Source organism: Nocardia sp. NPDC003693 (assembly GCF_053981095.1).
In genome coordinates this window covers 56115-110848 of the sequence record NZ_JBSFNO010000007.1, presented here as the reverse complement: position 1 = coordinate 110848, position 54734 = coordinate 56115, and the positions used below count along the sequence as shown (strand labels likewise).

At 68.2% G+C, this 54734-nt stretch carries 62 protein-coding genes (2 of these 62 cut by a window edge); 33 read left to right on the top strand and 29 right to left on the bottom strand.

The window, feature by feature from the left end; translation table 11 throughout:
- On the top strand, positions 1–363 hold the 3' portion of the coding sequence (locus ACWDOP_RS11210) for a hypothetical protein (protein WP_456344924.1). 306 nt of this gene lie to the left of the window's left edge; the window shows 363 of its 669 coding nt (coding positions 307–669); its start codon lies off the left edge, out of view; it ends in the stop codon at positions 361–363.
- Positions 364–447: 84 nt separating this feature from the next.
- Entirely contained in the window at positions 448–2073 is a 1626-nt protein-coding gene (locus tag ACWDOP_RS11205) for a hypothetical protein (RefSeq protein ID WP_456344923.1), read from the top strand.
- Between the two features lie 345 nt (positions 2074–2418).
- Here the strand turns inward: ACWDOP_RS11205 and ACWDOP_RS11200 are convergent, their stop codons facing one another.
- The 6 genes from ACWDOP_RS11200 to ACWDOP_RS11175 all read right to left on the bottom strand — a co-directional run bounded on the left by ACWDOP_RS11200 (position 2419) and on the right by ACWDOP_RS11175 (position 7254).
- Entirely contained in the window at positions 2419–3549 is a 1131-nt protein-coding gene (locus tag ACWDOP_RS11200) for an acyl-CoA dehydrogenase family protein (protein WP_456344922.1), read from the bottom strand.
- Positions 3546–4508, bottom strand: coding sequence for a hypothetical protein (locus tag ACWDOP_RS11195; RefSeq protein WP_456344921.1), 963 nt, complete (start codon positions 4506–4508; stop codon positions 3546–3548). The genes ACWDOP_RS11200 and ACWDOP_RS11195 overlap by 4 nt, the downstream gene beginning before the upstream one ends.
- Before the next feature lie 273 nt (positions 4509–4781).
- Positions 4782–5354, bottom strand: a complete 573-nt coding sequence (locus tag ACWDOP_RS11190) for a hypothetical protein (RefSeq protein WP_456344920.1) — start codon at positions 5352–5354, stop codon at positions 4782–4784.
- Positions 5327–6232 (bottom strand): hypothetical protein, encoded by a 906-nt coding sequence (locus ACWDOP_RS11185; RefSeq protein WP_456344919.1) that lies wholly within the window; start codon positions 6230–6232, stop codon positions 5327–5329. Before ACWDOP_RS11185 ends, ACWDOP_RS11190 begins: the two co-directional genes overlap by 28 nt.
- Positions 6233–6234: 2 nt before the next feature.
- Positions 6235–6507 (bottom strand): hypothetical protein, encoded by a 273-nt coding sequence (locus tag ACWDOP_RS11180; RefSeq protein WP_456344918.1) that lies wholly within the window; start codon positions 6505–6507, stop codon positions 6235–6237.
- 54 nt (positions 6508–6561) lie between these two features.
- Entirely contained in the window at positions 6562–7254 is a 693-nt protein-coding gene (locus ACWDOP_RS11175; RefSeq protein WP_456344917.1) for a hypothetical protein, read from the bottom strand.
- 937 nt (positions 7255–8191) lie between these two features.
- Here ACWDOP_RS11175 and ACWDOP_RS11170 point away from each other — a divergent pair.
- The 8 genes from ACWDOP_RS11170 (at position 8192) to ACWDOP_RS11135 (ending at position 16565) form a co-directional block, all read left to right on the top strand.
- Positions 8192–9337 carry an RNA-guided endonuclease InsQ/TnpB family protein gene (locus tag ACWDOP_RS11170; RefSeq protein WP_456344916.1) on the top strand — a complete coding sequence of 382 codons (1146 nt, stop codon included), beginning with the start codon at positions 8192–8194 and terminating at the stop codon, positions 9335–9337.
- A 126-nt stretch (positions 9338–9463) separates the two neighbouring features.
- Entirely contained in the window at positions 9464–9910 is a 447-nt protein-coding gene (locus ACWDOP_RS11165) for an SCP2 sterol-binding domain-containing protein (protein WP_456344915.1), read from the top strand.
- A gap of 151 nt (positions 9911–10061) precedes the next feature.
- Positions 10062–10964 carry a pyridoxal 5'-phosphate synthase lyase subunit PdxS gene (gene pdxS / locus ACWDOP_RS11160; protein ID WP_454207265.1) on the top strand — a complete coding sequence of 301 codons (903 nt, stop codon included), beginning with the start codon at positions 10062–10064 and terminating at the stop codon, positions 10962–10964.
- 395 nt (positions 10965–11359) lie between these two features.
- Complete coding sequence (locus ACWDOP_RS11155; RefSeq protein WP_456344914.1) at positions 11360–12244, top strand: MHYT domain-containing protein; 885 nt, start codon at positions 11360–11362, stop codon at positions 12242–12244.
- Positions 12245–12310: 66 nt separating this feature from the next.
- Positions 12311–12964, top strand: coding sequence for a hypothetical protein (locus tag ACWDOP_RS11150; RefSeq protein ID WP_456344913.1), 654 nt, complete (start codon positions 12311–12313; stop codon positions 12962–12964).
- Positions 12965–13210: 246 nt separating this feature from the next.
- The gene (locus tag ACWDOP_RS11145) at positions 13211–14482 is read left to right on the top strand and encodes a nucleotidyl transferase AbiEii/AbiGii toxin family protein (protein WP_456344912.1); all 1272 of its coding nucleotides are present in this window, start codon (positions 13211–13213) and stop codon (positions 14480–14482) included.
- Positions 14482–15681, top strand: a complete 1200-nt coding sequence (locus tag ACWDOP_RS11140) for a nucleotidyl transferase AbiEii/AbiGii toxin family protein (RefSeq protein ID WP_456344911.1) — start codon at positions 14482–14484, stop codon at positions 15679–15681. Before ACWDOP_RS11145 ends, ACWDOP_RS11140 begins: the two co-directional genes overlap by 1 nt.
- Positions 15678–16565, top strand: coding sequence for a nucleotidyl transferase AbiEii/AbiGii toxin family protein (locus tag ACWDOP_RS11135; protein WP_456344910.1), 888 nt, complete (start codon positions 15678–15680; stop codon positions 16563–16565). Before ACWDOP_RS11140 ends, ACWDOP_RS11135 begins: the two co-directional genes overlap by 4 nt.
- 35 nt (positions 16566–16600) lie before the next feature.
- On the opposite strand, the gene ACWDOP_RS11130 is transcribed toward ACWDOP_RS11135, so the two are convergent.
- Positions 16601–17173, bottom strand: coding sequence for a DUF1990 family protein (locus tag ACWDOP_RS11130; protein WP_456344909.1), 573 nt, complete (start codon positions 17171–17173; stop codon positions 16601–16603).
- A gap of 149 nt (positions 17174–17322) precedes the next feature.
- Positions 17323–18303 (bottom strand): alpha/beta hydrolase, encoded by a 981-nt coding sequence (locus ACWDOP_RS11125; RefSeq protein WP_456344908.1) that lies wholly within the window; start codon positions 18301–18303, stop codon positions 17323–17325.
- Between the two features lie 134 nt (positions 18304–18437).
- Here ACWDOP_RS11125 and ACWDOP_RS11120 point away from each other — a divergent pair, with 134 nt between their 5' ends.
- Positions 18438–19070, top strand: coding sequence for a hypothetical protein (locus ACWDOP_RS11120; RefSeq protein WP_456344907.1), 633 nt, complete (start codon positions 18438–18440; stop codon positions 19068–19070).
- Positions 19071–19094: 24 nt separating this feature from the next.
- On the opposite strand, the gene ACWDOP_RS11115 is transcribed toward ACWDOP_RS11120, so the two are convergent.
- Together ACWDOP_RS11115 and ACWDOP_RS11110 are read right to left on the bottom strand one after the other, a co-directional pair.
- Positions 19095–19721, bottom strand: coding sequence for a hypothetical protein (locus tag ACWDOP_RS11115; protein WP_456344906.1), 627 nt, complete (start codon positions 19719–19721; stop codon positions 19095–19097).
- A 25-nt stretch (positions 19722–19746) separates the two neighbouring features.
- Entirely contained in the window at positions 19747–19923 is a 177-nt protein-coding gene (locus ACWDOP_RS11110) for a hypothetical protein (RefSeq protein WP_456344905.1), read from the bottom strand.
- Positions 19924–20053: 130 nt separating this feature from the next.
- On the opposite strand from ACWDOP_RS11110, the gene ACWDOP_RS11105 reads away from it, so the two are divergent.
- Positions 20054–20908: an acyl-CoA thioesterase gene (locus ACWDOP_RS11105; RefSeq protein WP_354988825.1), complete on the top strand. Its 855-nt coding sequence runs from the start codon at positions 20054–20056 to the stop codon at positions 20906–20908.
- A 226-nt stretch (positions 20909–21134) separates the two neighbouring features.
- Here ACWDOP_RS11105 and ACWDOP_RS11100 read toward each other — a convergent pair whose 3' ends face one another.
- Positions 21135–22826 (bottom strand): APC family permease, encoded by a 1692-nt coding sequence (locus ACWDOP_RS11100; protein WP_456345006.1) that lies wholly within the window; start codon positions 22824–22826, stop codon positions 21135–21137.
- 208 nt (positions 22827–23034) lie between these two features.
- On the opposite strand from ACWDOP_RS11100, the gene pdxT reads away from it, so the two are divergent.
- Positions 23035–23658, top strand: coding sequence for a pyridoxal 5'-phosphate synthase glutaminase subunit PdxT (gene pdxT, locus ACWDOP_RS11095; RefSeq protein ID WP_456344904.1), 624 nt, complete (start codon positions 23035–23037; stop codon positions 23656–23658).
- A 147-nt stretch (positions 23659–23805) separates the two neighbouring features.
- A complete protein-coding gene (locus tag ACWDOP_RS11090; RefSeq protein ID WP_454207290.1) occupies positions 23806–24561 on the top strand; it encodes a YebC/PmpR family DNA-binding transcriptional regulator in 756 nt (251 codons plus the stop codon).
- An 86-nt stretch (positions 24562–24647) separates the two neighbouring features.
- Here ACWDOP_RS11090 and ACWDOP_RS11085 read toward each other — a convergent pair whose 3' ends face one another.
- Positions 24648–25121 carry a DUF4383 domain-containing protein gene (locus ACWDOP_RS11085; protein WP_456345005.1) on the bottom strand — a complete coding sequence of 158 codons (474 nt, stop codon included), beginning with the start codon at positions 25119–25121 and terminating at the stop codon, positions 24648–24650.
- Between the two features lie 238 nt (positions 25122–25359).
- Here ACWDOP_RS11085 and ACWDOP_RS11080 point away from each other — a divergent pair, with 238 nt between their 5' ends.
- From ACWDOP_RS11080 to ruvB, 4 genes are all read left to right on the top strand, one after another.
- Positions 25360–25806, top strand: a complete 447-nt coding sequence (locus tag ACWDOP_RS11080) for an acyl-CoA thioesterase (RefSeq protein WP_456344903.1) — start codon at positions 25360–25362, stop codon at positions 25804–25806.
- 143 nt (positions 25807–25949) lie between these two features.
- Positions 25950–26519 carry a crossover junction endodeoxyribonuclease RuvC gene (gene ruvC / locus ACWDOP_RS11075; protein WP_454207294.1) on the top strand — a complete coding sequence of 190 codons (570 nt, stop codon included), beginning with the start codon at positions 25950–25952 and terminating at the stop codon, positions 26517–26519.
- Positions 26516–27121 carry a Holliday junction branch migration protein RuvA gene (gene ruvA / locus ACWDOP_RS11070; protein WP_454207296.1) on the top strand — a complete coding sequence of 202 codons (606 nt, stop codon included), beginning with the start codon at positions 26516–26518 and terminating at the stop codon, positions 27119–27121. Before ruvC ends, ruvA begins: the two co-directional genes overlap by 4 nt.
- Before the next feature lie 6 nt (positions 27122–27127).
- Positions 27128–28261, top strand: coding sequence for a Holliday junction branch migration DNA helicase RuvB (gene ruvB, locus ACWDOP_RS11065; protein ID WP_456344902.1), 1134 nt, complete (start codon positions 27128–27130; stop codon positions 28259–28261).
- Between the two features lie 61 nt (positions 28262–28322).
- Here the strand turns inward: ruvB and ACWDOP_RS11060 are convergent, their stop codons facing one another.
- The gene (locus ACWDOP_RS11060) at positions 28323–29801 is read right to left on the bottom strand and encodes an SDR family oxidoreductase (protein WP_456344901.1); all 1479 of its coding nucleotides are present in this window, start codon (positions 29799–29801) and stop codon (positions 28323–28325) included.
- Positions 29802–29950: 149 nt separating this feature from the next.
- On the opposite strand from ACWDOP_RS11060, the gene ACWDOP_RS11055 reads away from it, so the two are divergent.
- The 5 genes from ACWDOP_RS11055 to ACWDOP_RS11035 all read left to right on the top strand — a co-directional run bounded on the left by ACWDOP_RS11055 (position 29951) and on the right by ACWDOP_RS11035 (position 32697).
- Positions 29951–30286: a hypothetical protein gene (locus ACWDOP_RS11055; RefSeq protein ID WP_454207299.1), complete on the top strand. Its 336-nt coding sequence runs from the start codon at positions 29951–29953 to the stop codon at positions 30284–30286.
- A 239-nt stretch (positions 30287–30525) separates the two neighbouring features.
- The gene (locus tag ACWDOP_RS11050) at positions 30526–30681 is read left to right on the top strand and encodes a hypothetical protein (protein ID WP_354988817.1); all 156 of its coding nucleotides are present in this window, start codon (positions 30526–30528) and stop codon (positions 30679–30681) included.
- A gap of 182 nt (positions 30682–30863) precedes the next feature.
- Positions 30864–31466, top strand: coding sequence for a hypothetical protein (locus tag ACWDOP_RS11045; protein WP_456344900.1), 603 nt, complete (start codon positions 30864–30866; stop codon positions 31464–31466).
- A gap of 122 nt (positions 31467–31588) precedes the next feature.
- Positions 31589–32170 carry a TetR/AcrR family transcriptional regulator gene (locus ACWDOP_RS11040; RefSeq protein ID WP_456344899.1) on the top strand — a complete coding sequence of 194 codons (582 nt, stop codon included), beginning with the start codon at positions 31589–31591 and terminating at the stop codon, positions 32168–32170.
- Entirely contained in the window at positions 32167–32697 is a 531-nt protein-coding gene (locus ACWDOP_RS11035; RefSeq protein ID WP_456344898.1) for a dihydrofolate reductase family protein, read from the top strand. The genes ACWDOP_RS11040 and ACWDOP_RS11035 overlap by 4 nt, the downstream gene beginning before the upstream one ends.
- 14 nt (positions 32698–32711) lie before the next feature.
- Here the strand turns inward: ACWDOP_RS11035 and ACWDOP_RS11030 are convergent, their stop codons facing one another.
- A complete protein-coding gene (locus tag ACWDOP_RS11030) occupies positions 32712–33401 on the bottom strand; it encodes a hypothetical protein (RefSeq protein WP_456344897.1) in 690 nt (229 codons plus the stop codon).
- 278 nt (positions 33402–33679) lie between these two features.
- Between ACWDOP_RS11030 and ACWDOP_RS11025 the strand changes: the two genes are divergently transcribed.
- Positions 33680–34345, top strand: a complete 666-nt coding sequence (locus tag ACWDOP_RS11025) for a hypothetical protein (RefSeq protein ID WP_456344896.1) — start codon at positions 33680–33682, stop codon at positions 34343–34345.
- 33 nt (positions 34346–34378) lie between these two features.
- Here the strand turns inward: ACWDOP_RS11025 and ACWDOP_RS11020 are convergent, their stop codons facing one another.
- The 4 genes from ACWDOP_RS11020 to ACWDOP_RS11005 all read right to left on the bottom strand — a co-directional run bounded on the left by ACWDOP_RS11020 (position 34379) and on the right by ACWDOP_RS11005 (position 38749).
- Positions 34379–34834: a hypothetical protein gene (locus tag ACWDOP_RS11020; protein WP_456344895.1), complete on the bottom strand. Its 456-nt coding sequence runs from the start codon at positions 34832–34834 to the stop codon at positions 34379–34381.
- 146 nt (positions 34835–34980) lie between these two features.
- Positions 34981–35817: a hypothetical protein gene (locus ACWDOP_RS11015; RefSeq protein WP_456344894.1), complete on the bottom strand. Its 837-nt coding sequence runs from the start codon at positions 35815–35817 to the stop codon at positions 34981–34983.
- Positions 35814–37589, bottom strand: a complete 1776-nt coding sequence (locus ACWDOP_RS11010) for an Hsp70 family protein (RefSeq protein WP_456344893.1) — start codon at positions 37587–37589, stop codon at positions 35814–35816. The genes ACWDOP_RS11015 and ACWDOP_RS11010 overlap by 4 nt, the downstream gene beginning before the upstream one ends.
- 158 nt (positions 37590–37747) lie before the next feature.
- Positions 37748–38749 carry a metallophosphoesterase gene (locus ACWDOP_RS11005; RefSeq protein ID WP_456344892.1) on the bottom strand — a complete coding sequence of 334 codons (1002 nt, stop codon included), beginning with the start codon at positions 38747–38749 and terminating at the stop codon, positions 37748–37750.
- A 146-nt stretch (positions 38750–38895) separates the two neighbouring features.
- Here ACWDOP_RS11005 and ACWDOP_RS11000 point away from each other — a divergent pair, with 146 nt between their 5' ends.
- Complete coding sequence (locus tag ACWDOP_RS11000; protein WP_456344891.1) at positions 38896–39876, top strand: hypothetical protein; 981 nt, start codon at positions 38896–38898, stop codon at positions 39874–39876.
- Between the two features lie 55 nt (positions 39877–39931).
- Here ACWDOP_RS11000 and ACWDOP_RS10995 read toward each other — a convergent pair whose 3' ends face one another.
- Entirely contained in the window at positions 39932–40363 is a 432-nt protein-coding gene (locus tag ACWDOP_RS10995) for a DUF6924 domain-containing protein (protein ID WP_456344890.1), read from the bottom strand.
- Between the two features lie 89 nt (positions 40364–40452).
- Positions 40453–41304, bottom strand: a complete 852-nt coding sequence (locus ACWDOP_RS10990; RefSeq protein WP_456344889.1) for an LLM class flavin-dependent oxidoreductase — start codon at positions 41302–41304, stop codon at positions 40453–40455.
- A gap of 236 nt (positions 41305–41540) precedes the next feature.
- Between ACWDOP_RS10990 and ACWDOP_RS10985 the strand changes: the two genes are divergently transcribed.
- Entirely contained in the window at positions 41541–41738 is a 198-nt protein-coding gene (locus ACWDOP_RS10985) for a DUF4236 domain-containing protein (protein WP_456344888.1), read from the top strand.
- A gap of 237 nt (positions 41739–41975) precedes the next feature.
- The gene (locus ACWDOP_RS10980) at positions 41976–43832 is read left to right on the top strand and encodes a vWA domain-containing protein (protein ID WP_456344887.1); all 1857 of its coding nucleotides are present in this window, start codon (positions 41976–41978) and stop codon (positions 43830–43832) included.
- On the opposite strand, the gene ACWDOP_RS10975 is transcribed toward ACWDOP_RS10980, so the two are convergent.
- Entirely contained in the window at positions 43816–44409 is a 594-nt protein-coding gene (locus ACWDOP_RS10975; protein ID WP_456344886.1) for a hypothetical protein, read from the bottom strand. The genes ACWDOP_RS10980 and ACWDOP_RS10975 overlap by 17 nt on opposite strands.
- A 372-nt stretch (positions 44410–44781) precedes the next feature.
- Between ACWDOP_RS10975 and ACWDOP_RS10970 the strand changes: the two genes are divergently transcribed.
- Positions 44782–45561, top strand: coding sequence for a trypsin-like serine peptidase (locus tag ACWDOP_RS10970; protein ID WP_456344885.1), 780 nt, complete (start codon positions 44782–44784; stop codon positions 45559–45561).
- A gap of 39 nt (positions 45562–45600) precedes the next feature.
- On the opposite strand, the gene ACWDOP_RS10965 is transcribed toward ACWDOP_RS10970, so the two are convergent.
- Genes ACWDOP_RS10965 through ACWDOP_RS10955 form a run of 3 tightly spaced genes read right to left on the bottom strand, consistent with a single transcriptional unit; the run spans position 45601 to position 47580 of the window.
- Entirely contained in the window at positions 45601–45978 is a 378-nt protein-coding gene (locus ACWDOP_RS10965; protein ID WP_456344884.1) for a VOC family protein, read from the bottom strand.
- Positions 45979–46006: 28 nt separating this feature from the next.
- Positions 46007–46900, bottom strand: coding sequence for an alpha/beta fold hydrolase (locus ACWDOP_RS10960; RefSeq protein WP_456344883.1), 894 nt, complete (start codon positions 46898–46900; stop codon positions 46007–46009).
- A 32-nt stretch (positions 46901–46932) separates the two neighbouring features.
- Positions 46933–47580: a TetR/AcrR family transcriptional regulator gene (locus ACWDOP_RS10955; protein ID WP_456344882.1), complete on the bottom strand. Its 648-nt coding sequence runs from the start codon at positions 47578–47580 to the stop codon at positions 46933–46935.
- 203 nt (positions 47581–47783) lie between these two features.
- On the opposite strand from ACWDOP_RS10955, the gene ACWDOP_RS10950 reads away from it, so the two are divergent.
- The gene (locus ACWDOP_RS10950) at positions 47784–49256 is read left to right on the top strand and encodes a phospholipase D-like domain-containing protein (RefSeq protein WP_456344881.1); all 1473 of its coding nucleotides are present in this window, start codon (positions 47784–47786) and stop codon (positions 49254–49256) included.
- 1 nt (position 49257) lies between these two features.
- On the opposite strand, the gene ACWDOP_RS10945 is transcribed toward ACWDOP_RS10950, so the two are convergent.
- The 3 genes from ACWDOP_RS10945 to ACWDOP_RS10935 are packed head-to-tail and all read right to left on the bottom strand — an operon-like array spanning position 49258 to position 51186.
- Positions 49258–49674: a hypothetical protein gene (locus ACWDOP_RS10945; RefSeq protein ID WP_456344880.1), complete on the bottom strand. Its 417-nt coding sequence runs from the start codon at positions 49672–49674 to the stop codon at positions 49258–49260.
- Positions 49671–49949: a hypothetical protein gene (locus ACWDOP_RS10940; RefSeq protein ID WP_456344879.1), complete on the bottom strand. Its 279-nt coding sequence runs from the start codon at positions 49947–49949 to the stop codon at positions 49671–49673. The genes ACWDOP_RS10945 and ACWDOP_RS10940 overlap by 4 nt, the downstream gene beginning before the upstream one ends.
- A 52-nt stretch (positions 49950–50001) precedes the next feature.
- Positions 50002–51186, bottom strand: coding sequence for an alpha/beta fold hydrolase (locus ACWDOP_RS10935; RefSeq protein WP_456344878.1), 1185 nt, complete (start codon positions 51184–51186; stop codon positions 50002–50004).
- A 246-nt stretch (positions 51187–51432) separates the two neighbouring features.
- Between ACWDOP_RS10935 and ACWDOP_RS10930 the strand changes: the two genes are divergently transcribed.
- A complete protein-coding gene (locus ACWDOP_RS10930; protein ID WP_456344877.1) occupies positions 51433–52785 on the top strand; it encodes a DUF1254 domain-containing protein in 1353 nt (450 codons plus the stop codon).
- A 35-nt stretch (positions 52786–52820) separates the two neighbouring features.
- Here the strand turns inward: ACWDOP_RS10930 and ACWDOP_RS10925 are convergent, their stop codons facing one another.
- On the bottom strand, positions 52821–53039 hold the full coding sequence (locus ACWDOP_RS10925; RefSeq protein WP_456344876.1) for a hypothetical protein: 219 nt from the start codon (positions 53037–53039) through the stop codon (positions 52821–52823).
- 381 nt (positions 53040–53420) lie between these two features.
- On the opposite strand from ACWDOP_RS10925, the gene ACWDOP_RS10920 reads away from it, so the two are divergent.
- From ACWDOP_RS10920 to ACWDOP_RS10910, 3 genes are read left to right on the top strand one after another with little or no spacing between them, the layout of a single operon-like run.
- Positions 53421–54296: a helix-turn-helix domain-containing protein gene (locus ACWDOP_RS10920; RefSeq protein ID WP_456344875.1), complete on the top strand. Its 876-nt coding sequence runs from the start codon at positions 53421–53423 to the stop codon at positions 54294–54296.
- Entirely contained in the window at positions 54293–54484 is a 192-nt protein-coding gene (locus tag ACWDOP_RS10915; RefSeq protein ID WP_456344874.1) for a DUF397 domain-containing protein, read from the top strand. The genes ACWDOP_RS10920 and ACWDOP_RS10915 overlap by 4 nt, the downstream gene beginning before the upstream one ends.
- A 5-nt stretch (positions 54485–54489) precedes the next feature.
- On the top strand, positions 54490–54675 hold the full coding sequence (locus ACWDOP_RS10910) for a DUF397 domain-containing protein (protein ID WP_456344873.1): 186 nt from the start codon (positions 54490–54492) through the stop codon (positions 54673–54675).
- A gap of 54 nt (positions 54676–54729) precedes the next feature.
- Here ACWDOP_RS10910 and ACWDOP_RS10905 read toward each other — a convergent pair whose 3' ends face one another.
- Positions 54730–54734: the end of an ArsR/SmtB family transcription factor gene (locus tag ACWDOP_RS10905; RefSeq protein WP_454207352.1), read on the bottom strand. 313 nt of this gene lie beyond the right edge of the window; the window shows 5 of its 318 coding nt (coding positions 314–318); its start codon lies off the right edge, out of view; the stop codon is at positions 54730–54732.

The window sequence follows — 54734 nt, the reverse complement described above, 5'->3', positions numbered from 1 at the left end:
CGCACCGACGCGCTGTCGAACTTCGCGCTGCTGCGCATCCCGGAAGAGCTCACCCGCGAAGAGTGGCTGCACATCTGGCACGATCGGCACACCACCGTCGCCATCGAAACCCAGGACACCTTCGGGTACGTGCAGAACACCGTCACCGAGCCGATCACCCCGGGCAACCGGGTCGACGCCCTGGTCGAGGAACTGTTCCCGATGGCGGCCATGACCAGCGCGCACGCCTTCTACGGCAGCGGCGGCGACGACGCCGAGCTCCAGCGCCGGGTCACCCGGATGATGGAGAGCGTGGTCAGCTTCGGCGCGCACCTGAACCTGGACCTGGTGCCCACCAGCCGCTATGTCTACTCCCTGACCTGATCCGGGGTCGAAAACCAGGCGCAGGCAACGGTATGCGCGCGCTAGTCTCGGGGCCAGTTGTCCCGACGGAAGATCTGAATCATCATGACGCATACCGTGCCCGGTGCAGCGCAGCCCCGAGCCGACGACCGGTACGACGAGTTCCTCGCGAGCGTGCGAACCCGATTCGCGGAGCGGGACCCGGGGGAGTTCGACCTCTTCACCGTCGACACCGACGGCCTGTTCGAGGTGTTCCTGGGCGAGCTGCCGCCGGATCTGGTGGCGGAGAACACCTGTGGGACCTGCCGCGCCTTCGTGCGCAGGTACGGCGGACTGGTGACGATCGGCCCGGACGGTACGGCCGAGTCGGTGCTGTGGCACGGCGACGGCACCCCGCCGATGTACGCCAAGGCGGTCGCGGCCCTGGCCGAGGTGGTCGAAAACCGGCCCGTCACTTCGGTTTTCCGTACCGCCGAGCGTGCCTGGGGCGCCGGGGAGGCCGGTGGCTGGACCCACCTGTCGGTGACCCCGCCCGCCGAGCTGATCTTCTCCGGGAGCGGGCTGTACACCGCGCGCCAGTACGCCGCGGCCAAGCGTGAGGACCGCGTGACGCTCGAGCGCGCCCTGGCGGAGTTCCCGCACGAGGTCGTGAAGAAGGCGGTGGCGCTGCTGCGCACCGAGCAGCTGTACCGGTCGGACGCCGTGCTCGGCGCGGGCTCGTGGCTGCTCGCGCTGCACGAGCGGCTCGCATCGGTGCGCGGCAAGGGCGTGGTCGCACGGCGGCAGCGCGAGAATCTGCTGTGGCTGGCAACGGCTTCCGCTCCGGCGGGCTACTGCCACGTCAAGAGCGGCATGATCGGCACCCTGCTCACCGACCTCGCCGACGGGCTCGCGCACGCGGATGTGACACGCCGCTTCGCCGAGAAGATGCACCCGCTGCAGTATCGCCGCCCCACCGCGGCCCCGACCGACCAGATGATCGCGCGGGCCGAGCGGGTGATCGGCGAGTTGCGTGCGGCCGGCTCGCTCGAGCGCCGGTTCGCCAGGCTCGCGGACGTGCATCCGATGTGGTCCCCGGCCGTGGTCGACGCGGCGCCGGCCGAGGGCGTGTTCGGGCATCTGAAGCCGGCCCGGAAACAGCGCGCGGCAACCGATCTCGACGGGGACCCTGTCGTCATCACGTGGGAGAAGTTCGCCCGCACCGTGCTGCCCGGGGCCGAGCACATCGAATTCTCGGTGCCCGAGGGCAAGGCCGGTTACGGCGCGATGGTGACCGCGGCCGACGCGGACGCGCCGCCGATCGTGCAGTGGGACAGGCCCGATCGCCGCAATCCGGTGACCTGGTACGTGTACGTCAACGGCTCGCCGGCCACGCAGTGGGGACTGCGCGCGGGGAAGTTCCACGACGTGACCGCCGTCGTCGCGCATCCGGCGACCTGGCACGTCGAGGCCGACACCACGCACCGCGAGCAGGCGGTGCTGTTCGCGCTCGCGGGTGCGACGGACACGACCTACACCAAGGGTGCGGGGTTCTTCCCGGAATTCCTGTCGAGCGAATTGCACGAGATTCGAAAGACATTGGAGGCGTACGCGAAAGACGCGGTGGTCGCGGACAGGGACGCCGCCGAGGTGTGCGGACTGCTGATGTCCAAAGGCGGCGCACTGAATCACACCTTCCGCGTGACGTCGGGGGGAATCCGGACCCGCTATACCCTCGATCGCTGGGATTAACCGCCGGAACGAGAAATCGGTGGTGGCACCGGCCACCACCGATTTTGCACTCGATGCCGTTCGAGCGGTTGCGGATGTGGGCTCCGCACATGTCGGCTATGGTCGGACACGCTTGCCGCACACCGGGTGTGGTGAGCTGGAACTGGAGGTGACTCGTTCGTGTCCTACCTGCTCTATGACTTTCTCATGCCCTACATGGGTCCCGCGGCCGCGGAATACTGGGCGACGGTATTCGTGCTGGAGCCGCTGAGCAATCAGTAGCCGGACCGTGCCGGATCACCGCGTCGGGGACCGTGAATTACCGGTCCGGCGCACTGATCCGGCGGTTCGAGACGCTCCGGAATATCAGCCCAGCGGGCTGTGACCCAGGAGCACATGGCCGGTGAAGCGGAGCTGCTTGGCACGCGGGAGCGGGTGGAACAGGCAGCCGTGAATATCGCGGTACCACATTTCCAGCGGAAGCCCGCGGGAATAGCCCGCGCCGCCCACGGTTTCGATGGCCAGGCGAACGGTTTCGATGAGCTTGTCCGCGGAAACCGTTTTGCGGCTGAGGATCCGGGCGGCGTTGGCGTCGGTGTTGTCGAAGTTCAGATCGTCCGAGGCGGTGAACATGGCCTCGATCAGATCGACGGCCGTGACGTACGCGTTCATCATCTCGCCCGCCGAGCCGACGGTATGCGCGTCGGCCCGCCCCGCCAGCAGCTCCGTCACCGTTTCCACCGCACGATCGGCGATGCCCAGGTAGGCGGCCATGACCAACGGCATGGCCGCGCCGATCACCGTGTTGAGCACCGGCGGCCAGCCGGTCGCCGGACGATTCAGCGAGACGGCGGCGTCGGGCACGAAGACATCCTCGAACACCAGGGTGTGTGAGCCGCTGGCCCGCAAACCGATGGTGTCCCAGGTCTTTTCGATGCGCACGCCGTCGGCGGCGAGCGGTACCGCGAAGTGCAGCACGCGCGGGCCCTCGGGGGAATCCTCCCAGCGGATGCTGGTCACCGCGATGGTCCCCGACTCGCAGCCGCTGGCCGGCGCCTTGCGCGCGGTGATGCGGTAGCCGCCCTCGACCTTGACCGCGTGGCCGTTGGAATCGACCCAGTCCGAGGCGCCGGTGCTGACCAGGATCGCGCCCGCGGCCACCTTGCCGAAGACCGCGCTCGCGTCGATGCCGTGCTTGTGCCGCCAGACCTGCGCGGCGACCAGGTGGGTGTGCATGGCGAAGGCCACGGCGGTGGAGGGATCGTGCCGGCCGAGCACGCGCAGGATCTCGCCCATCTCGCGATGGCTCACCCCGCCGCCGCCGAACTCCACCGGCACCAGCGCGGCGCTCAGGCCCGAGGATCGCAGCAGGTCGAAGGCCTCGGTGGAGAATTCTCCGGTGCGGTCACGCTCGGCGACCCCGTCGCTCAGTTTCGTCCCGACGGCGGTGGCGGTGGCGATCCAGTCCTGGGTGGTGGGTGCGGTGGTAGTCGTCATGTGCGTTCGGCGCCTATACCTTTCGATCGAAAGGTATTGAGGGGTAGCGCCTTCCTCCTTGTGATGCTGGGTGGATTGGGGGTTGTCGTCGTGGGCGGGCCCTGCGCGGGGCCGGCGTTCTGGTTATTGATCGTGTGGATCGTGCTGAAGCGCAACAAGGCTCTGCGGAAAGACGAGCGCGATAAGCGAATAGTCCAGATAAGGGGCGTGTCGGCGCCGGGTCCATCGGCCCCGGTCTCGGCGACGGAACGGCTCGATCTCGGTTGGTGCACGACCACTGTGGTGGGCGACCGGAATGCGGGCTGGTACGCCACCCTCCAGGGCGGTGGTGAAAGCTCACTATCCAGCGAGGGCTGACGCGAGAGGCCCGCAACTACGAGACCGTTTTCGAACAGATGGCCGAAGGTGACGCGTCCAATCGGGGCGAGTTGACCGTGCTCGCGGACGCGCTGGCCGACGCAGGTTATGACATCAATTCGCGGCGCAGGCGTGCGGTGCCGCTCAGGTGTGCGTGGACCACGCGCCCGAGCGCGCGCGGTTGACCCCACGACGGTCCAAGCGCCGGGCCGCGGTCTGCACCGCTGGTTGAACGCGGTGATCAACGGACCGTCCTTGCGCGGGTCCAGCGGCGGCAGCGGATGGAGTTTGGTTTCGGAGGCCGCGGTGGACCGGGGCTGCGCAGTCAACGCGCGTGCCAGCAGCCGGTTGCTGGAAAGCTTGTCGTGGTAGGCCTGCATTCGTGTCCACCGCAGACAGATCGCGAACGGGCAGCTGCGCGGATCGGGGCCGCTGGTGAGAGCGATGTCGTGTCCGGCGCCGATCCGCATCACATCGGCGGTGCCAAACTCGCGCACGTGTTCGGCGAGCGCTACCACGATTTGCTCGACCTCGCCGGTCCGGCGATGTTCGGGGGACCACGAGTGCTGGGGCCGCACCGCGAACGATGAATTGGACAACATGCCACCCGGCCGGGCAGCTGGTTGCTATGGCCTTCGGCCGCCGCGCTGGGGGCAGCGGCGGAAGGCCATGGGGCGGGGCGCGTGATCGTGGCCCCGGTCGGAGTGTGGGTCGATCGTCGCAGTCATCCACAACGCGTTCTCACTCAGGCTTTCCGAGGCCGCGTCCGGCGAGTGCGCTCGATTCGAGTGCGTCCGACGCCGTGCTCCGCCCACCCAGAAATGCGACAACCCAGCCGTTTCGGGGCCGGGTTGTCGAGTCTTCGGCTCACAGTGTCACTGTTGCACTTCACGAGCCAGGTCGATCATGAATTCGATCGTCTTGCGAATGAGTTCGTCCGTCATGACCAGCTTGCCGGTAGGGGTTGTGATGTTTTCCTCCAGGATTTCTAGCTCCACGACCCATGACCCGACCTGTGTCCGATATTTTTGACCGGGAGCGATCCACGCCTTCTCGGAGAATCCCGTAGCGGGAGCGTAGGCCGTATTGGCGGGCTCCGAGGTGCCCTTGAGTTGCGGGTTCCTGACCTGCAACAGTCCAACATACTTATCGGACGCGCTCGGCCGGCAGAGCATCGTCCACTCAATCGGCTTGTCGAAATATTCGGAAACCGCTCCCGGTGAATATTGCACATCTCCGACGGAGAGCTGGGTTTCCAGGAACCCGGCGAGCTGCTCGCATACCTTCCCCTGCTTGACGTGAGAAGGGCTGGCATCGAGGTCCGTCTGCAGGTCGTCTCGATACGGGTCACCGCAGCCGCTGAGCAGCACCACCAGTGCTGATACCGCCAGCAGAACAAATCGAAAATGTCGCATAATCTCTATGCTCCGTCCGTCGAGATCTTCCACAGGACGCTGTTGTCGAGAACTCCGAAGTTATTCACGGAGTATAGAAGCTCGTTGCGGTTGGTCGGGTCCACGTTCTGTCCAGTCGCGCCGGGCCAGTGACCATTTGGCATTCCGGTCGGGACTTCGATCAGCGACCTCAGTTTGCCTTCGTTCACCGACACTTTGGTCGTGGCCGCCAAGATGTCGACGATCCCTTTGGACGCGGACTTACACAGGTCGATGATCGTTGACGCATACGCCGACATGAAGGTTACGATTCCGGTTACCGAATACTGTTTCGCCATCGACGTCGCCACTGCGGCGACCAAGTCTATGACGTGTTTCGCCAAGTCAGCATACAGAGATTCGACCGTCGTGCCGACCGTCTCCAACTCGCTCGCGACCGTGGTCGCATACGTTTTCATCGCCTCGAACGCAGGCTTCTGTTTGTCCGTTCGCATGTTCTGATAGATCAGCTGCGCGGGACCATCCCAATAACCCATCAAATTGGTATCACCGAAATTGTTGGCGGCGTTCTCGAGATCTTTCAGGATACTCACACGCCACACGCCTGCGACATCGATCAAGGTTATCGGCAGCGCGGCCCCGACGAGGAAATCTTTTATCCCGGGCGCCTCGTCGGTTCCGTAAAGCAGATCCTCGATCTTGTTCTTCACCTCCTGCTTCCTGTCTCCGATCGTCCAGGCGTACAGCGGATTATCGAACTCCAGAGGCCATATACCAGACTTTTCTTCGCCCACGAAGAACTTGATCATGTCCTCCGCGACTTTGAACGTGGCGTCCACCTGGGGCGACAACTGATCCAACTTCGGGTCTGCTCCGAGAAGATCGGCGAGAGCCAGACCCAAATTCGCGCGTGCGTCTTCGACTCTACCCACCACTAACCCCCCAGAATCGCCCGGAACTCGTCCCGGCTGGTCTCTTCCTCGTGCTTGTACAGCTCATACCCGTTACGCAAGTGCGAGCCCAGCAGACGGCTCACCTCGGCGCCCTCGGTCAGTAGGAAGTAAGCCACGCCGGGTACCTTCCTGTACACCTCGTAGAAATCGGTGAAGAGTCCGACTTCGGATTCGCTGATATTCACTTCGCTGCTGAGCGTTTTCGTTGCGGCGCTACTGAGGTTGGTGTTGGCGGCATTCCATTCGTCGGCCACGTGAAGCAGCCTGTTCATTGAAACTTCGACTTTGCCGTCCGTTGGGTAACCCATTTATATCCCCCTATTGTCGATCAGTCTTCTACGGTGCTGATCGTCCATCGATTCGAGTTCGTCGTCGCTGTACCCGGAATAGTCATGGGCCGTTGCCAAACTCGGGCGCAGATCACGAATTTTCTGAACGCACGCCAGCGTTTCGCTCTCGAGCATCCATGGCTCGGCGCATCCGGCCCAGCCCAGCCACACCTGAAACGACACGATATTGAGCCGGTTCCCCTTGACCGTCATGACGGGCTCGTCGTCCACCTCGGTCGGTCCGGATACTTGATAGGTTCCCAGGCCGAGGGTTCCGTTCCGCAGACGGGTGTATTCGTCCCACGTACGCGTTTCGAGCAATGCCGCATACCTTTGCCGGGCAGAAACCACTCCGTCGTGCTGGGGTGGCTGACCCGGATCGCCGACAAGCCGGGCGCATCGTTCGTTGACACCGGTCAGGTAGGCGTTCATGAGTTCGGTACCGACCCGGTTGACCGGAACCTCGTTCTTCCAGCGGTAGCTGAATTCCATCCGCACCGGAAGCAAGGCGCTATCGACCACGATCGATACCGGGGATGATGTACTGAGACCGCCGGGCGCGGCATTGGCCGCAGGCCGATCCGACGCTGGTCGATGGATCGGTTCATCGTCCCAGTCGTCGCTGTAGTTACCGAAATTGGTATAGCTGATCACCATGAAGGCGAATGACACCCCTGCCTGTGTAGCCCCCCACACATTGAAGCGATCGGGACGTTACCACGAACCGGACGGTCGGCCAACTCGAACGATCGGGCTTCCATCGGTCCCGGTCAGCCATTGTTCCTGTGCCGCTGCACAAAAGAGCAGTCGAATTCTTGACAAGGGTTGGTATCGGGGCGAACTGGCAGCGATACGGTGGTCGAACGCTGCACTGAATCGGACCACCCCGTGATTCAGTATCTTTGTGCGCGATAGCAATCCGCGTCGATCAAACGGCACTGATGGCCCCTTGTCGAACACGTCCACGCCGCAGATACCAGCAGGCGCGTTGGTAGTGTGGGCGCGAGGTGACCGCGCCGGAGGGCTCCGCCGTGCGGAGCGTGACTCTCCGCCAGTTGCATGCTGTCAGGGTCGAAGGTGGTGGTCAGGGGTGGCCGTCCCGCGCCATCGCTGAAACTGATCGTGGCGGTGGCGATCCAGTCCTGGGTGGTGGGTGGGGGTAGCGGTAGCGCCTTCCTCCTGGTGATGATGAGTGGAGGGGGTGTCGTCGAGGGCGGGCCCTGCGTGGGGCCGGCGTTCTGGTTGTTGATCGCGTGCAATGGCGTGAAGCGCAACAATGGAGCGAATAGTCCCAAAAATGGACCTCTCGGCGCCGGGTCCATCGGCCCCAGTCGCGACGCCGAAACGGCTCGATCGCAATTGGGCACGAAGACGATCACTGTGGCGGGCTGCCGGAATGTGGGCTGGTGTGCCGCCCTTCAGGCGGTGGTGAAAGCCCACGCGGGAAGTCCGCCAAGGCCCGAGCGTGCCCTACAGCGGACGTTCCCGCTGGTCGATGGACCGGCCGCGACACATTGATTGGTGCTCCGCCGACTGAGCCGCAGCGTGAATACTGGCTCCTACCAGTGTGAATAGGTTCTCTGTCGGTGGCCGGCGATACAGTCGCCGGGTGCAACTGCGGTACAACTTCCGCCTTTACCCCACGCCCGGCCAACAAATCTCGTTGGCCAAGGCGTTCGGGTGCGCACGAGTGGTGTTCAACGACGGGCTGGCCGCGAGACAGACAGCGTTCGGCAACGGGCAGCGGCTCTCGGACGCGGAGTTGTCGAAGCGCTTGACTGAGTCGAAGAAGTCGCCCGAACGCGCATGGCTCACCGAAGTATCGTCGGTAGTGTTGCAGCAGGCGCTGGCGGACTTGAACACCGCCTACCGCAACTTCTTTCAGTCGGTGACCGGGAAACGCAAAGGCGCGAGAATGGCACCGCCGAAGTTCCGGTCTCGCAAGGACGCTCGGCAGTCGATCCGGTTCACGAAGAACTCCCGGTTCGCGGTGACGCCGGGCGGGAAGCTCCGGTTACCGAAGGTCGGAGACATCGCGGTGCGCTGGTCAAGGGAACTGCCGTCCGATCCGTCGTCGGTGACCGTGATCAAAGACGCGAGCGGAAGGTATTTCGCGTCGTTCGTGGTGCGAACCGACAACGAGCAGCTGCCGCCCGTGGTGTCTGAGGTGGGTATCGATCTGGGGCTCGCGGCGTTCGCGGTGTTGTCGAACGGGAAGCGGATCGGGTCCCCGCGTATCCTGCGACAGGCGGAACGCCGCTTACGGAAGGCTCAGAAAGCGTTGTCCCGCAAGGAGAAGGGGTCGAAGAACCGAGCCAAGGCTCGGATGAGGGTCGCCATCGCTCACGCCAAAGTGGCCGATACGCGCCGGGATTGGGCGCACAAGCATTCCACCATGATCATCCGTGATAACCAAGCGGTGTATGTGGAGAACTTGAGCATCAAAGGTCTGGCACGGACCCGGTTGGCGAAGTCGGTGCACGATGCAGGGTGGGGCATATTCACGCGGTTGCTGGAGGAAAAAGCCGCCCGATACGGGCGGACCTTCGGGAAGGTCGACCGTTGGTTTCCGTCCACGCGCATGTGCTCGGTGTGTGGGGTGGTCGGGGAGAAGAAGCCGTTGCGTGTCCGGGAATGGACGTGCACTTGCGGTGCGATCCACGACCGCGATCTGAATGCGGCGATCAACATACTCGCGGCCGGACGGGCCGAGAGGTTAAACGCCTGCGGAGGGGCTGTAAGTCTGTCCGCCTAGCGGAGAGCGAGCCCCAGTGAAACAGGAACCCACTGAGAGCGCCCGACAGGGCGCTGGCAGGAATCCCCGCCCTTCAAGGTGGAGAGGACGTCAAGCCAGTTCGAGCGTGCCGGATCGGTCGAGAAAGTGGATGTTCGGTATGTGCTGACCGATGCCGGGCGGGAGCTGGAACCGGTGCTGTTCGGGCTCGGGGCCTGGGGTGCGCGGTGGTCGTTCGGGGAACCCGAGCCCGCGGAGCTCGATGCCCAGTTGCTCGTGTGGTGGATGCACACGCGCTTGGACACGTCCTCGTTCCCGGGCAAGCGGCACGTGCTCTACGTCCGTTTCAGCGATGATCCGCACCGGTACTGGATCGTGGTCGAGGGGGGTGTGCCCTCGGTCTGCGACTCCGATCCGGGTTTTCCGGTCGATGTCACCATCGCCTCCGATGTGAGTTCGCTCTATCAGGTGTGGCTCGGGCGCATACCGCTGCACCACGCCGTGCGCACCGGCCGGCTGCAGTTCCAGGGCCCATCGGACCTGACCCGCCGCATGTCCAGCGTGCTTCGGCTCTCACCTGTTGCGGCGGGTTAGCCTGTCCGCTGTGATGTGCGTTACTGGCCGCGAGGCCAGGCAGTCCAGTGGCGCCCAACTGGCTATGAAGTGGCCTCGAGTGGACGCTTAGAATCAGGATGTTCGTATTCGAGTGAATCCCCGATTGGCCCAGATGACACAGGAGTTTGCCGTGACCTCGTCCGACACCACCCCCTCCATCGGCACCGCCCGCGTGAAGCGCGGCATGGCCGAGATGCTGAAGGGCGGTGTGATCATGGATGTCGTCAACGCCGAGCAGGCCAAGATCGCCGAAGACGCCGGCGCCGTCGCCGTCATGGCGCTCGAGCGCGTGCCCGCCGACATCCGCGCCCAGGGCGGCGTCTCGCGCATGTCCGATCCGGACATGATCGACGGCATCATCGCCGCGGTCTCCATCCCGGTCATGGCCAAGGCCCGTATCGGCCACTTCGTCGAGGCGCAGATCCTGCAGTCGCTCGGTGTGGACTACATCGACGAGTCCGAGGTGCTGACCCCGGCCGACTACGCCAACCACATCGACAAGTTCAACTTCACCGTGCCGTTCGTCTGTGGCGCGACCAACCTGGGCGAGGCGCTGCGCCGTATCACCGAGGGCGCGGCCATGATCCGCTCCAAGGGTGAGGCCGGCACCGGCGACGTCTCCAACGCCACCACCCACATGCGTACCATCCGCGGCGAGATCCGTCGCCTGACCTCGCTGTCCGAGGACGAGCTGTACGTCGCCGCCAAGGAACTGCAGGCCCCGTACGAGCTGGTCCGCGAGGTCGCCGAGACCGGCAAGCTGCCGGTCGTCATGTTCACCGCCGGTGGCATCGCCACCCCGGCCGACGCCGCGATGATGATGCAGCTCGGCGCCGAGGGCGTGTTCGTCGGCTCGGGCATCTTCAAGTCCGGCAACCCGGCTCAGCGCGCGGCCGCCATCGTCAAAGCCACCACCTTCTACGACGACGCCGACGTGCTCGCCAAGGTCTCGCGTGGCCTGGGTGAGGCCATGGTCGGCATCAACGTCGAGGAGATCCCGCAGCCGCACCGGCTCGCCGAGCGCGGCTGGTAAGCGCTCTCCGCGTATCGAATTCACCGCCGGATGGTCTTTCGAGATCATCCGGCGGTTCTTTTGTATCACTACCCTTTTCGCGGTCTCGATGCCGAATGTGACCGTGGTTCGGTGCCTCCGGCCCTAGACAAATCGGCGGGGCTGTGCCGCAGTGTGTTTCACGATGCGCAACCATTTGCTGAGAATGGCGAAATGTCAAGGATGCCATACGTGGCAATGGATTCCGTCGTGCGCCGCGCCGCACCGTTGCTGTCCTGCGGAGTTGGGTTTCAGCTGACCCCGGCAACTTTTTCGCATTGTGCCGGAACAAATTTACTACCTGGTGGTTCGTCGCTAATGTTCGGCTCAGCCGCCGGTGGGACGGTCCCGGCGCAGCCTTCCGGCAAGGAGCCCGCATGCTCGAAATCAATCAGTTCACCTACGGGTGGCTGACTCCGCTTCTGGCGTATGTCATGTCGGTCACCGGGTCGTTGCTGGCCCTGCGCTGCATGGTGCGGGCGCGCGGGTATTCCGGGCACGGTGGCTGGATAGCGACGGGCGCGGTGGCGCTGGGCGGCACCGGGATCTGGGTTATGCATTTCATCGCGATGCTCGGCTTCTCGGTGCACAACGCGACCATTCGTTACGACATCCCGGTGACGATATTGAGCGCGGTGATCGCGATGGGCGTGGTGTGGCTCGGCCTGTCGATCGTGGTGAACCGGCACGGGGGCGAGGGCTTCGCGCTCTGCGTCGGCGGGGCGATCACCGGGCTCGGGGTCGGGGCCATGCACTACTCGGGCATGTACGCCATGAAAACCGATGTGGCCGTGCGATTCGATCCGTGGATCGTGTTCCTGTCGCTGGTGGTCGCGGTGGTGGCGGCGACGGCGGCGCTGTGGTTCGCGCTGCACGTGGACGGCATCGTGGCCACCACCGGCGCGGCGCTGATCATGGGAATCGCGGTGTGCGGCATGCACTACACCGGGATGTTCGCCATGCGGGCGCATGTCGCCGAGCACGTGAGCGCGCCGTCGGGCGCGCAGGCCGGCCAGTTGCTGACCCCGTTGATCATCGCGGTCAGCATGGTGACCATGCTCCTGCTGCTGCAGGTGGGCATCACCGATATCGAGGAGCCGGACCTGAGCCGGATCCGCGGTCAGTACGCCAGCCGATACTGGCCCGTGCCCGAAAGGCCCAGGCGCCGTTTCCGTCCCGAAGACCGCCCGCGCCCGCGCTTTCGCGCCGACGACTTCCCGACCGAGAAGTTCGACCCCCGCCACCGCCGCATGGACGGCTGAGGATCTGCCCATCGCCCGAAAACCGCCGTGACGTAGGGGTGCCCGCTTTGCCAGGATGGGGCGGTGATGACCGCGCCACCGACCTTCCGCGGCGAGTTCGAGACGCACGTGACCGTGCGCGCCGACTCCCCGGCCTCCCTCGATGCCTTCGAACGCTACGCCGCCGCACGGGATCTGAAGTTCACCCATATCCGGCTCGCGCGCGGGCGCGTCTGCGATCAGCCGATGCTGACGGCGGGTTTCACGGGCGAGTACGACGCGGTGCGGGATGCGGTCCAGCGGCTGGTGGCGGATGTCGCGGCGGCCGGTTTTCCGGTGGTGCGCACGAAGATCGAGGCCACGCCCTGGGCCGACGGCGTACCCGGCGATGACCCTCGCGCTCGCGCGATGGGCCCCGACTACTACTTCGAGCACCACGTGAAGCTGCTGCTCCCGCCGGGCGCCGACACCGCCGCCCTCGCGTCGACCGCCGCCGCCCACGCGGCCCACCTGTCCGCCAACGCCCGCCGCACCCGTCCCGACGGTCGCGCCGAGCGGTTCGTCACCCAGCGCTGCCGGCTGGTAGGGGACGTCACCGCCGCCGCGCGCGTACGGGCGCTGCTGGCGGAGCTGGAGTCGGGCGGCTACGAGATCCTGTCCGTGGAAAGGGAGTTCGTCGTATTCGACAGCGACGAGTCCGTCGACGCGGGCTGGATCGACGAGCTCGGCGCGCGGTCGTGAGGCCGGGGTTCGGCTCGTGGCCGGCGGAGCCGCACGCGGCCGATCCGACGCGGCGCGCGGGCTGGATCTCCGAGGTGGCGGAGTTGCCGGCCCGGTGGGCGCGGGCCGGGATCGCTGCCGGTCGGCCGGATCCGCGGCTCGTCGGCGCGGGATCGTCCTGACGGGCCGGGATGCCGCGGAAGCGCGGCGTGGCGAACGATATCGAGTCCGCCCGATCGGGTGGACCGCAACGAAGGAGGGGACGTCGTGACTGCGACATCGTGGGACGAGCTCGGGTACGGGCCGTGGAGTGCCGATCTGGTCGTGCCGGGGGAGGCGCCGTCGGAAGAGGTGCGGGCCGGGCGGGGGTTGCCGCACACCCTGCGGCCGGTGCCGGGGTACGGGGTGGTGCAGCGGCCGGTGTTCGACCCGGCGGCGGCGGGGTTCTCGTACGGGATGCGTTTGAGTGAGCCGCATTTCGAGGACGCGAGCCGGGCGGCGGGATGGTTGGCGGCGCGGCGGGCGGCGATCGATCACGTGCTGGCGGCGGTGGCCGGGTCGGAGTGGGCGGGACAGCTCATGGTGCGGGGGAGCGTGCTGCTAGCGGCGTGGTTCGGCGCTGCGGCGCGGGAGCCGGGCGACGTGGATTTCGTCGTGCTGGATCGGGGGTGGGAGGTCGGCTCGGATCGGACCACCTCGATGTTCGGGGATCTGGCGGCGCGGGCGGCGGCGGAGTCGCGGGCCGAGGACAGCGATGTGCGCATCGACGCGGCCGGGGCGATCGACGGTGAGATCTGGACCTATGATCGGGTGCCGGGGCGCAGGCTGGTGCTGCCGTGGACCTCCACGCGGCCGGGAATCCCTTCCGGCACGGTGCAACTCGACTTCGTCTTCAACGAGAGCCTGCCGCAGGATCCCGCGTGGACCGAGATCGAGCGCGTCGGTGCGGGCGGGCCGCCGGCCCGGCTGCTCGCCGCGAGCCCGGAGCTGTCGCTGGCGTGGAAGCTGCTGTGGATCTACACCGATGTCTACCCCGAGGGCAAGGATCTGTACGACGCGGTCCTGCTCGCCGAGAACTCGACGCCGACCGCGGATCTGCTGGAGCGGGTGGTCGGTCAGCTCTCGCTGGCGAACCTGGGATACGCGGTCTTCCAAGTGGATTGGGCGGAGTTCGCCAAGGACCGTCCGGATCTGGCGCACGAGCAGGACGCGATGATCTGGCGATTGACGGTGGCGCTCGCGCCGGCGTTCGCACCCGGGCTCGGCGCACCGCTGTACGACGCGATAGCCATGTTCCTCGCGCTGGAAATCGACTCGCAGCGTGCGCGATACGCCGCGCGGGGGCAGGTGGTGATCGACGAGCTGATCGACCGCCCCCATCCGCCGACCGCGCACCTGCTCGTCCTGCTGCGCGAGATCCTCGGTCCCGCCGAGCATTCCCTCGACGACGTCGCCGATCTGGTGGTGGCGCGGGGGCTCGAGACGGGGGCTAGCGTGAGCCGTATGAATCCGCACGAGATCGCGTCGGGGTTGAGGTAGTGAGCGAAACAACTTGGGATCGTGCTGTTTACGATCCGGCCGCCGAGCATTCCGGGCTCGACGGCGCCGACGCCGGCGGGTGGCTGGCCGCCCGGCGGGAGGCGATGGACATCGTCGTGGCGGCCATCGCCGAGTCGAGTTGGGTGGACCACCTCGTGCTGCGGGGCAGTGCGCTGTTGAAGGCGTGGTTCGGGGACGCGGCGCGGGAACCGGGGGACCTGGATTTCGTTGTGACGCCGGTCGAATGGCGGATCGACGACGCGGAGGTGGCGCGCATGCTGCCCGATATCGCGGCGCGGGCGGCGGCGCTCTCGCGGATCGCGGGGACCGTGCGTATCGACGCCGAGCCGTTCGTCTCCGATATCGAGCAGCACATCTGGACCTACAACGGGGTGCCCGGATGCCGGCTCGAGCTGACCTGGGAGTGCCCCGAGCGCGGTCGCGGTGATCTGCACCTGGACTTCGCCTTCGGCGAGGAGCTGCCGGACGCGCCGGTGCGCACCGCGATCGCGCGCCTGGGGATTCCGGGGCCCGCGGTCACACTGCGGACCGCGACCCGGCCGTTGAGTCTGGCGTGGAAGCTGCTGTGGCTCGGCGCCGACATGGACGAGGGCGGCGCGAGCGGCAAGGACCTGTACGACGCGGTCCTGCTGGCCGAGCACTGCACCGTTCCCCGTCCGCTCCTGGACGAGGTGCTCGGCCTGGGTGACGTGGAATGCTATTGGTCACCGGAGTCCCGCACCCGCCTGGACGCGCTGCTGGCCGCCGCCGAGAACGTGGAATGGGACGGCTTCGCCGCCGCCTACCCCCACCTCGACCGCGCGCGAGACGATTTCATCTGGCGCCTGGTGGTGGCAGTGGCCCCGGTCTTCCCACCCGGCCTGGAAACCCTCTACGAACGCGTGGCCCTGACCCTGACCGGCCGGGTCACCTACCTGCGCAACCGGATAACGGGCCCGCTACCCGACTACATCGAGCAGACCTTCGCCGCCCGCCCACCCTCGACGGTCGAACAGTTGGTGGTGACCCGCGAGTTGATGGGCCGCGAATCGACCTCGCTCCGCACCGCGGCCGACGCGGTGGCCGCGATGCAGTCCCGCCGCACGACCCGCCCCTACCCCGCCTTCCAGCGCGGCTTCGGCGATCCCCACCGCATAGCCGCAGCCCTGGAGCCTCAGTCGGATCGCTCCCCTCGGTGACCGAATCACCCTGGGAGCGGACTATTTACGACGTCGCCGCAGCCGAGGGATTTCTGTATCGGGACATGGCCGAGCAGTGGCTCGATGCGCGCCGCGAGGCCATGGACCATCTCGTCGGGGCGATTGCCCTGTCGAGCTGGGCCGACAACCTCGTGCTGCGGGGGAGCGTGCTGTTGAAGGCATGGTTCGGCGCGCTGGCCCGCGAACCCGGCGACCTCGACTTCGTTGTCCGGCCCGAGGATCGGCGCATCGACTCCGATTCGGTGGACGACATGTTCGAGGAGATCTCCGACCGGGCCGAGGCATTGTCGCGATCCGGGGGCACCGTTCGGTTGGCGGCTCATCGGTCGGATTACGAGGTCGAGCGCCGGATCTGGACCTACAGCGGCACCCCGGGCCGAAGGCTCGAACTGTCGTGGGAGTGCCCGTATCGCGGCTACGGCGCGCTCCACCTCGATTTCGCCTTCGGTGAGTCGCTGCTCGACGCTCCCGTTCGCGTCGATATCCCGCGTTTCGGCAGCTCCGGTCCCCCGGCGCCCCTGCACGCGGCGAGCCGGTCGCTCAGCCTGGCGTGGAAGCTGTTGTGGCTGGGGGAGGAGTACGACGTGACACCCGGCAAGGATCTCTACGACGCGGTCCTGCTCGCCGAGCACTGCGCCCCCGCCGAGCTCCCGGACACCCTGCTCTACCGGCTGTTCGCGACCGCAGACAGCGAAAGATACTGGCACGGGGGCCTCGGCGGTCCGAACGGCATCCGGTCCCGGGCGGCGGCGGTCGATTGGCGGAGTTTCGCCGTCCACTACCCCCTGCTGGAAGACGCCCACGAGGAGTTCACCGACCGCCTCACCCAGGCCATGTCCCGGATCTTCCCCGCTGCCTCGTAGAGATCGATGTCCGCCACGCGCCCATGGTGGCACGGCTATCCGACAGGCGAGTCCGGGAGCAGGGAGCGGAGGTAGCGGCGGCGGTAGAGGCGTTGGGGCACAAGGAGGATGGGGAACAGGGGGCGCCAGGGGGTGGTGGGGGCGGGGCGCGTTAGGGAGCGGAGGGTCAGGTGGATTGTGCCTTCGGGGGTGCGGTGCACTATGAACGCCTCCTCACCGGAGACCGGGTGGCCGGGGAGCGTCCCGTAGGCGAAGCCGCGGCGGGTCGGGGTGTCTACTACCGCCACCACCCGGGCGGGTTCGTGGATCTCGACGGGGCCGAGGGTGGCCGTTATTCGGTAGTCGGCGTTTAGGGTTGCCCGTAGGGCGGTGGTGGACAGGGGAGTTACGCGAAATCCGCTGCGCCGTTTCACTTCCCAGTGCATCAGGGCCTCGGAGGCGGAGTCCCACAGGGCGTCGCCGCGGCCGAGGGGGACGGTCCGTTCGAATCGGCGGAACCCCGTGCCGGGGTCGGTCCACCGTTCGGCGGCCGGGGCGGTCGCACCTACGTTCGGGTAGCTCGGCTCGGCCGGAAACCCTTGGTGCGCAACTGTCTCGCGCCGGTTCACCGCGCACTCGCCGTCGTGCCGGGCAGCTCGATGCCCGGGCCTCGGGGTGACCTCACGTCGCGCTCTCCTCGTTGTCGGTGCCCGTTCCCCAGGTTCCACCCGATTCGGTCGGTCTGGCAACACGTCGGTTGCCGTGACTCTCCGGTCGATCAGACGGCGCCGCGGAGGGGGACCGCGCCGGGGACCGCGGCGACCGCCTCGGCGCCGGCTGCGGTCGCGGCGGCGTAGAAGTCGGCGGTCGTCGCGCCGGCGAAGAAGTCGCCCGCCCAGCCCGCGGTGAGCAGCTCGACCGAGTCGATGTTCGTCGCGTCGGGGGTGCCGCAGAACGCCTCGCCGAGGGCGTCGGAGCTGGTGCCCTCGGCGTCGGTGTGCGTGCCCGCGGGGAGGCGGACGCCGAGGAAGGGGCGATGTAGCAGGGACTCCAGAGCCGTTGTGCCGGTGCCGAAGTTGTTGCACAGGGACGGGGGTGCGGAGATCGCGAGGATCGGGAGGTCGGTGCCGTCCAGGTCGGTGAGGGCGCGGTCGGTGTTCGAGCCGAGGAACGACTTCACCGGGTCCAGGAGCACCACGCCACGCAGGTGGTCCCAGGTGGCGGGGTGGCGCACGTGCAGGCTGTGGGCGACGTACTCCACGGCCTCGCCGCCCGCGGAGTGCCCGACGAAGACGAAGTTCGCGGGGATGGCGGGCGGGGTCACACCCTGGCGGGCGGCCGCGTCGGACAGGCTGCGGGCCAGCGGACCGGCGGGGTCGCCCGCGGTGGCGAAGAGCTCGGCGACCTCGTCGAGGAACGGCGTGTTGTCGCCCAGGTTCTGCAGGGTGCAGCCCGCGAGATCGAAGAACGGCAGGCTGGGTGCGAACACGAGGTAGCCGGCGTCGGACAGCGTCCGCGCGAGCGACGCGACATTGCCGGAGTTGCGCGCGAATCCGTGCTGCACCCAGACCATTCCGCGCGGTTCGCCGTCGGGCAGGTACCACTCGGCGCTCTGCCGCACTTGCGATGCCGCGCAGGGAATCGCGATCTCACCGCCGAGCACCGGGCCCGCCGTGCCCGCGGGCGCTCCCGGCCCGGCGCAGAACGCGGCGAGCAGGGCGGCGGCGACGGCGGTCAACGCCGGTCCTCGATGGTTCATGGCAACTCCCGCGGCGACCGCACCGACTTCGACAAAGTGGTGTTTCATACTGTTCGTGCTCAGTATGTGCGCGTGAGTCGATCTTGGATGACGGTTCGCCGATGAGCCCCGAATTCACCGAGAGTGGGTAGCCCATGGTGTCCGTCCTGATGCTGGCGATCGCGGCGGTCCAGCTGGCCTGCGTCGCGGCGCTACCGGCCGCGCTGCGCGAACCGCGGGTGTGGTTGCTGCGCCTGGTGGGCGTGGGCGTGGCCTACGACTCGGCGATCATCGGCCTCGGGTCGCTACTCGGTGAGGGAGACCTGCTGCACGCCCTGAGCATGGGCCGTTTCCTCGGCCACGCGATTCTCACCCCGCTGCTGGTGGTCTGGGCTGCGGACCGCGTGCGCATGCGGTGGTTCCCGGTGTGGGCGGCCTGGCTCGCGACGGTCGCGCTCATAGCGTGGGCCCTGCTGAGCGAGGTGGCCGGACTCGAACTCGAAACCCGGGACTACGCGGACACCCTGCGCTACACCGCGCAACATCCCGCCGGGCCGCCGTATCCGACGCTGGTCGTCATCGCCCTGCTCTGCGTCGCGTGCGTGGTGCTGTGGCGGCGCGAGGGGCTGTACTGGCCGCTGCTCGGCGTCATCGGGGTGACGGTGGCGTCGGGGGCCGCGTTCGCGGTCCCGCCGCTGGGCAACGCGGGCGAGGCGCTGCTGCTCGCGGGCCTGGTGACCGCCGAGCGTTCCCGGCCCGGGCGGCTCGGCGCCGCTCCGCCGGACTGACGCCGGACGGCGAGCGCTCCCGGCTCAGCGCCGATCCGCCGGGCTGAGCCGGACCGCCGGGCGGTCGGGGTGATCCCAGGCGACCAACAGGTCGGGTTCCTGCGGATGCGCCCGCCGATGTTCGACCGACGCGGTGATGGTGAAGCCGTTCTCGGGCGCGGTGTGCCGGCGCAGCGCCGCTTCGGACATGTGCAGGGCGACCGAGAGATCGATGGACAATCCCCGGCCCAGCAGCATCGGCCCGGCGATCAGCACCACGGATCCGGCCGGGGCGGTGCGGATTCGGGCGCGGGCGGAGCGATCGGTCGACTCGTTCCACAGGGCGGGCAGCCACCGCCCGTGTTCGTGCAGCGCGTCGATCACTTCGCGGGTGAGTGCGGGATAGTCGAACCAGCCTGTGCGGTAGGTGAATTCGTCGTCGCGGTCGTATTCCAGCCGCACTGAGGCGGGCCGGACGTAATCGTGCAGCGACACCACCTCGGCCGGGCGTCCGTGCGTGCGCAGGTGATCGGCGACCTGGTGCGCGAAGGACACCGGATCCGCGGCGTCGGCCCCGTCGATCGCGACGATCGCGAACCCGGGCAGTTCGGCCGCACGGTCCGCGACCAGTTCGGTCAGGGCATCGGGGGTGATGGGGGCGAACGCGGGCACCAGCCCATCATGCCGGGCGCGGCGGTCAGGAGTAGTCGCGGAAGGTCATCAGCAGTCCGGCCGCGCCGAGCATGATCAACCCGATCCAGCAGAGCACCCGCACCCACGTCCACGGCAGATCGCGCACCCACAGCCCGCTGACCAGGACCGTGATCAACATCAGCGCCCCGTAGAAGGGCGTGCGCTCGGGATGACCGCCCATAGTTCCTGGGTACGCCCCTTCCCGCGTCCGCGCCACCCGCCCTGACACGCGGACTCGGGACGGGTACCGTCCGCCCGATCGCCGGTCCCCGGTTGTTAGCCTGAGCCGGACAATCCGGAAGGGGACGTGCATGGCGACGATCGAAGAGGCCCTCGAAATAGAGCGGCTCGAGCGTGACATCTTCCGCGGCGCGTCCACCAAGACGCAGTTGCCGCGCACGTTCGGCGGACAGGTCGCGGGTCAGTCGCTGGTCGCGGCGGTGCGCACGGTTGACCCGCACTACCAGGTGCATTCGCTGCACGGGTACTTCCTGCGGCCCGGAAACCCGCTCGAGCCGACCGTCTACCTGGTCGATCGGATTCGCGACGGTCGCTCGTTCTGCACCCGCCGCGTGACCGGGGTCCAGAACGGCGAGGCCATCTTCACCATGTCGGCCTCCTTCCACACCGCCGGCGACGAGGGCCCCGAGCATCAGGACGAGATGCCGCAGGTGCCGCCGCCGGACGAGCTGCCCGACGCCATGACCACCATGAGCCCGGAACGCCTGTGGGCCATGCGCGAATGGGAGCACTGGGACATCCGCACCGTGCCGCAGGAGCAGGTGGCCCGCCGCGACGGCCTGGCCGCCCAGCAGCAGGTGTGGTTCCGGTACCGCCATCCGCTGCCCGAGGATCCGCTGTTCCACGTCTGCACCCTGGCGTACATGAGCGATATGACCCTGCTCGGGTCGTCCAAGGTGCCGCACCCGGATTCACCGACCCAGAACGCCTCGCTCGATCACGCGATGTGGTTCCTGCGCGACTTCCGCGCCGACGACTGGCTGCTCTACGACCAGCAGTCTCCGTCCGCGGGCTTCGGCCGCGCCCTGACCGCGGGCCGGATCTGGAACCAGCGCGGGGAACTGGTGGCGGTCGTGGTCCAGGAGGGCCTGATCCGGACCTTCCGCGACAAGAACGCCGAGTCGTTCCCGCCCGGGACGAACTGAGCTCGAACCGGCCGGCCGTGGTCGCGGTGATCCGCCGCCGGCATGCCAGTGCGATGACCTCCACCCGCCGGGCGGTCGGCCGTTGCATCCGAGATCGGTCGAGGTAACGCCACGCGATCCGAACCGGCACGGCGACAACCGCTTTCGAACAAGCACGGGGCCCCGGCGACCGAAGTCGCCGGGGCCGCCGTCCCCCGATCCGGGCCCTGCTGCGGGGCGGGCCGGATCAGGCGGTCGGTATCCGCAGGTGACAGACGACGGTGTCGGGCAGTTTGCGCAGCACCCGTTCCAGTTCGTCGCTGCGGTGGCTGGGCAGCAGGTGATTCCAGCCCGCGGGCGGCTCTACTTCCGCGATCACCACGACCTTGCGGCGGCCGGCGAAGTTGTCGCGCACGTAGCGCGCCACCGGCCCGCCGACCGTGGAGTCGCCGTCCTCGAGCAGCAGCAGCCGCACATCGGGATGCCAGGTCTCCCATTCCTTGGTGAAGACGCGAATGTTCTCCCCGGGCAGGCAGACGTGGACGGCGGTCACGTCGCGGCCCAGTGACAGTGCGGCCGAGAGGGCTTCGCGGCTGAGCTCGGAGACCTCCGAGACCGGCACCACGATGGCGATATCGCTCGCGCGCGGCGCCGCGGGCACACATCCCGCGCCGCGGTATCCATCGATCCTGGTGTAGGTCTTGCGAATTCGCTCCATGCCGAACACCAGTAGCGGCAGCACGAGCACGATGAGCCAGGCGCCCTCGGTGAACTTCATCGTCGTGGTGACGATGGCGGCCACGAAGGTCAGCGTCGCGCCGAGCCCGTTCAGCGCGATGCGCCGGCGCCAGCCCGTGGTCCGCACCGCCAGCCAGTGCCGCACCATGCCGAACTGGGCGATGGTGAACCCGACGAAGACGCCGATGGCGAACAGCGGCACCAGGGCGTTCATGTTGCCCTCGGAGGCGATCAGCAGCACCGTGGCCGTAACGCCCAGTGCCAGTACGCCGTACCGGTACACCGCGCGCGGCGAGCTGACCGCGAACCGGTGCGGCAGGCAGTTGTCGTCGGCGAGGATCTTGGTCAGTGTCGGCAGGCCGCCGTAGGAGGTGTTGGCGGCCAGCGCGAGCAGGATCACGGTGGCGAATTGCACCACGTAGTAGGCGATTCCGTGCCCCAGCGCGGTCTCGGTGAGCTGGGAGAGCACGGTGGTGCCCTCGACGGGATGCACTTCGAACTTCTGGATGAGGGCCGCCAGCCCCAGCAGCATGACGCCGAGCAGCACCCCGAGCGCCACTTCCGCGCGCTGGGCACGGCGCACCCCGGGCTCGCTGAAGGACGGCACGGCGTTGGCGATCGCCTCGACGCCGGTCAGTGCCGCGCACCCGCTGGAGAATGCCTTGAGCAACAGCAGCACGCCGATGGTGTGCGCGTCGATCGCCACCGCCGATCCGGTGGCCACGCTCGCGGGTTCCGACCGCAGCAGGCCGCCGACGATCACCGCGAGGATGCCGAGCACGAAGACCACGGTCGGGGCCATGAACGCCCGCGCGCTCTCGCGAATGCCGTACAGGTTGAGCACGGTGATCCCGGCCAGAATGCCCAGGCACAGCCACACGGTGTAGGGCAGCAGTTGCGGGAAGGCCGAGGTCAGCGCCGCGACACCGGCGGCGATGGACACGGCCACGTTCAGCACGTAGTCCACGATCAGCGACGCCGCGGCGACCAGGCTCGTGCGATCACCGAGCCGCTCCCGGGCCACGGCGTATGCGCCGCCGCCGTTGGGGAAGGCGGCGATGACCTGCCGGTACGAGGCGATCAGCACGGCCAGCAGCACCACGATGGCCGCGGTGACGGGCAGGGTGAAGCCCAGTCCGGTCGCGCCCGCGGCGGCCAGGACCAGCACGATCGCCTCGGGGCCGTAGGACACCGAGGCCATGGCGTCGAGGGAGAGTCCGGCCAAGCCGGTCGAAACGGTCAGCCCGCGCCGAGGCGGGGGAGCGGTGATCCCCCCGCGCGGCCCGGGCGAGGTTTGCGGTAGCACATCGGTCACATCGCGCAGTGTTCTCCGAAATCGACCGCGTGACGCCCGTCCTGACGGAACCTCTACACCCCGGGTGAGCAGGGCCACACCACCCCGCGAACGTATGCTCGGGGGCGTGACTGCGACGATTGGTGTGCTGGCTCTGCAAGGCGATGTGCGCGAGCACATGCACGCGCTCGAGGCGTGTGGCGCGCGGCCGGTGCCGGTGCGCCGCGAGGCGGAACTGGCCGCGGTCGACGGGCTCGTGATCCCGGGCGGCGAATCCACGGCGATCAGCAAGCTGCTCGAGGTCTTCGAACTGCTGGAGCCGCTGAAGCAGCGCCTGCGCGAGGGACTTCCCGCCTACGGCTCGTGCGCGGGCATGATCCTGCTGGCCTCCGAGGTGCTCGACACCCGCCCGGACATGAAGCCGCTGCACGGCATCGACATGACCGTGCGCCGCAACGCCTTCGGCCGCCAGGTCGATTCGTTCGAGACCGATCTGGAGTTCGCGGGCCTGGACGACGGTCCGGTGCGCGCGGTGTTCATTCGCGCGCCCTGGGTCGAGCGCGCGGGCGACGGGGTCGAGGTGCTGGCCCGGGTGCCCTCGGGCCCGGCGGCGGGGACGATCGTCGCGGTGCGCCAGGGCAATGTCATGGCCACCTCCTTCCATCCCGAGGTGACCGGCGACCTGCGCGTGCACCGGCTTTTCGTCGACACCCTGGTGCGCCCGCGCGCCGGAGTGTGACCCGCTCGACCCCGATCATGTGCGCGCGGCCATGATGGGGGCGCGCAGTAGACTGGGGCGCTGTCCGTCCGTGGGCTCTTCGGCGGTACTTCCGGGTAGGTAGTACATGTTGGAAGTACCGAGCCCCCTGAACCGAGGAAGTAGGGAATGAGCGGCCACTCCAAATGGGCCACCACCAAGCACAAGAAGGCCGGGATCGACGCGAAGCGCGGCAAGCTCTTCGCCAAGTTGATCAAGAACATCGAGGTGGCGGCCCGCACCGGTGGAAGTGACCCGGACGGCAACCCCACGCTGTACGACGCCATTCAGAAGGCGAAGAAGTCGTCGGTCCCCAACGACAACATCGAGCGCGCGCGCAAGCGCGGCGGCGGTGAAGAGGCGGGCGGCGCCGACTGGCAGACCATCATGTACGAGGGCTATGGCCCCAATGGTGTTGCGGTGCTGATCGAATGCCTCACCGACAACCGCAACCGCGCGGCCGGTGAGGTGCGCGTGGCCATGACCCGCAACGGCGGCAGCATGGCCGACCCGGGTTCGGTGTCGTACCTGTTCCACCGCAAGGGCATCGTCAATCTGGAGAAGAACGGCCTGTCCGAGGACGACGTCCTGATGGCCGTGCTGGACGCGGGCGCCGAAGAGGTCAACGACCTGGGCGACTCGTTCGAGGTCATCTCCGAGCCGACCGACCTGATCGCGGTGCGAAAGGCGTTGCAGGAGGCCGGTTACGACTACGACTCCGCCGATTCCGGCTTCCAGCCGTCGATGTCGGTCGCGGTCGACGCCGATACCGCCCGCAAGGTGTTCAAGCTCGTCGACGCCCTCGAGGACAGCGACGACGTGCAGAACGTCTACACCAACGTGGACATCTCCGACGAGGTCATGGCGGAGCTGGACGCCGAGTAGGCGCTGCTCGCAGTCGCACGACGGCCGCTCCCCGAATCGGGGGCGGCCGTCGTTGTCGTTTCGGATCGCTTACGCGCGCCGCGTTGTCAGCGCATCACGGTGCGGGTGCGGGGCGTGATGCCGCTCATGCGCGGCAGCACCAGTCCGAGCACGAGCATCCCCACGCCGAGCACGAGGTGCAGCCAGTTGTCGGCGGTGTTCACCGGCACGAAATTGGCTTCCTTCGCCTGGTCGACGACCAGGCCGTAGAGCCACAGCACCAGGTAGATGACGCCGCCGCCGAGCAGGAACAACCGCGAATCCCGCGCCGCGCGCATAGCCACCAGCCCGGCCACACCGAAGATCAGATGAACGATGTTGTGCAGCACGGACACCTGGAAGGTATCCAGTAGCAGGGCATGCGATTCGTGCCCGGCGCCTTCGAGCGCGTCGTAGTTGGTGACCACGCCGGGTACGAAACCCAGCACGCCGATGAGCAGGAACACCGCGCCCACCACGCCGGCCGCGATCTGCAGCGGTGTCTTGCGGGTGGGGGTGGTTCCGGTACCGAATGTCGCCATATCCATTCGCCTTTCCTCGATCCGGCGTAGATCCCCGCACGGAACGTCACGAACATCCGCTCGCCGGCTGTCCCGGTGCTACCCGGTCGATTCGGGCACAAACGGCGGGATCGACTCCGGCGGAACCGAATCCGGATTCGCGCCGGTTCCCCTCTTCGCGGTGGCGCATGCCGAACCGTTCTCGCAGATCAGCCCGTCGCACCGGAAATGTGTCGGTGCCCTCTGGCATGGTGTCCGCGTGACGATCGCGTATGAGCCGTTCCGAATCCGGGTCGAGGTCAGGGTGTCCGATCTGGACCTGCAGTTGCACGTGACAGGAGCCGCGTACCAGCAGTTCGCCGACCATTCGAGGTTCGAATGCGTACGGGCGGCGGGTGTTTCGGTGGAGCGAATGCTGGCCGACGGGTTCGGGCCGGTGAATCTGGAGACGGTCATCAAATACCACCGCGAGCTGCGCGCCGGTGACGCGGTGGACGTGACCTGCGCGTGGGTGTGGGGCGGGGGCAAGACCTATCGGGTGGAGCACGAGTTGATCCGCGCGGACGGGGAACTCTCGGCGACGGTCTCCTTCGTGAGCGGGATGCTGGACCTGCGCTCGCGCCGGTTGGTGGCCGACCCGGCGGCGGAATGGGCGGGGCGAGCGAAGGATCCGGGGCTGCTGGGTTTGACGCCGGTCTGTCCCTGAGGCGTGGACGTGCCGGACGCCGGATCCGCCCGGCGCGGAGCCACTTCCGGGCGCCGAGCGCGCGCTCGTGTCGATGAGCGATCGGGCCGCGCGGCTGCGCTAGACTCTCGAACAATTGTTCGTCTGCGGTGGAAGGGGATCACGTGCGGGTGATGGGCGTCGACCCCGGGCTCACCCGGTGCGGGCTCAGCATGGTCGAGGGCGGGGTGGGCCGCACGGTGAAGGCCATTCACGTCGACGTGGTGCGCACACCGGCCGATATGAACCTCGCCGAACGCCTGATGGGCGTCGCCGATGCCGCCGAGCAGTGGATGGACAGGTACGAGCCGCAGGCCGTGGCGATCGAGCGGGTGTTCTCCCAGCACAACGTGCGCACCGCCATGGCCACCGCGCAGGCCGCGGGGGTGGTCGCGCTGGCGGCCGCGCGCCGGGGCATTCCGGTGCACTTCCACACCCCGAGCGAGGTCAAGGCCGCGGTCACCGGCAGCGGTACCGCGGACAAGGCGCAAGTGACCGCGATGGTGACCCGTATCCTCGGGCTGGCGGTCGCGCCGAAACCCGCCGACGCCGCCGACGCGCTCGCACTGGCCATCTGCCACTGCTGGCGCGCACCGCTGATCGAGCGCATGGCCAAGGCGGAGGCCGCGGCGGCGGCGCAGCGGCGCATGTACGAGGAAAGGCTTGCCCAGCAACGAAAGGCGGTATCCGGGTGATCGCGTCGGTACGCGGTGAGGTGCTCGAGATCGGGCTCGACCATGTGGTCCTGGAGGCCGCGGGGGTCGGGTATCGGCTCAACGCCACTCCCGCCACGCTATCCACGCTCACTCGCGGCGAGGACTCGCGGCTCTACACGACGATGATCGTGCGCGAGGATTCCATGACGCTGTTCGGTTTCTCCGACACCGAGTCGCGCGAACTGTTCGGACTGCTGCTGAGCGTGTCCGGCGTCGGCCCGAAGATCGCGATGGCGGTGCTCGCGGTGCTCGAGCCCGAGGCGCTGCGCAAGGCGCTGGCCGAATCCAACGTGGCGGCGCTGACCCGGGTGCCGGGCATCGGCAAGCGCGGCGCGGAGCGCATGGTGGTCGAGCTGCGCGACAAGGTGGATCTGGTTCCCGTGCAGTCGGGTCCGCCCGGATCCGCGGCGGCGGCGCCCGTCACCCCGGTGCGCGAACAGGTGGTGGAGGCGCTGGTCGGCCTGGGTTTCCCGGCCAAGCAGGCCGAGCCGGCCGTGGACGCGATTCTGGTGACCGACCCGGATCTGACCATCTCGCAGACGTTGCGCGCGGCGCTGGGGCTGCTCGGCAAGAATCGGTAGCGGCTCATGATCGACGAACCGGACGCCTACGAACCCGACGAGTTCAAGTCCTACCCACCCGAATTCGCCGTCGGGGCCGCCGAATCGGCGGTCAGTGCCGGCTATCTGGCCTCCGACGGGGAGATAGAGGCCAGTCTGCGCCCGAAGTCGCTCGACGATTTCATCGGCCAGCCCCGGGTGCGCGAACAGCTGGCGCTGGTGCTGCGCGGCGCCAAATTGCGCGGCGGCACACCGGATCACGTGCTGCTGTCGGGGCCGCCCGGGCTGGGCAAGACGAGTATGGCGATGATCATCGCGGGGGAGCTGGGCACCGCGCTGCGGCTGACCTCCGGTCCGGCGCTCGAACGCGCCGGTGATCTGGCGGCCATGCTCAGCAATCTCGTCGAGGGCGATGTGCTGTTCATCGACGAGATCCATCGCATGGCTCGGCCCGCCGAGGAAATGCTGTACCTGGCGATGGAGGATTTCCGCGTCGACGTGGTGGTCGGCAAGGGGCCGGGGGCGACCTCGATTCCCCTGGACATCGCACCGTTCACCCTCGTCGGGGCGACCACCCGTTCGGGTGCGCTGACCGGGCCGCTGCGCGACCGGTTCGGTTTCACCGGGCACATGGATTTCTACGAGCCCGCGGAGCTGAAGCTCATTCTCGAGCGGTCGGCTCGAATCCTCGGTGTGCGACTGGAATCCGATGCCGCCGCCGAGATCGCCGGCCGGTCCCGGGGTACGCCCCGCATCGCGAACCGCCTGCTGCGCCGGGTGCGCGACTACGCCGAGGTGAAGGCCGACGGCCTGGTCACCAAGGACATCGCGCACGCGGCGCTGGCGGTCTACGACGTGGATGTGCTCGGGCTGGATCGCCTCGACCGGTCGGTGCTCTCGGCGCTGATCCGCAGCTTCAACGGCGGGCCGGTGGGTGTGTCGACCCTCGCGGTCGCCGTCGGCGAGGAAGCCGCGACGGTCGAGGAGGTCTGCGAGCCGTTCCTGGTCCGGGCGGGCCTGGTGGCGCGCACGCCGCGCGGCCGGGTCGCCACCGCCGCCGCGTGGGAGCACCTGGGTCTGGTGCCGCCCGCGGATCTGGTGTTCGGGTCCATCGAAGTTCGTGCCCGGGAACAGCATCCGGGGTTGTTCGACTCGCTGTGAGTGTGCGGGCGCCGCCCATCTCGGTCGATGGGCGGCGGGTCGGTCATGTCCGCCTGCGGGCCTAGGAGTTCTCTTCGGCGCGAACGGGATTCGCCTCGGCCGCACCGATGATGTTGCGGACCATCCCGCCGAAGACCACGCCGTGGAACGGCGCCACGGCCTTCCAGTACGCGTGCCCGGACAGTCCGTGCGGCTCGAAGATGGCGCGCTGCCGGTACATCGTGCCGCCGTCCGGATCGGGATCGGCGGACAGTTCCAGCCACGCGCCGCCGGGTACGCGCATCTCCGCGCGCAGGCGCAGCAGCCGGGGGCGTTCGATGTATTCCACGCGCCACCAGTCCAGGGCCTCCCCGGTGCGCAGGCGATGCGGGTCGCGACGACCGCGGCGCAGCCCGACCCCGCCCGCGAGCTTGTCGATCCAGCCGCGCACCGACCAGGCCAGTGGGAACGAGTACCAGCCGTGTTCGCCGCCGATGGATTCGATGACCTTCCAGACCGCGTCGGGTGCGGCGTCGGTGTGGCGTTCGCGGTAGTCCAGATAAACCGAGCCGCCGGACCATTCGGGGTCGGTGGGCAGCGGATCGGACGGTGCTTCCGGGTACTCGGCGTCGGACCAGCGCGTGGTGACGTCGAAACTGCGGATCCGGGTCAGGGCGAGCCCCACCGCGCGGTCGAAACCGGTGAGGCCCTCGGGCGGGTCGGGGATGTGGTCGGCGATGTCGTGCTCGTGGCAGACGACCTCGTGGATCAGCGACTCCACCAGCGGCACCGCGATGGCGCGCGGCACCGGGGTGACCAGGTTGACCCACTGGGCCGAGAGCCAGGGGGTCAGGATCGGCACCGGGACGATGCGCCGGTGCGGCAGGTCGGCGATCTCGGCGTAGCGGTGCAGCATGTCGAGGTAGGTCAGGACGTCGGGGCCGCCGATGTCGAACGAGCGGTTCACCTCGGCGGGCAGGTCGGCGGCGTGGGTGAGGTAGTACAGCACGTCGCGAATGGCGATGGGCTGGATGCGATTGCGGACCCAGCGCGGGGTGATCATGGCGGGCAGGCGTTCGGACAGGTAGCGCAGCATTTCGAAACTGGCGGAACCGGATCCGATGATGACCGCGGCCCGGAACTCGACCGTGGGCACGCCCGAGGCGAGCAGGATCTGCCCGACCTCCACGCGCGAGGCCAGGTGCGGGGACAGATGTTCGGCGTCGGGTTTGATGCCGCCGAGGTAGACGATGCGGGTCACGCCCGTCGCGGCGGCGGCCTCGGCGACGGTGGTCGCGGCCTGCCGGTCGATGTCGACGAAATCCCGGCGGACCAGCGAGTGCACCAGGTAGTAGACGACATCGGCGTCGGTCAGGGCCCGGGTGACCGATTCGGCGTCGGTGACATCGCCGGTGACGACCTCCACGCGGTCACGCCACGGGGCTTCGGCGAGTTTGCCGGGATTGCGGGCCAGGACCCGGACCGAATGGCCCCGGTCCAGGAGTTCGGGGACCAGCCGGCCGCCGATGTATCCGGTCGCACCGAGCACCACACACCGCACCACATGCCTCCTGGCCGCGTCATACCTCGTCGATTCGGTTTCGAACTGCGACTTCCCGAGAGTGCTTCCACCAAACTACGCCCCGGCGGTTAGTGTCGGACGGAGCGTGCAATCCCCGAGAGTCACGAAAACTCACAGTGGAGGATGTTGTGCGATACCGAACCCCCCGTGCATTCACCGGTGCGTCGCTGGCGGCGCTCGCGCTGACCGCGCTGCTGGCCACCGGGTGCGACAAGGCCGAGGAAGCCGTCAACAAGGGCGGTGACACCCCGTGTAGCGAGTTCCGGACCCAGGACAACGACAAGCGCGAGGTGACCGTGCGCAAGTACCTGGAGAACGACACCCAGCTCACCACGGGGACGCCCGATACCGGCATGGTGAACGCGGCGATCACCGCGATCGATCTCATGTGCCGGGCGCAGGCGAATCCCGACACTCCGATTCGCAACGCGGATTTGAGCGGGATCGTCGTTCCGAAGAACTAGGGCGGGCGTCGGGTCGCGGGTGCCCTGTCGGTGCTCGCGACCCGAGACGTCTTCTCGCGGCGGCGGGTTGGCGGTTCGACGCGGACCGCTGGGTTTGCTATTGGATCGCCACCGGGGGTGACCGGGAGTGATCTCGATCTCCAAAATATTTGCGGTTTAATCCGTTTGATGTTCCTCGTCTCGGCTATTGCGTGGTCAGGCACCCGGATCGACAGGGTGCGGAGACGAAGGAAGTGGTTATGGTCATTCTGGGATTGATCCTGCTCCTGGCCGGCATTCTGCTCGGCATCCCGATTCTGACGACGATCGGCATCGTGCTGGTCGTGGTCGGCGCGGTCCTGGTCCTGCTGGGTTCGACGGGCCGTCGCGTGGGTGGTCGCAGCCACTATTTCTAGTATCCGACAGCTGAGAACCGGGGCCGCGCAGCGTTTGCTGTGCGGCCCCGGTTCGTGTCCGGGCGCGGGTTGCCGGGTCGTTCGCCGTCGCTCGAGTACGCTCACGCGGGGGCGTTCGGTGCGGCCGCTTCCCCACCGGGAGTAGACGACTCGCGGTTGGTGGCGGGCGATAGGGGGCTGGCATGGCTTCGGCCGGGAACACTCTGCTGCGGCGCGGGCTGGTGGTGGGCGGCGTGGTGGTGGCGGCCTGCGCGCTCCTGGGGATCTACGTCAAGGTGGTCGACGCGGTCGAACGCGCCCATCCGGCGGCCGCGGCCCCACCCGATCTGTGCGCGGCGGTGGGTACGTCCCTGTTCGAAAGGCTTGTGCCCGATGGTGTTCCGCTCGCGGATGCCAACTATTCGTCCGGCTCGGGTGCGGCGTGCGACTACGTGACCGCCGACCGCGCCGCCAGCGGTTCGGAGATGTACGGCTCCCTGCACGTCCGCCTGCTCCGCCACGGCCAGGTGAACTGGGATACCGGCGACGAACGCGCGTCCCACTACCTCGCCCAGCTGTGCGCCGCGAGTCCCATGGCCGGAAAGTTCGCCCCGACAGACGCTTTCGGAGACGAGGCGTGCGCCGTGGCGACCGCCGACGGTGGCGGCACGGCCTACGGCTCGGCCGTGGTGCGCCGCGGCGCCGACCTGTTCGAGGTGAGCTACTACCTGCATCCCGGCAGTGCGGCCCGGGCGCAAAGCGCGCTCGAGGAGACGGTGACGGCCGCCCTGGCAGGGGTGTCCTAGCTCCGGGGTATCGAGCAGTCTGGTCGACGACGAGTGTTGGATTAATGGTGTTGAACTGCGGTTATATTCATAAATGAACGATCATTTATGAACGTGGTAGGGTCGGTGCCGAAGGAGGGCGGATGCCTCGACCACGATCTGTCAGTGACGGTGAGATCCTGGCTGCTGCCGGGCGGGCCATCGGCGCGTACGGGCCGGGGAAGTTGACCTTGGCGCACGTCGGGGCCGAGGCGGGAGTCTCACCGGCGACGTTGGTGCAGCGGTTCGGGTCCAAGCGGGGACTGCTGCTGGCATTCGCGGCGGACGCCGCGGCGGAGGCGGCTACGCCGTATCTGCGGGCCCGGGAAGCGGGGGAGTCGGCGTTGGGCGTCGTGTACGCGGTGGCCGAGCAGGGGGCTCGGATGATGGCCGGTCCCGACGTGCTGGCCAATCATCTGGGGATGCTGCAGCTCGATCTGTCCGATCCGGAGTTTCGCGTCCACGCGATCGCGCACACGCGGGCGGTCGACGCGGCGCTGCGAGAGCTGCTCGCCGAAGCCGTTGCGCAGGGCGAACTTTCGGCCGATGCCGACGTCGCGAGTCTCGCCCGGGCCGTCAAGATCACGACGGACGGATCGCTGTTGCGGTGGGCGCTGACGGGGGACGGGGACCCGGCCGATCTCCTTCGCGACGATCTCGACCATTTGTTCAGGAGGAACGTATGACTTTCGGTGCGACGGTGTTCATCGGGACCAGCCTCGACGGGTTCATCGCTCGTCGCGACGACGACATCGAGTGGCTGACCTCGCGGGGTGAGCGGGCCGGGGACCTGGGCTACACGGAGTTCTTCGAGTCGGTCGACGCGGTGCTCATGGGGCGCAGGACCTACGAGACGATGCTCGGGTTCGGTTCGGAGAACTGGCATTTCGGGGATCGGCACGTGGGCGTAGTGAGCACGACCCTGCCGGCGGACGCGGACCCGCGGGTGACCGTGTACCGCGAGTTGGATGCTGCCGTAGCGGATCTCGACGCACGCGGGATCAAGCATGTCTATCCCGACGGCGGCCGGCTGATTCAGAGCCTCCTGCGCGCCGGGCGCGTGGATCGCCTGATCATCAGCATCGCGCCGGTGCTGATCGGCGGTGGTTTCTCGCTGTTCGGCGAACTGCCCGAGGATGTTTCGCTGCGGTTGGAGTCGACCGAGGATCTCGGTCACGGGTTCGCGCAGCTGCGGTACGCCGTGGAGAAGTAGGCGGGACGCCAAATCTATTGGCGGGACAGGCGATCGATCACGATGCGGGTGAGCCGTTCGGCTTCCGCGGTCGGAAACGGCTGCTCCTCGCGGCTGAACTCCATCGAGATCTGCACGCGGCCGACGCGCACGCGCACGAAATCCAGGTACATGGAACTCGTCCGGGTGCCGAAGGTCTTCGACATCGCGGCTCGGAGGGCGACGGAGTCGTCGCCGAGTTTCACGAATTCGAGGGGTTCGACGGAGTGTGTGACATCCGTCTGGCCCACCGCCCTCGCCTTCACCACCGAGTCCATGCACTCCGGCATGCGCGGGGAATGGAAGATGGCGGTGGCGGCGTCGGCTTCGGATACCGTCGCCGCGATCACGATTCGCGAGTCCACCCCGCCCAGTTCCGGTGCGGTCAGGGCCGGGGACTCCGCCCACGCGCCCGGCAGGTTGACCGTCGCCTCCGGAACATCGAGGCATCGTGCCACCGAGGCTTCGCCCGAGGTTGCGCTGCCGACTTTGATCTCCGAGGTCGCGGCTCCCTTACCGGACGATCCGGCGGGCAGGTCGGCGAGCCGAAGAACAATCTGCTGCGCGGCCCGGCGGTCCGCCTCGGGATCGGTGCCACGCCCGCCCCATCGAGACGACGCGTCGGCGGTCGACGCTTCCTCGACCTCCAGGACCGAACAGCCGGTCAACACCAGCCCCAGCGCCACACCGATCGCACATCGCCGAAACCGCACTACATCCCCCCGCCGAGTACCGCGCCGTTGCGCGACGGAGATGCCAACGGCTCGAACACATCCTAGCCACGCGCTCGACACGATCAGGGCTGCGTGACGCCCGGCTCCGATATTCGCCGCGCCGGGTATGGCTCCCGGCTCGTCTCGTTACCGGACAGCGGTCCACTCATTCCCCGCTCGTCGGTTCCCGGAATTCGCTTGTCCGGCGGGTGCTGTCGGCATACCGTGCCCGGGAAATGCGAGGAGGGTGTGTGCGACTGGAGGGGCTGCGCTGGCGGGCGCTGATCAGCACGGTGCGGCTGGGCCGGGACGAGTACCGGGTGGTGCGGCCCGCGCGGCCGATCGAGCACGCGCCGCTGCACGAGGGATACCTCGGCGTGCAGATGACCGTGGACAAGACCTCCGCCCTGCAACTCGGCGCCGCGTGGTCGCTGGCCGCCCGCTCCCCGCACACGATCGTCCATCTTCCGTTGCGCCACAACGACAGAAGCTGCAGCCCCTACGGCACCGGCGACGAGCCCCTCCTGGATCTGGTGCTGCTCCACCACAGCCTGCGTTTCCCCGTCTCGCGCTGGAAACAGGTCCGCGCCGCCCTGGGCCCCGGCCGCCCCCACATGATCACGTCCACGGGCCTCCCCGTTCCCTCCGACGCCGACTACGAGGCAGCCCACCACCGCGGCTTCAAAGACGTTCTGCGCCACAGTGTCGCCGCCGGCACCCTGTTCCTGACCGGCAGCCGCAAAGCCTTCGACCTGGAGGGCCGCCGCCTCCACGACCTGATAGACGAGTGCCCCCGCCACATGCACGCCACCCCCGACGCCCACTGCTGCGCCGAGCTGGACGTAAGTACTCTCCCCCGCTACCTCCACGTCGAGTATTGCCCGGTCCACCGCGTAGCGGCCCCGTCGTCGTTCTGACGTTGCAACGCCGGGCGGAAGTAGCCGAATCGCCTATTCGCAGTCGCTGAGGTCCTCGACCCGGACGGGTTCGGTGCCGTCGAAGGTGACGCCGACGCCGTAGGGGTCGCAGATCGGGAACGTGCCCTCGGCGAAGCGCAGGAGCCACTCGTCGCCGGCGTAGAAGTTCAGTTGGGGGTGGTCGACGGGGAACGTGGGCGGGTCGAAGCGGTGGTAGCGGGTCGTCTCCGGCTCGCTCAGGCCGAAGGCGGAGGGGTCCGACAGGAGCGCGCGGTGCAGGAATCGTAGTGCGGCCGAGAGGTATTCGTCGATGTGGGCGAGTACCTCGGTGATCAGGGCGGCGTTCGCGACCTCCCCGGGCGAGAGCAGGACGTTCACCTCGATCGGTGCCCGGAACAGGGTGCTGGTCACCGGGCCGGGTGGCGACCACATGGCCTGGCCGTCCGGGGCGGGGACGGATACGAACGCGCCGATGCCGGGAATGAACACATCAGAATGCTAGGCCACGGAGCGAGGGTTCGGATCGTGCATTCGATCGGTAGACGTCGCACGAAATGGGGCGGTGTGGCCGGTACGGCAGCGTGTTCGGAACGGCGGGCCGCCCATCGGAACGGTGATGACGTGGGTGTCCGTTGTCAGTCCGCCTGCACGAGTTGGACGACTATCCCGCCGAAGCGGGCCTCGCGCATCGTCGCGGGCCGACCGTCTATGTAGCACCGGCCGGTCCGGGTCGTCTCGACGCACTCCTCGTAGTCGGCATCCTTCTCACCGTGGAGGGTGTCGGAGTAGTAGGCGACCATGCCGCCGCTGAGACTGGTGTTGTAGCCGGTTATTCGGCGGCCCGTGCTGTCGGTGATCCGCTGATAGCAGTGGTCGCAGAGGGCTCGGGGATAGCGCTCGGAGTAGGGCGTGGGGGCCGTGCAGTGGGGGCAGGGGTGCGTGTATCGGCGGCCGGGCTCCGGGGAATTCAGGAGAGAGTCGTTGCGGGCGAGGATATTTCGGGCGGTCAGGTCGGAACCGCCGCCGCGGCGCAGGGCGATCAGCACGTACGCGGCGTAATCGGCGGTGGCGGGATCCAGGGGCTCGTGGGCGGGGGGCTGGTCGACGCGGTCGAATCCACCGTCGTACGCGGCGATGGCCGCCCGTTGGGCGGGGCCGAGCTCGTTGTCGGGGATGTGTCGGTTCATGTGTGTGGCGCGGCGCAGGTGCTCATCGATGACCGATTCGATGGTGCGATTCGCGCCCGACAGCAGGCCGCTGGCCCGGGTGGTGGTGGCGATCAGGACGTAGCCGTCCAACTCGCCTCTGTCGCTGCTGATGGTGTGTAGAAACGCGAATCCGGTTCCGTGCGTGGCGTTTTCCAGGCCCGGATGGGGATAGTGGACGAGTGTGCCGGGGTCCTGCACCATGCCGCGGGCCCGTTCGAGAGCTTCGGCGTAGGTCGGCCGAGCGTCCGGATCCGGGTGGTTCATGCGCCCAGCCCAGTGCGGCCCGCGTCCGGGTCTCGGTCACCGCGGGTGGCCGCGATCGAGGCGAACGCCACGCCGCCCATCGTCAGCAGCACCAGCCCGGTGATGGTGAGACTTCGGCCCGCGCCCCACCATTCTCGGGTGCCGGCCTCTTCTTTCTCGCGTTCGTCCTCGTAGGAGGTGTCCCACTTCGCTCCGGTGCGGGTGCTGTGCCACTCGCAGACGTCGCCCGGCCGCATCGTGTTGCCGTCGCACTCCGGTGCTTCGGGGGACATGTTGAAGAGTAGAGCGAGGGCGCCGAGCGCGAAGAGGATGGCGCCGACGATCGACGTGGTTCTGGCGAAGCCGCGCGCGAAGGTCATCCGCTGCGGCGCCGGCTGCGGGGCGGGAGCCTGTGGCGTTTCGGCTCCGGCGTACTTGTCGGCGTTGACGGTCGGGTACTCGACGACCGATTCGATCGAGCCGGGCAGACGATTCTCGGTCGGGGGAGTGAGCCCGCTCGTGCGCAGGGTCTGTTCCCGGTCCGATCCCGGGGCTCGCACGCTCACGTGGACGGACCCCATATGGATATCGCAGGTGACCTCGATCGACACTTCTCCGGGCGATCCGGGCGGCACGTCAGTGAAACGCAGCTCACCGAGCAGGTTGTTGGCCACCGCGACCGGTTGCTCACCCTCGAACACCCGGATCAGGGCCGACTTCTGGTCTCGCACCACGGTTGTGAACGTCGTGGTTCGTTTGGTCGGGATCGTGGTATCGCGTTCGACCAGGGTTACCAGGGCGCCGCCGGCCACCTCGATTCCTATGCTGTGGCGCACGGTATCGAGCAGCAGCAAGTCACGGATTTCGCCCCGTAGCACAGCGGCCAGAACCGCCGCGCCCTCCACCGCGGCGTGTTCGGCGAGTATCCGGCGATTGGGTTCACACCCGGTTTCCTCGCGAATCATGGCTTCGATGCCCGGCATTCGAGAACCACCGCCTACCAGCACGGTCTCGTGTACGGGGAGGTCGTCGAACACCAACCCGTGTGTCGCCGCTCGGAGCAAGGCGCGGCAGCGCTCCACCAGATCGGCTGTGTACCGTTCGTACTCGGACCGGGTGAGCGTGTCGGTCAGCGTGATGAGCTGCCCCGCAGCGTCGGTGGCGAGATAGGGCACCGTGATGTCGGCGTGCTGCGCACTCGACAGCGTGATCCGGGCGGCTTCCGCGGCCTCGAGCAGACGCGCCGTCATGCCTTCATCTGCGCTCGGATCGATCCCGTGTCGGTGTCGGGCCCCCTGCGCCAGCCGGTCGGCGATCCGCCGATCCCACGTGCGCCCGCCCAGTTCCGGATCCGTCCGGACGGAACGCATCTCGACGACTCCGCCCCCGATCTCGACCACCGCGACCTCGCAGCCCTCGCGCCCGAGATCGAGGATCCGCACGGTCCGTTCGTGCGGCGGCCCGGTGATGCCCGTCTGTAGTGCGGCGGTGGCCGTCGGGGAAACCACCCGCGCGGACGTGAACCCCGCCGACTCGGCCGCCAGTTCGAGTCGCCGCCGTCCGGCGTCGGTGCCGGCCGCCCGGCTGGACACCACGACCTCGGTAACCGGTTGCCCGAGATGCTGTTCCGCGTCGCGCCGCAAGGCCGAGATCACATCGGCCTCGGCGGCCCGGCCCGCTCGCAGCAGCGCCGCAGCACCGCCGGACGGCGGAAGAACCGTCGCCCGCCCGCCCTCCACTACGCCCACCAGCGCCTTCGCCGCACCCAGATCGATGCCGATACTCCGACTCATGCCCACCCCCTGATCGAGATCGGGACCGAATCTACTGCAGGCCGCCGACGTTTCGCTGGTCGGAGTGACTCGCGCGGGTGTTCCGCGAACCTGAGGACCGGACGTGGGCGATCGCAGGATCGCCGTCGGCGACGATCGCGACTCGACGAGTCAACCCGCTAGCGCGGCAGCTCCGGGACTGCGAGACCCAGCGCCGCCGCGAGGTCCATCGTCCTGCGCGGGGTGGTGCACTGCTTGTCCAGACTCGCGACATCGAGTCTCCCGGAGCGGGTCTGGAACAGGAACAGCGCGGCGGGATGACCGCGCAAGGCGGTGGTGTCGAGTCCGGCGGCGGTGGAGTACGCGGCGTCGACCAGCGCCGGGAACATCGACCGCAGCTCGTCCGCCCACCGTTCCACGGCACCGAGCCACGCGATCGCGGCCGGGTCCGGTGTCCTGGACAGCCGGGTGACCGCCTCGTCGAGCTCCCGCCACGAATAGTCGTGCCACGGTTTGGTCCTCAGGACCGGAAGCTGCCAGTCACGTTTCGCTTGCGCCCAGTGATCGGCGCGCGCCCGCACAGAGTGAAAAGTGAAGTCCGGCAAACTGATCGCCGTCAGGTATCCGCCGTGGCAAGCCCCGGTGTCCAGCCCGACGACGCGCCCGTCGCGGACCAGCGGCTCGTCGCCGGTGACGTGATGCCCGAACACGACGGGTATGTCATCGGTGTAGTGCTCGTGCCAGTAACCCTCCGGGAACAGCTCACGAAGTTCCCGCTCACCCCGCGTGGATCCACACAGAATCTCCGCCCGCTGCTCCGCCGGCGCCACGCCCGGCACCATCGCCGCGTGCACGACGCGCACGTGCTCGTTCTCGAAGTAGTACGGCAGCCCCGCCATCCACTCGACCATCTCCCCGTACGCCGCCCCGGCCTGCAACCGCGTGATCTCCTGCGCGTACGAGAAGATCCCCCGCACGTGCTTGCGCTCGTGATTCCCCATCACCACAACCGAGTTCGGCCGCCCCCGGAAGAACTCCACGACTTCCCGAGGCCGCGGCCCCCGGTCGATCAGGTCCCCGACACTGACGAGTAGGTCGTCCGCCCCCACCCCGGCCTTCTCGACCAACTCGACCAGTTCGTCGAAGCACCCGTGAATGTCGCCGATGATGACCGTCCGCATCGGCCAGACGGTAGAGCCGCCCGCCGCGCCGGGCAATCGAGTTTCCGGACCGGTCCGGTGCCGCCCCGTTATCGGCTCGTGCGATACCGCGCGGTTCCCCTAGGGTCGACATCGTTCGGGGGAGAACATTGTCGAGGGGGATCCAGATGAACCAGCCGTTGCCATCGCAGGTGCCGCCGACCTGGCTACCGCCACGGCAGGATCCGGAACGGATCGCGCGTTTTCTGGGTGCTTTGTCGGCGCTGGGAACGCTCAACGCCGTGCAGAGTCTGGTTGACGGGTACGACGAACTCGTGAAGGGGACCCATATCGCGTCGCGGGGCATCGACTGGGAATCAATCGGGGCGAAGGTCGCGATTGCGTTGTCGCTCATGGTGATCGCGCTGCTGTGCGCGGCCATGGTCGCGCTGTGCAGACATCGCAGCGGGGTGCGGGTGCTGGTGCCGGTTGCGGCGGTTTTCGCGGTCGCGGCGAACGTCTGCGAAGAGCTGTTCGAGTGGTTGCACTTCAACCAGATGATCGACCCAGCGGTGGAAAGCCGGGTCATCGCCGCGGTGATGGGTTCCATCCTGCCGTTCGCGGCCGTCGTGCTGGTCACCAGACCGGCGCTGCGTCAATGGTTCGTCCCTGTCGGTGCGACGTGGCGGCCTCTTCCGCGCCCGATCCCCACCGGTCCCGCACCGCACTTGGATCCGGTCGCACCCTCGATCCTGGCGGGCGTGGCCGCCGCTCTGGGTGTGCTCTTCGCGGTTCCGAGTCTGGCCGGAGCCATTGACTCCCATTCCGATTCGTACCCGGTCGCTCTGACGGAATCGATTCTGGGCGTCCTGCAGCTGGCTCTGCTCGGCGGGGGTGCGCTCGCTGTGGTCACCCACCACCGCCTGGCTCGCCCGCTCATCGCCGCAGGAGCTGCTGCGGCGATGAGCCGTGCGCTGACCGGGGAGATCGCGCAGTGGGGTCGTTCGAGCGACTACCAAACCTTGCCAAAACAGTTCGCGGACTTCTGCTTCGATGTGGGGTTCCAGGCGGGCCCGGCGGTTGCCGCCGCCGTGCTGATTTTGACCCCGCAGGCCGCGGCCTGGTTCTCCCCTCGCGAATCCAGGACCGGACGACCCCTCACCCCTTGAGGGCCGGCGAGGCAGGGAACCCTTCGGTACCTCTTGTGGAAGACGGGATCGCGCGCTAGTCCTCCATGTCGAGCCCGCGGTGGATGCCGTCCTCGTCGGACTCCTCCGAGAACTCCCACCAGTCCATGTTTCCGAGGTTGATGTTGTTCTCCACGCTCCAGAGCGCGCGGGGGACCACCCGGAAGGGAGCGGTGTCACCTTCGGCTTCGTCTTCGTCCGCCGCGCCCACGTAGACCGCGAGGACGGGGTGTTCGGGGTGGGTGAGGGTGGTCTTGTCGGCGAGGAACGAGACCGACGGGCCGTCGGGCTGCAGGGCCGTCAGCGTCTCGGCGCTCAGGTCCTGATACTCCCTGTCGTCGACGATCACGACGTCCGCGAGGAAGTCCTCCGCACTCGGCGTCCGGACTTCCTCGACCAGGGTGTGCCAGGCTCGGTCGTCGCCGAACCAGGTGCGGACCAGAACCGACGCGCTCGGTAGGGCTTTCATGGCCGAACCGTATCCGGGCCGACCGACAATCCCGCCCGCCGAGCGGCGCGGCTCGGGTCCGATCGATCAGGTCGCCACCTGTTCCGGGATCATCCGATGACGTCCGCGAGGCGGTCGAGCTGGTGTGGGTCGTCGGCGTAGCAGTAGAAGACGATCTCGTCCGCGCCCAGGGCATCGAATTGGGCTATGGCGGTGCGGATCTCGGCGGGAGTGGTGAGCGTTCCATTGACCATGTAGTCGGCACGGCTGCCGCTGAAGGCGTAGTAGGCGCGCATCGCGGCGCGGGCCTGGTCCGCGACCGTCGAATCGCCCAGGGCCGTGTTTATTTGGGTGACCAGGCGGGGAGAACCGCTGCGGCCGTGCGCCTTCCAGGACGCGCGCGCCGTGTCGAAGAGACCGCCGGCCCAGGAGGGTGGGGCGGCGGCGAGCAGGCCGCCGCCCCAGCGGCCTACGCGCTCGATCGCGGCGGGCTGGAACGCGCCGAACAGGAGATCGGGGCCTTCGGGGCGGAGGGGGGACGGGCCGATCGGGCCGCAGTCGTCGCCGTACGGCTTGCCGGACCAGAGGCGGCGCATGATCCCGAGCTGCTCGTCCAGGCGCCTGCCGCGGGTGCGCAGGTCGGTGCCGGAGGCGACGTGGTCGTCGGCGCGACCGCCGACGCCGAGGCCCAGGGTCAGGCGGCCGCCGGACATGACGTCCAGCGTGGCAACCTGTTTGGCCAGTAGCACCGGGTCGCGCAGCGGCGCGAGGAGTACCTCGGTCTGGACGCGAACGCGATCGGTCGCGCCCGCGAGCACCGCGAGCGCGGTGAGCGGCTCGGGGTTGTCGTAGACGAGCCGGTCGAGCAGGGCGAGGGTGGCGAAGGGGCCCGCCTCGGCGCGGCGCGCCCAATCGAGCAGGGTGCGCGGCGCGGAAATGGGCAGACCGATACCGAATTGCATGGGAGAACCTCCAGGAGGGGTCGGCGAATACACTGCCGCCCGCCTCATCACCCGGCACGAGGGCCGCGATGCGTTGCTCCCATCTGCGACGTACTTCCGGGGAGCTCCGAACTGAAGTACCGCGACTGAACCACAGCGGGCCGAGCCCGCGCAAGTCGATTCCGGCGTCCCGGCCCGGAAACCGGGGATTCACCGGGCATTCGGCGGGTATCCGGTCCCCGAGAAAGGAGGCTCGAATGCCTTTCACGTTCCGCAAGAGCTTCAAGATCTTCCCCGGGGTCCGCCTGAACATCAACCGCGGTTCCCTCTCCCTCACCACCGGCAGCCGCGGCGGCCTGCGTCACACCACGAGCACCACCGGCCGTGACACGACATCGATGGATCTCCCCGGCCCCTTCGGCTGGCGGCGCACTCGGACCCGCCGCAGGCGCTGACGCCCGGCCGGATCCCCGCGCGGCAGCTTCCCGACCGGAAGCGCCGTGCGCCTCGGGGAGGGACAGCGCGGCCCGCGATCACGCTGTGGCGCAATTGCGCCGTCGAGTGTGAATGCGGCAGCGGGAGAATGGTTCTCGGCTTCGGCACGGTGCACTCGCGCCCGCCGGTTTTGCTCGCCGCAAGCCCGTTGTGGGTACGTTCGGCGGACAGGTTGCGCCGAGTGCTCGAAGAGGATCATGCCGAGAACGTCCAGAATTGCCGGGTTGTTCGTCGCGGTCGCGGTCGCGCTGGTGTTGCCGGGGGTGGCGCCGCAGCCCGGCTCCGCGAGCCCCGCCGAGACGCCGTACGCACCCACCATGATCGTGCTCGACGCGTCGGGTTCGATGCAGCGCCCGGACGGCGCCGGAACCATGATGGATTCGGCCAAACGGGCCGTGCGCGGCTTCGTGGACTCGGCGCCGGCCGACGCCTCGGTCGGACTCGCGGTGTACGGCGCGGGAACCGGCAACGGTGCGGACGAGAAGGCCGCCGGCTGCCGCGACGTGCGGGTGCTGCAGCCGCCCGGCAGGTTGGATCGCGGCGCCCTGAGCGGTGCGGTGAACGACGTGCAGGCGCGCGGCTGGACCCCGATGGGCGTCTCGCTGCGCGAAGCGGCCGCGGCGCTGCCGGATTCGGGACCGCGCTCGATCGTGCTCGTATCCGACGGCGACGACACCTGCGCACCGCCCGAACCCTGTGACGTGGCAAGGGAATTGAAGCAGCGCGGCGTGGACCTGATCGTGCACTCGATCGGCTTCGCGGTGGAGGAGAAGGCGCGGGCGCAGCTGAGCTGCATGGCCCAGGTGACCGGCGGGACGTACGCCGACGCCGCGGACGGCGCTGCGCTGGAACGCATTCTGCCCCGCGTCACGGGCGCCGCGCTGCGCAACTACGCGGCCTCGGGCACCCCGATCACCGGCACCGACAGCCACCGCACCGCCCCCGTCGCGACCGCCGGTCACTACCTGGACACCCTCGGACAGCACGAGAAGCGCTACTACGGCGTGGACGCGCCCGAGGGCGGCACGATCTACTTCACCGGCCTGATATCGTTCCCGCGCCTGCCGGACATCAACGTGCTCGACGACTTCAACACCGTGCAGATCCGGATCTTCGACGCGAACGGCAAGGACTGCAACGTCTTCGAGACCGATCAGGCCGCACGCTCGAGCGACGGCGTCACCCTGTCGGTGAGCACCACCTTCCGCGGCGCGGACGGATCCGGCAGCTGCCGGGGCGCGGGTCGCTACTACTTCGAGGTGACCTGGGACAGAACCTCCAACGGCCTGCCGCAGCGGCTGCCGCTCGAATTGCTCATCGGCGTCGAACAACCCGTGCGCGACAGGGGCCCGGCCCCGAGCTCGGAGGCGACCGCGCTCGTCGATTCCGGTGCGGCGGATCAGCCGGTGACCGGCGGCGCGTCGCTGGCCGCGGCCGCGACCCTGGACGGCGGCGGCCACTACACCGACACCCTGCGGCCGGGCGAGTTCGTCTTCTACCGGGTGCGCGCCGAGTGGGGTCAGGGTCTGGCGTACCGGGTCGACTTCACCGGCAACGGCGGATCCGGAACCCGGGCCATCTCCAATATTGCGACCGCGCTGTACTCACCGGTCGGCGCGGAGATCGACTACGACACCCATGTCTTCACGGGAAAGGATGTGTCCCTGCCGACGTCGGGAAAGACGATGGGCACGGTGCCGATCCGGTATGCCAACCGCGACGCCTCGACCGCCGCGTTGCGGCAGCAGGCACTGGCGGGCTGGTACTACATCGCCGTCAAGGTGGGTCCGCCCGCCGAAGCGGGGGATGAGCGGCCCGTTCCGGTCCGGCTGAATCTGACCCTGACCGGAAACCCCGAACCCGGCCCGGAATACGAAGCGGGTGGGTCGAACGCGATGCCGGCCGACAAGCCCGCCGCCGCACCCGCGGCCGACGCCCCGAACGCCGCCGAGCCGGCGAGTTCGCGCACGCCGCTAATGCTCGCGGTGGGCGCCGGGGTCCTGGTGCTGCTCGCCGCCGGTGCGGCGGTCCTGCTGATCAGGCGGCGCGGCTGACCAATCCGTCGTCGCGCACGACGAAATCGCAGTGCCCGTCCAGTTCCCGCAGGAACGGCACCGGCCGTTCGCCGGTGTCCGGGTCCGCGTCCCCGGCCGTCACCCCGATGCGGAAGGCGTCGCCGTCGGCGCCGTAGTGCAGCCGAGCCGCCAGGAGCGCCGCGGAGATCACGTTCAGATTGCCCGCGGCCGCGGCGTCGTCCGGCGCCAATTCGAGTACGACGCCGTCGAACCCGAACGTGTCGGTCAGCTCGATGATCCGCTCGAACAGCGCTTCCTCCTGCCCGTCCCGCAGCTCGACGCGCGCGTGCGGGCCGCCGATCGCCAGCAGGACCGTGCGGCCGTCCGCGTGCAGCGCGTCGACCTGGGCGCGAAACTCCTCGCCGGTGAACCGCGCCGGTCGGAAGTCCGGCATCGCGTCGCGCCCGCGCTCACCGGCCACGACCACGATGTTGTACCGCTCGGGAACCCCGGTCAGCGGCACCGCGTCACCCGTGCCGGGGTCGGCGGCCTCACTCCAGCGCCCGATCAGCAATGTCTCGGTCTCGAACCGCGTGTTCGTGTCGGTCTCACTCACAGTCACTCACCACTTTCCCTACCGATGCCCGGCCCCGGGGCCCGATTCGAGCGGGCCCGGAGTCGATCGATCTGCCGCGCAACATGTTCGGCGCTGCGATACCCCGCGCCTTCGCCGGGCAAACGTGCCGACCACCCCGTCGGCTCTCGCGCGGCGGCTCGGCGACCGCAGAGGGCCGCTACCGGAGCGCAGGCGCTGCGCCGCCCCGCAAGTCCTGCTGGCGCCGCATCCGCGCGCTCGAGATGGCCCACCGCCCGCCCTCGCGCTGAGTCGGCAGGGCTCGGTGGCCGCCTCCGCTGCGCCACACGCCCCGCGACGCGACAGGCGCTCGGGTACTTCACGATTCGCGCGCCCTTCGCTACCGTCCCTGGGATGCGACACGTAGTGGCCGTCCTGTCCGGCGTGCTCCTCGCCCTCACCGCACCACACGCGGCCCGGGCGCAGGAACCGGTGGCAATTGACCCGCCGCGATCGGCGACCCCGGTCGAGACGGTGCCCGCGACCGGAGCCCTGTTCTACCCCAGCGCTTTCGGCGTCGTGCCGCGCCTCGGCGGCCCGCACTTCTGCTCGGCGGCGGTGGTCTCCTCACCCTCGCGCGATCTGGTGGTGACCGCCGCGCACTGCGTGTTCGGGCCCGGCGCGCTCATCGAGTTCGCGCCGCTGCTGCACGACGCCGAACTCCCGGCGGGCGTGTGGACGGTGACCGACATGTATGCCGACCCCGCCTGGCCGCGCACTTTCGATCCCGCCCACGATGTCGCGGTCCTGCGGGTCGCGCCGCGCGGGGGTACGACGATCGAGGACGTGGTGCCGGGTCTGCCGCCTGCCGCGCCGCGGGCCGGTGAACCCGTTACCGTCAGCGGTTATCCGCTGGGCAGCGGCGGCCGGCCGATCACCTGCACCGGGCCGCTGGCCGCGGGCGCGGACGGAATCGCGCTGGACTGCGCCGGTTTCGGTGCCGGAACCAGCGGTGGGCCCTGGGTGCAGGACGGGCGGCTGGTCGGCATCACCGGCGGGCACGAGCAGGGCGGTTGCGCGGAGGTCGAGTACGGCACACCGTACGGTCCGGCGGTCCAGGCTCTGCTGGACCGGGCCGCCGCGGGCGATCGCGGCGACGTGCTGCCGATCGGTTTCACCGCGAACGGCTGCTGACCCGGGGCGCGCACGCACCCGGGCCGTCGAACACGCCGGTCAGCTATCGCTCGTGGTGGCACCCCACACCAGGCAGAACGGATGCCCCGCCGGATCGCGGAACACCCGGAAACGGTTCTCGCCCACCGCGTCCTCGACGCGGGTCGCGCCGAGGCGCAGCACGTCGGGCTGGGCGATGTCGATGTCGCCGACCTCGATGTCGAGGTGGAACTGCTGGGACCCCCGGGGGTCGGGAAACAGCGGGGGCTCATGGTCGGGCGCGAGCTGGAAGGCGAACCGCCTGCCCTGCGGGTCGGTCAGCACCGACCAGGTTTCGTCGGCATCCTCCACCGTGCCGCCGAGCAGTTTGCGATAGAACCGCGCGAGTTCCGCCGGATGTTTGCAGTCCAGGACAATCGAACGAAGCGTTCCGATCATGATCTACGGGTTGCCGATCCGTGGTCGGCTAAACCAGTGCCCGCCGTCCCAGCAGCTCCCGGGCGAACGCCGCGATGGCCTCCGGTCGCTCCTCCGCCATGAAATGCCCGGCGTCGATCGGCTGGTAGGTGGCCCCGGGCGCCCACTGCCGCCACAGGCCGAGGGCATCGAAACCGAGCTGGGCGCCCCAATCCTGGGAGACCACCGCCACCGGCATGTCCAGGGTGCGTCCGGCGGCGCGGTCCGCGCGATCCATGTCGAGGTCGATGCCCGCGGTCGCACGGAAATCCGCGACGATGGAAGGCACGGTGCGGGTGCAGCTTTCGATGTAGTGGGCGCGGACCTCGGGCGGGAAGGTGTTCCCACCGGGATCCCATGCGTCGAGGAACGAACCGAAGAAGTCGGCGGCCACGGCCGCGATCATGCGCTCGGGCAGGTCGGCCGGCTGGGCCATCAGGTACAGGTGCCAGGCGACCTTCGCGTCGACGCCGTGCAGTACGGCCCAGGTGTCCATGGTCGGCAGCACATCGAGGATGCCCAGGTGGGTGATGCGTTCGGGATGATCCAGCGCGGCGCGGACCCCGACCAGCGCGCCGCGATCGTGTCCGATGAGCCCGAAGCGCTCGTGGCCCAGCGCGCGCATGGCCTCGACGATGTCCGCGGCCATGGTGCGTTTGGCGTAGATCTCGGGACCGGTCTCCGGTGGCGCGTCACTGGCGCCGTAACCGCGCAGATCCGGCACGACGACCGTGTGGTCGGCGGCCAGCAGGCGCGCGACGTGCCGCCACATGAGGTGGGTCTGCGGAAAACCGTGCAGCAGGACGACGGGCTCGCCGCTGCCGCCGACCGCCGCGTTCACCTCGATGCCGCCCGCGCCGGGCAGGCGACGGTACTCGAAGCCGTCGATCACTGGATTCGTCATGGATGCACAACCTTTCACCGGGGGACCGGGGTTCAGGAGAAGAGGGCGCGCGGCACGGGGCCGGTGTGTTCCGCGCTCGCGCGCAGGGCGGGGATGAGGATGGTGTCGATGAGAACGGCCAGGTAGTCGGGGCCGGAGGGCAGGCCGTTGAGCCTGCGCAGCAGCAGCACCGACCCGGCGACCTCCTCGTACGGGAAGGGCTGCGCCCCCGCGGGCAACTCGCCCCGGTCGATGGCCGCCGTGAGCACGTTCGCCGGGAGCTTCGCGCCGGTGGGCCCGGTCGCGTCCTCGAGGTGGCGGCACAGATCGGGATCTTCCAGCCCGGCCTGCAACAGCATCAGGCTCATCGCCCCGTCGGCGGCGCGCAGGGTGCCGTCGAGCCGCTCGCACAGCACGAGCAGATCACCCCGGAGCGAGCCTGTGTCCACCGTCATCGCCTCGCCGCCCGCCGCCGGACCGGCCTTGACGGCCGCGACCACCATGTCGCGCTTGGTGTTCCAGCGCCGGTACAGCGTGGCCTTGGAGGCCCCGGCGCGGCGCGCGACCGCCTCGAAGGAGACGGCGTCGTAGCCGGACTCGCCGAGGAGTTCGAGGACGCAGGTCAGGATCGTCGCCTCCCGCGCGGCGTCGCGGGGGCGGCCGGTGCCGGTCTCCCCGGCTTCCTTATTTCGAAACGACACGGTCCGTATCGTAACACCGGGTGGAGAATGGGCAGCGTGAGGTGGGCCACCGTGCCGCGGGCCCGGCCGGATGTGACCGGCGCCGCACCCCGGCGCGGGCGGCGAGAACTTCACGCGTGCAACACAAGTCGGAGTGGGTATGGCGCAGTAGTGTCGAGTGTTCACCCGCGGGGACGGGTGACGGATGATGGAGCTGATTGCAGATGAACGACGAGCAGCGGATTCTCACTCCGGGCCGGACGTGCTGGCAGGTCGCGCAGGCCGATCGGCTGTCGGTCATCGTCGACGCGGCGGACTACTTCAAGCACGCCAAGTCGGCGATGCTGCAGGCGCGCAAGCGGATCGTGCTGATCGGCTGGGATTTCGACACCCGCATCAAGTTCGAGCCGCAGGTCCAGACCCTCGAGGGCCCGAACCGGCTCGGCAAGTTCCTGTCCTGGCTGCCCAAGCAGCGCCCGGACCTCGAGATCTATCTGCTGAAGTGGAACATCGGCGCGTTCGCGGCGATCACCCGCGGTATGACGCCGATCTTCGTCATGAACTGGATGACCGATCGGCGCCTGCACTTCGAGATCGACGGTGCGCATCCGCTGGGGTCCGCGCATCACCAGAAGATCGTGGTCATCGACGACGCCCTCGCGTTCTGCGGCGGCATCGACATGACGGTGGACCGCTGGGACACCAGTGATCACCGGGACGACAATCACTTTCGCACCGAACCCAACGGCAATCGCTACGGTCCCTGGCACGACGCCACCACGGCCGTGGACGGTGACGCCGCGCGGGCGATCGGTGAGCTGGCGCGGGCGCGCTGGCAGGCGGCCACGGGGGAGGCCCTGGAACCGGTCGGGGAGATCGAGGGCGATACCCCGTGGCCGGAGGGGCTCGAGCCCACCATGGAATCGGTGGATCTCGGCATCGCGCGCACCTTCCCCGAACTGGCCGATCGCGCCGAGGTCCGAGAGATCGAACAGCTGTACCTGGCCGCGATCGCCGGTGCGCGCGAGTCGCTGTACATCGAGAGTCAGTATCTGGCCTCGCGCACGCTGGCCGAGGCCATCGCCGAGCGCCTGCGCGAGCCCGACGGCCCCGAGATAGTGATCGTGCTGCCGCGCAACGCCGACGGCTGGCTCGAGCAGCTCGCGATGGACGGCGCGCGCCGCCGCCTGCTGCACCTGCTGTGGCGGGCCGACACCGGCGGGCGCCTGGGCGTGTACTACCCGGTGACCGCCGCCGACGACCCGATCTACGTGCACGCCAAGGTGCTGGTCATGGACGATCGGCTGCTGCGGGTGGGCTCGTCGAACCTCAACAACCGGTCGATGGGGTTCGACACCGAATGCGATCTGGCCGTGGAAGTCACACCCGAGACCCCGGACGGCGATCGGCTGCGCGAGACGATCCTCGGCATCCGGCGCAGGCTGCTGTGCGAACACCTCGCGGCAGACCCCGCGAAGTTCGATGCCACCCTGGCCGAAACCGGTTCCCTGCTGCGCACGGTCGAGTCCCTGCGCGCGCCCGGCCGCACCCTCGTGCGCTTCGAACCCGACACCGTCGCCGACGAGGACAGCGCCCTGGCCGAGAACGAGCTCATGGATCCCGAGCGCACCCCGCCGAGCCTGTGGGACCGCCCGCTCCTCAATCGCGGCCTGCGCCTGATGAAGGCGACGGGCTGATCTACTCGTCGGCGAGTTCGACCAGTTCGACGGGCCACGGGAGTGCGGCCTCGATCTCCTTCCACCGCGCGCGGTCGTGCGTGATGATCTCCCAGTCGAAATGGCGTGCCACGGCGATGGTGTGTGCGGCGGCGAGGCCGATTCCGTCCGCCGAGGCCAGGACGTCGGCCAGCTCACCCGTGTCGGACAGGGTGCAGAGCCCGGTCAGTGCCAGATTGCCGACATTGTCGATGACGCCGTCGAGTCCCTCCCGCTGTTCTTCGCTGAGACCGGCTTTCGCGCACGCCAGCGCCAATGCGGGTATCGCGATGCGGATTTCACGATCCGACAGATGGGCGATCAGGCTCGACGTCGTCAAAGATCCGAAAGCGTAGGCGTGCAGGACCGTTTCGTCGAATACGTACCCCGTACCCGTCATCCGCGGCCTGCCTGTCGCGTGGCGGCGCGCGCCGCGAGCATGTCGGCCAGTCGAGCGCCGGCCTCCCACGCGTCGGGATCGGCCTGTGCGGCTGCTTTGCGGTTCTCCCATGCAGTACGGGCCCTGACCTTCATGGACTGAACCGTGTCGAGTAGTCGATTGAGCGTTTGGTCGACGGTTTCGTCGCTGGTCGCGAACTCGGCGAGTCGCTGACGAGTGGCGGGCAGCGTGGAGATGGTCGTCTTGGTCCGCTTGTCCTGGTTCTCCGTCGTCATGCTCTGAGAATACCTGGAATGCCAGGAATATTACGGGTTTCGTCTCTGCTGGTCAGTGGCCGATTCGGTCGAGCCAGGACAGGAGGGACGGGACCGCCAGGTAGGCGACGGTCGCGTGGGTCGCGCCGGGGATCTGTTCGTAGGTGACGGTGATGCCCTGGGCGCGTTCGCGGGCCACGAAGGCGTCGGTGTCGGCGGGGACCACCAGCTCGTCGTCGCGGCCCTGCGCGATGTAGAGGGGAGCGGTGAAGGGGCGGGAGCCCGCGGAGTTCTGGGACAGGAGATCGGACCAGGGCGGGGTGCGGGTCGGGTCGGCGGTGGTGAAATCGCCGACCAGGGGCCGGCCGATGCGATGTAGCTCGGACATGTTCTTGATCAGGCAGAGCTGGTTCATGCGGGGGACGATGGCCTGGGCCTGGGGAGTGAGGATGTCGTTCAGGCGGGCGCCGGCGGTATCGGAGTAGACCGTGGCGTAGGCGGTGAAGGCGTACGCGCCGATGGTGACGCCGGAGATGTCGTCGAGGTGGGTGCGCATCAGGGCGGTGAGGTCGGCGGCGGGGGCGGCGGCTGCGACGGCGACGATGTCGAGCTCGGGTGCGTAGTCGGGGGCGTTCTCCGCGGAGAACAGCACGGCCTGGCCACCCTGCGAATGGCCCCACAGGATGACCGACGTGCCGGCGTGCGCGGCCTCGATTTCGCGGGCGGCGCGCACCGAATCGAGCACGGCGTGCGCGGCGGTGACGCCGACCAGGTAAGAGTCGGGGCCGGGGGTGCCCATGCCGACGTAGTCGGTGGCGACCACGGTGTAGCCGCGATCGAGCAGGAATCGCAGGCCCTCGATGTCGAGGAACGGATCGAATCCGCGTGAGGGCGCGCAGTTCTCGGCCGCGCCGGTGGTCGGATGCCCCCAGGCCAGCACGGTCCGGCCGCGCTCGGGTGCGGGGTCGGCCGGGGTGATCACCACGCCGGTGGCGACGGCGGGCGAACCGTGGACGTCGGTGGTCCGGTACATGATTCGCCAGGCGTTCGCGGCGGCCGGTGTGCCGATCAGGGATTCGCTCTTGACGATCGAGCCGGGCTTGCCGTCGAGCGCGTCGGCGGGTTGCTCGTAGAAGGCGGCGAGGCCGTTGCGCTCGCGGTCGTCGCCGCGAATCCGGGGGAACTCCATGACAATCACCGCGATGAGCAGTGACATCACCGCGACGGCGATGATCGAGAACCAGCCGAGTCGGCGCATGACGCCCTACTTCTGAGATTGCCGGAAGTTGTCTACTTCGGCGATTCTGCCAAATATGCCGCCCGACTATCAATGAAACCCGGTCATTTCTCGCGAATGGGGCGACACCGGCTTTCATCCGATTCAGGTGATACGTCCCGGACCGGAAGCGGCCTAGCCTCGAGCCAGCATCGCAGTCCGTCGAGAAAGGGCACCGCCGTGGTCAGTACTTCCGTTCAACCGTCCGCCGCCGCGAACCCCGAGCCGGTGACAGCACCCGCCGCCGGGATCGACATGTTCTCCGAATACGCCGCGATGCTCGCGCAGTTCGCCTACGTGTGGGGCTGGCCGCTGGTGAACCTGCGCAATCGGTACGAGACCATCACCCGGGTGCCCGAGCCGGGGCTGCTCAACGGCGCGGTGCCGGCGGCGCCGCGCGGACGGCTCGCGATGCTGTCGAACTACGTGGTGCCGGAGGAGAAGATCGTCGCCTGCCCGAATCAGGACGTGGTCTACGGCGCGGCCTTCATGGACCTGGACGCCGAACCGGTCATCGTGCAGGTGCCCGACTTCGGCGATCGTTTCTGGGTGTACGCGCTCTACGACGCGCGGCTCGATCAGTTCGGCGAGCTGGGCAAGGCGTACGGCACCCCGCCCGGGTTCTACCTGCTGGCCGGGCCGAACTGGCAGGGTGAGGTCCCCGACGGCGTCATGGGCGTCATCCGCTCGACCACCGCGCTGGCCAACGCCCTGCCGCGCATCTTCATGGACGCCACCCCCGAGGACCACGCGGCGATCCAGCCGGTGATCAATCGGATCGGGATCTACCCGCTGACCGAGTTCGACGGCGAGGTCAAGGTGACCGAATGGGCCGCGCTGCCCGTCGTGCCCGCGCCCGTCCCGGCCGGTGGCGAGCCGAAATACGTTGTGCCCGAGCAGTTCTTCGACCAGTTCGGCGCGATTCTGGACAGTGTGCCGCCGCTGCCGGGCGAGGAGGGGCTCTACGCGCAGTTCCGCAGTCTGCTCGAGGCGGCCGGTGACGATCCGGTGTTGAAGAAGGTGCTCGCCGACACCGCCGTCGCCACCGAGAACGGAGTGATCACACCGTTCTTCGAGTGGAAGCACAACGGAATCCGCGCCGGGAACGGCTGGAACCGCTCGGCCAACAACGCCCAGTTCGGGGTCGACTACTTCAGCCGGACCGGCACGGCCAAATCGAACATCTTCGAGAACCGGCCGACCGAGACCCAGTACTTCTACACCGACACCGACGTCACCGGCGCGCAGTTACACGGCGACAACACGTACGGCATCACGTTCGCCGCGGGGCAGGAACCGCCGGTGAAGGGGTTCTGGTCGCTGACCGTGTACAACGGGCACCACTTCTTCCATCCCAACGCGCTGAACCGCTATTCGCTCGGCACCAAGAACAAGGACCTGGTCCGGAACCCGGACGGCTCGCTGACGCTGTACGTGGGCGCGAACTCGCCGGGACCCGAACGGGAGAACAATTGGATCCCGGCGCCTTCGGACAGCTTCTCGGTGTACCTGCGCGCCTACTGGCCGGATCGGGAGATCGTCGACGCGACGTGGCAGCCCCCTGCCGTCGTGCGCGCCTGATCCCGAAAATCCGCTAGCAGTAGGTTGTTTCACCCCTACTCCGGATCCGCCGGCGGCCGCTGCCGGGTGATCTGCTTCGCCCGCAGCCGCTGCAGGTGCCGCAGCATCGGGCAGTCGTCGCGCTCGCAGTCCTCGCCGTGCTCGGCGAGGCGGCGTTCGATGTCGCGCTCGGAGAACCGCGTAAAGGGCGCGGGCTCACCGTGATAGACCGCCGGGCGGTCGGTGCGCGGAATGTAGGCGAACGGGTTCGTCATGCCCGCCCCCGATGCTGTCCCCGGTAGAACCATCCCGCTCGCCGGCCCGCGAGCGGGACGGTGAGGAATCCGCCGTGCGCGAGCGGGATACGGCGGGAGCGGGCATCACGCGCCTCCCGGTGGAAACCCCAAGCCGCCCAGCAGATCACGGCTAAGCACAACGCGGTTATGGAGAGCAGCGCCCATGTGTCCCACAACATTTCGAATCCCCTTCGCTCGGTGCTCAGTAATTCTGTTTCAGTAGACACCAGGAAATTTCCTGCGAAGTGGGTTCATCATGAAGTGGTAGTGGATCCGCTGGAGGTCTGCGGCGGACATGTCCGTGGTAGCGACTCCCCAGATTGTGAGGCTAACGAAATGGCCGGATCAACGGTCTCTCGAATGGATTTCGGCAACTTCATCCAACGTGTGCGCAAGGACGCCGGTAAGAGCCTGCTGGCCGCAGGTATTGATCTCGAAGTGTCTCGCCAGACGGTCATGCGGCTCGAAGATGGGCTGCCCACGAAACTGACAACCCCGCAGATCAGGGACCTACTGCTGTTCTACGAGGCCAGCCCGGAGGTCTGCGCGGAGACGCTGGCCCTGTGGAAAGAGTGCAAAGCGCAAGAGAAAACCGCCAAGGCGCAAGGCAATTCGAAGGGATTCTGGGAATCGTACAGCGACCAGGTCGCGCCGCAGTATCCGCGATATCTCCGCCTGGAAGGAGCCGCGAACCGTATCACGACACATCAATTGGTTCTGGTGCCGGGCTTGTTGCAGATCGCCGACTATCGGCGCGCAATCGCTGCGATCGAGGATCCGGACTTGTCTGCGGTCGATGCTGAGCGTCGGATCGAGCTGAATGCTCGTCGACAGTCCGTGCTGGATGATGTTGACGTCCGGTTCGATGCCCTGCTTTCCGAAGCGGTTCTTCGGCACAGGCCCGGGGGACCAGCGGTCATGGCGAAGCAGCTGCGGTGGTTGGCGACATCGAGTGAGCGTCGAAATGTCAGCATCCGCATCGTCCCGTTTGATGTGGGATCGCATCAGGGACTGACGATTCAATCCTTCACGCTTCTTCAATTCTCATCCGGATTGAGCGGTCTGACCCCGCCGCCCGTTGTGTACCTCAACGGTGCGTTGGGCGCTCTCTATCACGAGCAGCGGGACGAGATCGATCGCTACAAGGAAGCGATCTCGGGCCTGCTCGCTGTAGCGTTGAGTGAAGACGACACTCGAAACCTGTTGTCGCACGTTGCAAAGGAGTACGAGGCGTGAGCAACAATTCTCCGGCCCGCCGGTGGTTCAAGTCCTCCCGATCGTCGACGCAGAGCGAGTGCGTCGAAGTCTCCTTCGGTGAATCCGAGGTCGGTGTTCGCGATTCGAAGCATCCCGGCGGCCCGGAGCTGTGGTTCACGGGCGAGCAGTGGGACAGCTTTGTTGCAAGCGAAGTGTGGAAGGCGTGATCGAGATGGCCTCACCTGTAAACAAGTGGTTCAAATCGGCGGCATCGGAATCCTCGAAGGCGTGCGTAGAGGTCTGCCTGGGCGATTCCGCTGTCGGCGTTCGGGATTCCAAGCATCCCGGCGGTCCCGAGCTGTGGTTCACCGGCGAGCAGTGGGACAGCTTCCTCGGCTCCCGCGTCTGGGAGCGCTGAGCCCGCAACGACCGAATCGTCCTCGCCGACAGCTCGGCGGGGGCGATTCTCGTTTCACA

Coding starts and splice junctions, on each gene's coding strand:
- ACWDOP_RS11205 (WP_456344923.1), top strand. CDS start 448: ATGACGCATACCGTGCCCGGTGCAGCGCAGCCCCGAGCCGACGACCGG.
- ACWDOP_RS11200 (WP_456344922.1), bottom strand. CDS start 3,549: ATGACGACTACCACCGCACCCACCACCCAGGACTGGATCGCCACCGCC.
- ACWDOP_RS11195 (WP_456344921.1), bottom strand. CDS start 4,508: ATGTTGTCCAATTCATCGTTCGCGGTGCGGCCCCAGCACTCGTGGTCC.
- ACWDOP_RS11155 (WP_456344914.1), top strand. CDS start 11,360: ATGCTCGAAATCAATCAGTTCACCTACGGGTGGCTGACTCCGCTTCTG.
- ACWDOP_RS11150 (WP_456344913.1), top strand. CDS start 12,311: ATGACCGCGCCACCGACCTTCCGCGGCGAGTTCGAGACGCACGTGACC.
- ACWDOP_RS11125 (WP_456344908.1), bottom strand. CDS start 18,303: ATGAACCATCGAGGACCGGCGTTGACCGCCGTCGCCGCCGCCCTGCTC.
- ACWDOP_RS11120 (WP_456344907.1), top strand. CDS start 18,438: ATGGTGTCCGTCCTGATGCTGGCGATCGCGGCGGTCCAGCTGGCCTGC.
- ACWDOP_RS11110 (WP_456344905.1), bottom strand. CDS start 19,923: ATGGGCGGTCATCCCGAGCGCACGCCCTTCTACGGGGCGCTGATGTTG.
- ACWDOP_RS11105 (WP_354988825.1), top strand. CDS start 20,054: ATGGCGACGATCGAAGAGGCCCTCGAAATAGAGCGGCTCGAGCGTGAC.
- ACWDOP_RS11100 (WP_456345006.1), bottom strand. CDS start 22,826: ATGGCCTCGGTGTCCTACGGCCCCGAGGCGATCGTGCTGGTCCTGGCC.
- pdxT (WP_456344904.1), top strand. CDS start 23,035: ATGCTCGGGGGCGTGACTGCGACGATTGGTGTGCTGGCTCTGCAAGGC.
- ACWDOP_RS11090 (WP_454207290.1), top strand. CDS start 23,806: ATGAGCGGCCACTCCAAATGGGCCACCACCAAGCACAAGAAGGCCGGG.
- ACWDOP_RS11085 (WP_456345005.1), bottom strand. CDS start 25,121: ATGGCGACATTCGGTACCGGAACCACCCCCACCCGCAAGACACCGCTG.
- ruvB (WP_456344902.1), top strand. CDS start 27,128: ATGATCGACGAACCGGACGCCTACGAACCCGACGAGTTCAAGTCCTAC.
- ACWDOP_RS11050 (WP_354988817.1), top strand. CDS start 30,526: ATGGTCATTCTGGGATTGATCCTGCTCCTGGCCGGCATTCTGCTCGGC.
- ACWDOP_RS11045 (WP_456344900.1), top strand. CDS start 30,864: ATGGCTTCGGCCGGGAACACTCTGCTGCGGCGCGGGCTGGTGGTGGGC.
- ACWDOP_RS11040 (WP_456344899.1), top strand. CDS start 31,589: ATGCCTCGACCACGATCTGTCAGTGACGGTGAGATCCTGGCTGCTGCC.
- ACWDOP_RS11035 (WP_456344898.1), top strand. CDS start 32,167: ATGACTTTCGGTGCGACGGTGTTCATCGGGACCAGCCTCGACGGGTTC.
- ACWDOP_RS11015 (WP_456344894.1), bottom strand. CDS start 35,817: ATGAACCACCCGGATCCGGACGCTCGGCCGACCTACGCCGAAGCTCTC.
- ACWDOP_RS11010 (WP_456344893.1), bottom strand. CDS start 37,589: ATGAGTCGGAGTATCGGCATCGATCTGGGTGCGGCGAAGGCGCTGGTG.
- ACWDOP_RS11005 (WP_456344892.1), bottom strand. CDS start 38,749: ATGCGGACGGTCATCATCGGCGACATTCACGGGTGCTTCGACGAACTG.
- ACWDOP_RS11000 (WP_456344891.1), top strand. CDS start 38,896: ATGAACCAGCCGTTGCCATCGCAGGTGCCGCCGACCTGGCTACCGCCA.
- ACWDOP_RS10995 (WP_456344890.1), bottom strand. CDS start 40,363: ATGAAAGCCCTACCGAGCGCGTCGGTTCTGGTCCGCACCTGGTTCGGC.
- ACWDOP_RS10990 (WP_456344889.1), bottom strand. CDS start 41,304: ATGCAATTCGGTATCGGTCTGCCCATTTCCGCGCCGCGCACCCTGCTC.
- ACWDOP_RS10985 (WP_456344888.1), top strand. CDS start 41,541: ATGCCTTTCACGTTCCGCAAGAGCTTCAAGATCTTCCCCGGGGTCCGC.
- ACWDOP_RS10980 (WP_456344887.1), top strand. CDS start 41,976: ATGCCGAGAACGTCCAGAATTGCCGGGTTGTTCGTCGCGGTCGCGGTC.
- ACWDOP_RS10970 (WP_456344885.1), top strand. CDS start 44,782: ATGCGACACGTAGTGGCCGTCCTGTCCGGCGTGCTCCTCGCCCTCACC.
- ACWDOP_RS10965 (WP_456344884.1), bottom strand. CDS start 45,978: ATGATCGGAACGCTTCGTTCGATTGTCCTGGACTGCAAACATCCGGCG.
- ACWDOP_RS10960 (WP_456344883.1), bottom strand. CDS start 46,900: ATGACGAATCCAGTGATCGACGGCTTCGAGTACCGTCGCCTGCCCGGC.
- ACWDOP_RS10950 (WP_456344881.1), top strand. CDS start 47,784: ATGAACGACGAGCAGCGGATTCTCACTCCGGGCCGGACGTGCTGGCAG.
- ACWDOP_RS10945 (WP_456344880.1), bottom strand. CDS start 49,674: ATGACGGGTACGGGGTACGTATTCGACGAAACGGTCCTGCACGCCTAC.
- ACWDOP_RS10940 (WP_456344879.1), bottom strand. CDS start 49,949: ATGACGACGGAGAACCAGGACAAGCGGACCAAGACGACCATCTCCACG.
- ACWDOP_RS10935 (WP_456344878.1), bottom strand. CDS start 51,186: ATGCGCCGACTCGGCTGGTTCTCGATCATCGCCGTCGCGGTGATGTCA.
- ACWDOP_RS10925 (WP_456344876.1), bottom strand. CDS start 53,039: ATGACGAACCCGTTCGCCTACATTCCGCGCACCGACCGCCCGGCGGTC.
- ACWDOP_RS10920 (WP_456344875.1), top strand. CDS start 53,421: ATGGATTTCGGCAACTTCATCCAACGTGTGCGCAAGGACGCCGGTAAG.
- ACWDOP_RS10910 (WP_456344873.1), top strand. CDS start 54,490: ATGGCCTCACCTGTAAACAAGTGGTTCAAATCGGCGGCATCGGAATCC.